We start from the raw sequence: 57,529 nt of genomic DNA, 5'->3' as shown, positions 1-57,529 counted from the left end.
CGTAGACCGGGACCGTCATCAGCCGCAGCCGGCGCAGCAGCGGCGGGAACGCGTTGGTGGCCAGCACGACGTGGGGCGCCCGGACAGAGCCGAGGCCGGTGCGCACCTCGACTCCCCCGGTCACCGACGAGAGTCCGGTGACGGGAGTCTGCTCGGCGATCCGCACTCCGAGCGAGAGGCAGGCGTCTCGCAACCCCCACACAAGTCGGGCCGGCTCGAGGATCGCCACGTCCGGATCATGTACGCCGGCCAGGAACGTCGGCGAGTCCACCCGCTCGCGCACCTGGTCGCGGTCGAGCCAGGTGCTGCCCATGCCGAGGGACCGCATCTGCTCCCACTCCTCGCGCAGCTCGGCCACCTGGTGCGCCTCGGTCGCCACCGCCAGGGTGCCGGTGCGGAGGAAGTCGCAGTCGATGTCGTGCTCCTCGACGGTGCGCTCGATGCCGTCGAGGTTCTCCCGGCCCATCGCGAGCAGCACCTCCATCTCCCCCGGCCACCGGGAGAGACCGTTGCCGAACCCGTGGGTCAGGCTGGACTCGCAGAAGCCGCCGTTGCGCCCGCTGGCGGCGTGGCCACACGTCGCCCCCTCGAGCAGGAGCACGTCGCGGTCGGGGTCGCGCTCCTTGGCGAGCAGGGCCGTCCACAGCCCGAGGTAGCCGCCGCCGACGACCACGAGGTCGGCCGAGTCGGCGCCGGAGAGCACGGCGGATCCGGGCAGGACCGGAGGCTTCTGCGGGTCGTCGAACCAGTAGGGCGTCGGGCTGGCCGACCGAAGGGTGGCACTCACGTGATCAGCAGGCATGCTCAGGCGAGCGCCTTCTCCTGCCGCCGGCGGTTCAGCTCGACCCCGACCACGATCGCGATCGAGATCACGAACATCACCGTGCCCACGACGTTGACCTGCATCGGCACGCCGCGCTGGGCCACACCCCACACGTACATCGGGAACGTCGTCGTGTTGCCGGCGTTGAGGTTCGTGATGATGAAGTCGTCGAAGGACAGCGAGAACGACAGCAGGGCGGCGCCGAGGATCCCGGGGAAGACCAGCGGCAGCGTGATCCGCCGGAACGTCTCCGCCTCGGTGGCGTAGAGGTCCATCGCCGCCTGCTCCAGGTTGTCGTCGAGCCCCGCCAACCGGGCACGCACTGTGACCACCACGAAGGACAGGCAGAACATGATGTGCGCGATCAGGATCGTCCAGAAGCCGAGCTGGCCGCCGAACCCGGCAGCGACGAACAGCGCGAGCAGCGAGGAGCCCATCACGATCTCCGGCGAGGCCATCGGCAGGAAGATCAGCAGGTTCGCCCCCGACCGGCCGGCGAACCGGTGCCGGACCAGGGCGAAGGCCATCAAGGTGCCGAGGATCGTCGCGACCACCGTGGCGAGCAGCCCGATCTGGATGCTGCGCCCCAGGGCGCTGCACATGCTGCCGTCCTGGCAGGGGTTGAGCCAGTTGTGCATCGTGAAGGAGTCGAAGCGGTAGATCAGCTTGCTCTTCGGCTTGTTGAAGCTCATCAGGACGACCACGAAGATCGGGATGAACATGTAGACGATGACCAGCAGGCCACCCATCAGCACCAGGTGCTGGCCGACCCAGCGGCCCATCCGTTGCAGCGAAGACATCAGAGCAGCTCCTCGGTCCCCGCGCGGCGGATGTAGAACAGCACCATCACCAGGATCAGCAGCATCAGCATCATCGAGAGCGCACCGGCGGCCGGGTAGTCGTTGGCGTCGGTGAACAGGTTCTGGATGACGTTGCCGATCATCCGCTGGCTCGGGCTGCCGAGCAGCTCGGCATTGATGTAGTCGCCCACCGCCGGGATGAAGGTCAGCAGGGTGCCGGAGACGACGCCGGGCAGCGACAGGGGCCAGGTGACCTTGAAGAACCCGACGATGGGCCGCGAGTACAGGTCGCCGGCCGCCTCGATCAGCCGGTGGTCGATCTTGTCGATGCTCGCGAACAGCGGCAGCACCATGAACGGCAGGAAGTTGTAGACCAGGCCTGCGATCACCGCGACCGGGGTGGCCAGCAGACGACCGTCGTCACCGAGGATCTGGAAGAACTGCAGGGTGTTCACGATGAAGCCGTCGTCGCGCAGGAGCAGCTTCCACGACAGGGTGCGCACCAGGAAGCTGGTGAAGAACGGTGCGATCACCAGCACCAGCATCAGGCTCTTCCAGCGGCCCGACTTGAACGCGATCGCGTAGGCGAGGACGTAGCCGAGCACCAGGCAGATCACGGTGGCGATGCCGGCGTACACCAGCGACCGCACCAGTGGCCGCCAGTAGTTCTCGATCGCCGCGAGGTAGTTGCCGAAGTCCCAGGTCATGTCGTAGCCCTGCAGCACCGACCCGTCCGGGTCGTAGAGGCTGGTGGCGACCAGGGAGTACAGCGGCACCACGAAGAAGACGATCAGCCAGAGCAGGCCCGGCAGCAGGAGCCAGTAGCCCACCCGCGACCGCTTGCGCGGGGGCGGGCTGTCCGGCTGCTCCGGTGGCGTGGCCGGTGCGACCGGAGCCGCCGCCGTCGAGGCGCTCACGACGCCGCGTCCACCCTGTCCACCCCGGCCGAGGCGTCCTGGTTGTGGTCGAGCAGGAAGGCGTACTCAGGCCGCCAGGAGATGTCGACCGGCTCCCCCTGCCGGAACAGCCGCCGCCTGCCGGTGTTCTGCTCGAAGACCTGTATCTCCTGCCCCCACGGCATCCGGACGAGGTACTGGGTGCTGACGCCGATGAAGCTGACGTCGCTGACCACGCCGCCCGGGATGCTGTTGCCGGGCGCGTCGATGGTCTCGCCCACCGCGGCGATCAGCACCTTCTCGGGGCGGATGCCGACCCAGGCCTTCTCACCGGCAGTTCCGCTGACGTGGGCCCGGGCGGTGGGGATCGAGGCGAGCGTGCCCTGCATGTCGACGGTGACGAAGTCGCCGTCGGGTCCGCGGACCTCGACCTCGATCAGGTTGGACTGGCCCAGGAAGTTGGCCACGAACGTGGTCTGCGGGTTGTCGTAGAGCTCGGCCGGAGCACCCATCTGCTCGATCACGCCCTTGTTCATCACCGCGATGGTGTCGGCCATCGTCATGGCCTCCTCCTGGTCGTGCGTCACGTGCACGAACGTCAGCCCGACCTCGCTCTGGATTCGCTTGATCTCCACCTGCATCGAGCGCCGCAGCTTGAGGTCGAGCGCACCCAGCGGCTCGTCGAGCAGCAACACCTCGGGGCTGTTGATCAGCGCCCGCGCGAGCGCGACCCGCTGCTGCTGCCCACCGGAGAGCTGGGGTGGGCGCTTGCGGGTCTGCGACTCGAGCTCGACGAGCTCGAGCATCTCGCGGACCTTCGTGTCGACCTCCTTGGCCTTGCGGCGGCGCAGGCCGAAGGCGACGTTCTCGTAGATGTCGAGGTGCGGGAACAGCGCGTAGTTCTGGAACACGGTGTTCACCGGGCGCCGGTAGGGCTTGTCCCAGGTGATGTCCTTGCCGCTGAGCTCGATCGAGCCGGAGGTCGGCGTCTCCAGGCCGGCCACCATCCGCAGGGTGGTGGTCTTGCCGCACCCGGACGGACCCAGCAGGGCGAAGAACGAGCCACTTGGTACGTCGAGGTCCAGCGACTTCACGGCCGTGAAGCTGGCGAACTCCTTGGTCAGGCTGCGCAGGCGCAGGCCCTCGAAACCGCTGTCTGGGCCGGCCTCTTGCCGGTACTCAGCCACCTGTGACATCCGACCAGTCTCCTTCGTACTGCTTGTTCTGCTCGTCGTCGAGCACCATGAAGTCGAACGTGTCCTTCAGATCCTCTTCGCTGGGGAAGATCAGCGGGTTGTCCACCAGCGAGTCGTCGATCTTGATCATCTCCTCGCGCGCGCCCTCGACCGGGCAGATGTAGTTCACCCAGGCGGCCAGCTTCGCCGCGACCGCCGGCTCGTAGTAGTAGTCGATCCACTTCTCGGCGTTGGCCTGGTGCAGGGCGTTGTTGGGCACCTGCATGTTGTCGCTCCACAGCGACAACCCCTCCTCGGGGATCACGAACTTGATGTCCGGGTTGTCGAACTGGGCCTGGATCACGTCACCGGACCAGGCCTCGCACGCGACGATGTTGCCGGCGGAGAGGTCCTGGATGTACTCGTTGCCGGTGAAGGCGCGCACCTGGCCGGACCGGACCACGCCCCGCATGTTGTCGATGGCGTTGTCCCACTCGTCCCTGGTGAAGTCGTCTGGGTCGCCGCCCTCGATCCTGACCATGAACGCCATCGTGTCCCGCATCTCAGAGAGCAGGGTGATCTTGCCCTTGAGGTCCGGGCGGGTGAGCAGCTCGGTGAAGCTGCCGACCGGCTTGGTCAGCTTGGCGTTGTAGGCGATGCCGGTCAGGCCGGTCTGCCACGGCGCGGAGTAGGTGCGGTCGGGGTCCCACTGACGGCCACGCAGCGCCTCGAGCAGGTTCTTGTGCAGGTTCGGCACCTTGTCGCGATCGAGCGGCTGGACCCAACCGAGGGTGATCATCCGGGCGGCCATCCAGTCGGTCAGCATCATCAGGTCGCGACCGATGGGCTGGCAGTCGCCGAGCTGGTTGCGGACCTTGGCGAAGAACTCCGCGTTGTCACTGACGTCGTCGGTGTAGTCGACCTTGATGCCGGTGCGGGCCTCGAAGTCCGCGAGGGTGTTCCGCTCGCCCTTCTCGGCCTCGTCGAGGTAGGCGGGCCAGTTCGAGACGACCAGCCGCTTCTGCGACGCCGAGAGGTCGGTGGCCTTGCAGTCCGCGGGGTCCTGGACCGCCGACGGCGTCCCGAACAGCGGGAGCACGGCGGCGCTGCCGATGCCGAAGGCGGCGAAGCCCGCCCCCTTGAGCAGGGTGCGGCGCGACGGTCCCGGCGACATGGCGGAGCTCAGCCCGCTCGCACGTCGACCGGCGCCCTGCGCTCTCCGACTGCCACTGCCTGAGCCGACCACCTGGACTCCCTCCGTGTCGCGCACACTTTTACACGGCGGGTGCAGCCTGACAAGGGATTCCGTCGCCGCGACACATGAATGCCACGGAACCGTTACGTCGCCGACCTCTCTGGAACGGTTTTCGTGACTTCTGGGACGTTCTCAGACTTGCCATGCACGGTGCGGGCGGTGACGATGAGCCGCATGATCGACAAGACCTCCCCTGCGAGCAAGGGCACCCCAGGCCTCGACGACGTCTCCAAGTCGATCATCGAGGAGCTCCAGCAGGACGGCCGCCGTTCCTATGCCGCGATCGGCAAGGCGGTGGGCCTCTCCGAGGCGGCGGTGCGCCAGCGGGTGCAGCGGCTCACCGAGGCCGGGATCATGCAGATCGTCGCCGTCACCGACCCCCTGCAGCTCGGCTTCGCGCGCCAGGCGATGGTCGGGATCCACGTGGACGGGCCGGTCGAGTCGGTCGCGGAGAAGCTCACCGCCATGGAGGAGGTCATCTACGTCGTGATGACCGCCGGCACCTACGACGTCCTCTGCGAGGTGGTCAGCACCGGTGACGAGGAGCTGCTCGACCTCGTCTCGGGCCGGATCCGGTCGGTGCCCGGCGTACGCAGCACGGAGACGTTCATGTACCTCAAGCTCGCCAAGCAGACCTACTCCTGGGGTGTGCGCTGAGCCTGGTCGCGGGAGGTGCCGACTACCGGTCCCTCTCGTTGTGGCACGAGACGGCCGAGGACGACTTCACCGCCCGGGCACCGCTGCCCGGCGCGGCGTCGTACGACGTCGTTGTCGTCGGTGCCGGCCTCACCGGGCTGTGGTCGGCGTACTACCTCGCGCGGGCCGATCCCTCGCTGCGGATCGCCGTGCTCGAGGCCGAGGTGGCCGGCTTCGGCGCCTCGGGACGCAACGGCGGCTGGTGCAGCGCGCTGTTCCCCACCTCGTGGGACCGCCTCGTCGAGGAGTCCTCGGCCGACGGCGCCCTGAGACTCCACCGGGCGATGCAGGAGACCGTGCGCGAGGTGGGCCGGGTCAGCGAGCTCGAGGGGATCGACGCGCACTACCGGCGCGGCGGGACGATCACGCTGGCGAGCAACCCGGTGCAGCTGGAACGACTGCGGGCCGACGTGCGTACGGCGCACGCGCGGGGGTTCTCCGAGGAAGACGAACGGATGCTCGAGCCCGACGAGGCACGGGAGGTGCTGGCCGCACGCGAGGTCCTGGGCGCGGCGTACACGCCCCACTGCGCGGTGGTCCATCCGGCCAGGCTGGTGCGCGGGCTCGCCCGCGTGGTCGAGGCCGCGGGAGTGACGATCTTCGAGCACACCCGGGTGCACGCCATCGAGCCGGGACAGGTCCTGACCGGCGCCGGCACGGTCCGGGCCGAGGTCGTGCTCCGGGCCACCGAGGGCTACACCCCCCAGCTCGCCGGGCTGAAGCGGGCCGTGGCCCCGGTCTACTCCCTGATGGTGGCCACCGAGCCGCTCGACGACGCGACCTGGGAGTCGATCGGTCTCGCCGACCGGCCGTCGTTCTCCGACGGACGCCACCTGATCATCTACGGGCAGCGCACGGCCGACGGCCGGCTGGCGTTCGGGGGCCGCGGGGCGCCGTACCACTTCGGGTCGCGCGTGCGTGCCTCCTACGACGTCGAGCCGCGCGTCTTCGAGGACCTGCGCAGGGTCCTGCGCAACCTGCTCCCCCAGCTCGGCACCGAGCAGGACGGGGTGCGGTTCACCCACCAGTGGGGCGGCTGCCTCGGGATCGCCCGGGACTGGGCCGCCTCGGTCGGGCTCGACCGCCGCACCGGGATCGGCTGGGCCGGCGGGTACGTCGGTGACGGGGTCGCGACCACGAACCTCGCCGGGCGCACGCTCGCCGACCTGGTCACCGGCGCCGACAGCGACCTGGTCGACCTCCCCTGGGTCGACCACCGCAGTCCACGCTGGGAGCCGGAGCCGTTGCGCTGGCTGGGGATCAACGCCGGCCTGCGGGTGATGTCGCTCGCGGACGCGGAGGAGGTCAGGACCGGGCGCGGGAGCCGACTCGCCCGCCTGATGGCGCCGCTGACCGGCGGACACTGAGCCCCACGGGGCCCGCGCTGAGACGAAGCAGCCTGATCGGCCACGCCGCAGCAGGGCGCGGGATATCGTGCGGCCACGTCCCGCGGAAGGTCCGACCACTGTGATCAAGGGCGAACTGGGCGACGACACCGAGCGATCGCGGCAGGTGCCCGCCAGAACCCCCCAGCTGAACATCGACGCTGTCTCCAAGCAGATCATCGAGCAGCTTCAGCAGGACGGACGCCGCCCCTACGCCGAGATCGCCGCCTCCGTGGGCCTCACCGAGGAGGCCGTCAGCCGGCGGGTGACCCAGCTCGTCGAGGCCGGAGTGATGCAGATCGTCGCCGTGACCAACCCGCTCCAGCTCGGGTTCGCCCGGCAGGCGCTGGTCGGGATCATCGTCGAGGGCGACCGCAAGGCAGTGGCCGTGGCGCTGGCCGCCATCGAGGAGGTCGACTACGTGGTGATCACCGCAGGCGGGTTCGACATCCTGGCCGAGGTCGTCGGCCGCAGCGATGCGCACCTGCTCGAGCTGGTCACCTCCCGGATCAGGCCGATCCCCGGGGTGGTCTCGATCCACACGTTCCTCTACCTCGAGCTGGAGAAGCAGACCTACACCTGGGGCGTGCACGACCCCCACTGAGCGGGCGTCTCCCGGGTCACACCGGGGGTCGTGGACGGGCCACGGCGAGGTCGGCGCCGAGGTCAGCGCACGGCCTCGTAGTGCGCCAGGGTCACCCCGCCCGGGAAGCCTCGCGTCTCCACCAGCCGCAGGTTCACCCTGGAGTCGAGGGTGCTGAAGAACGGGGTGCCGCCGCCGACCAGCACCGGGTGCGTGACCACGTGGTACTCGTCGATCAGGCCGGCGCGCATCGCCGTCCCGGCCAGGCCGGCGCCGCCGATCTCCATCGGGGCGCCGTCCTCTGCCTTGAGCCGGGTGATCTCCTCCACGGCGTCGCCGGAGACCAGGCGCGCGTTCCCGCTCACCTCGTCGAGGGTCGTCGAGAACACCACCTTCGGCGTCCGCTGCCACACCTGGGCGAACTCGACCGTCACGGGCGACGCATCCTGCTCCTGGTCCGCGGTCGGCCAGTACGCGCTCATCAGCTCCCACAGCTTGCGGCCGTACAGCGAGACGCCGATCTCGCCGGCCCAGTCGTTGAACCACTGGTGCAGCTCGTCGCTGGGGGTGCTCCAGCCGATGTCCTCGCCGGGCGCGGCGATGTAGCCGTCCAGGCTCGTGTTCATCGAGTAGATCAGCTTGCGCACGGGTCGACTCCCATCAGCTGTGTCGCTCTCGTGGTTCCGACCCGCAACGGGGTCCGGAACTCATCGGCTCACCGGCCCGGCGAGACCGGCTCACTGCGAGGTCTCGACGTCGATCTGGTCCTCGGCGTACCACTTGCGGATCACCTTCTTGTCGAACTTCCCCACGCTGGTGCGCGGGACCTCGTCGATGAAGGCCCAGGCGTCGGGCAGCTGCCACTTGGCGAAGTCCTTGCTGAGGAACTCGCGCAGGTCGGCGGGAGTCAGCTCCGCCCCCTTGCGTACGACGACCGAGGCCAGCGGCCGCTCGTCCCACTTCTCGTCCGGGATGCCGATCACGGCAGCCTCAACGACGTCGTCGTGGGCCATCAGCGCGTTCTCGAGGTCGACCGAGGAGATCCACTCGCCGCCGGACTTGATCACGTCCTTGGCGCGGTCGGAGAGGCGGATGTAGCCGAGCTCGTCGATCGAGCCCACGTCCCCGGTCCGCAGCCAGCCGTCGTCGAACTTCTGGTCGACCTCGGGATCGTCGGAGTTGTAGTAGGCGGCCGTGACCCAGGGACCGCGGACCTGCAGCTCACCGACGGCCTTGCCGTCCCACGGCTGCTCGCTGCCGTCGTCGGCCACGATGCGCCCCTCGACCCCGCACAGCACCCTGCCCTGGCTGCCCCGGTAGGTCCACTGGTCGTCGCCGTCGGCTCCCACAGGCGGCATCCCGGCACTTGCGACGGGCGAGGTCTCGGTCATCCCCCAGGCTTGCCGGACGAGCAGTCCGTGGCGGTCCTGGAGCGCCTTCTGCAACGAGACCGGCACCGCGGAGCCGCCGCACAGGATCAGCCGCAGCGACTCGGGCTTCTTCTCGGGGTTCTTGTCCAGATAGGCGAGCACGTCGTTCCACACCGTCGGGACGGCGCCGGACACGGTCGGCTCCGACTCGTTCATGAACCGGCACAGCGGCTCGGCCTGCAGCCACCGGTCGGGCATGCACAGCGAGGCGCCGCTCATCAGGGCCGCGTAGGCCAGGCCCCAGGAGTTGGCGTGGAACATCGGCACGATCGGGAGCACCCGGTCGTGGAAGCTCAGGGCGCCGACGTTGCCGGTGGAGACGGCCTGGGAGTGCAGCCAGGCGGAGCGGTGGCTGTAGACCACGCCCTTGGGGTTGCCGGTGGTGCCGCTCGTGTAGCACATCGCGGCGGCGTCACGCTCGTCCAGCTCGGGCCAGTCGAACTCCTCGGACTGGTCGGCGAGGAGCTCGTCGTAGATCAGCACCTCCTTGCCGCTGGCGCGCAGCGAGTCCAGGTCGGCCGAGGCGGCCTCGGGCCCGGCCACCAGCACGTGGTGCACGGTCTTCATCTCCGGCAGGTGCGGCGCCAGCAGCCCCACCAGTGAGTCGTCGACGATCACCACCTGGTCCTCGGCGTGGTTGGCGATGTAGACGAGCTGCTCGGGGAACAGCCGGATGTTCAAGGTGTGCAGCACCGCCCCCATGGACGGGATCGCGAGGTAGGCCTCGAGGTGCTCGGCGTTGTTCCACTGGAAGGTGCCGACGCGCTGATCCCCCTCGATCCCCAGCGAGCGCAGCCCGTTGGCCAGCTGAGCGGCCCGGCGGCCCAGCTCGGCGTACGTCTGGCTGCGGGTGCCGTCGGCGGTCGCGGTGACGACCTCCGAGTCTCCGTGGACGGTGGTTCCGTGCCTCATCAGCTCGGCGATGGTGAGCTGGCCGTCCTGCATCGTGCTGCGCATCGAAGGTCCTCCAGTGTCCAGTGTCTGCCGGGTGAGCCGGGTGAGCCGGGTGAGCCGGGTGAGCCGGGTGAGCCGGGCGATGGTCTGTCGCTGCCCGTGTGCCCCGAGCCTTGCGCACCGGGCAAGCGTTGGCCAGACCCCAGCACCTGCCGGGGCGCGCTTCGCCCCTACGGGGTACGCCGGGACGGTGCATCCCCCGCGGCTGGGTACTCCCCAAGCTGACGGAACCCACCACTCCGACCTCGGGAGGCAGCATGCGCATCGCCATCACCGGAGCCAGCGGCAACCTGGGATCTGCCGTCGTGCGCAGGCTCGCGCCCGACCACGACCTGGTCGGGATCTCGCGGCGCCCTCCGCACCCCGGGTTCGCCGACATCGAGTGGGTCACCGCAGACCTCACCCAGGACAGTGCGATGCCCACGCTGCGGGAGGCCTTCCGGGGAGCCGACGCGGTGGTCCACCTCGCCTGGGGTTTCCAGCCCTCCCACGAGCTCGCCTGGCTGCAGGAGCTCGGGGTGGGCGGCACCCGGCGCGTGCTCGAGGCGATCGACGCCGCGACCGTCCCCCACCTGGTGCACCTGTCCTCGGTCGGCGCCTACGCCCCGAAGCGGGACGACCGGCCGGTCGACGAGAGCTGGCCCACCACAGGGGTGCCGACCTCGCCGTACAGCCAGCACAAGGCGGCGGCCGAGCGGCTCCTCGACGCGCACGAGACCACCCGTCCCGACGTGCTGATCACCCGGATCCGACCGGGCATCATGGGCCAGCGCAGCGCCGGGAGCGCGCTGCTGCGCTACGGCGTGCCGGCGATCGTGCCCGGGAAGGTGCTGGACCTGCTCCCCGTGCTGCCGCTGGACCGCGGGCTGGCCATCGCGATGGTGCACGCGGACGACGTCGCCGAGGCGATCGAGCGAGTGCTCGTGCAGCGGGTCGGTGGGGCGTTCAACCTCGCCGCCGAGCCGCCGATGACGACCGACCGGATCGCCGAGGTGCTCGGGGCCCGCCCGGTACACGTGCCCGCGCGACTCGTCCGCGCCGCGATGGCCGGGGCGTGGCACGCCCGCCTGCAGCAGGTCGACCCGGGGTGGCTCGACCTCGGTTTCGCCTCGCCGCTGATGGACACCTCGCGCGCCCGGCGCGAGCTCGGCTGGAAGCCGACGACGGACGCCGTGAGCGTGTTCGGCGAGATCGTCGCCGGCATGCGGGCCGGCGACTCGGACGACACCCCGGTGCTGCGGCCACGCACGGTGGCCCGCCAGCTGCGCGACGCCGTACGCCGTGGCCCGGTCAGCCGGCGTCACCACCCCTGAGGACCCCGCTCCGTTCTCCCCCTGTGACCACAAGGTGGTCGAGCAGCGAACGCAGTGAGCGGACAGTCGAGACCACCCCGGCGACCCCACGCTGGTCGAGCAGCAAACGCAGTGGCCACCCCAAGGTGGTCGAGCAGCGAACGCAGTGAGCGGACAGTCGAGACCACTCCGGCGACCCCGGCCACAGACTTCACCCATCAGGCGGCTCTCGCCCACCCAGGCTCATCCGGCGTACGCCGGCCGGTGGCACGAACGCGAACTTGTTCGGTCCGGTGGCGATGATCTGCCAGGGCCCGGCGTGGACGAGCCGGTGGTGGTGCCCGCAGAGCAGGATCAGGTTGGCCAGAGAGGTCTCACCGCCGTCGGCCCAGTGGACGAGGTGGTGTGCGTGGCACATCACCGGTGGGCGGGTGCAGTTGGGGAATCGGCAGTGCTTGTCCCGGGCGACCAGGGCCTTTCAGATCGCGGCGGTGACCAGCCGCAGCTGCCGGCCGACGTCGAGGACCTCACCGGAAGTGCCAAGGACGATCGGGATCACGTAGGCGTCGCACGCCATCCGGCGTACGGCCGTGACGTAGAGGTCCTCGCCGGTCTCGGTGGTCCCGAACCCGGTCTGCCGTTGGAGGTCGGCCAAGGGAATGGTCACCGAGACCCGCGGGCTCGCTCCGTGGCACTCGGGGAGCAGGTCTGCGGTGGCGGCGCGGTCGCAGAGCTCGACCAGGGCGTCGAGCATCCGGGCGCCGTGGTCGCGGGGGTCGCGGCCGTCGTGACCGCACCCGGGGATCACGCAACTGGCTGGGTCGCAGACCGGGCCGGCGGCGGGCTGGGGCTTCGCCAGCGGGAGCAGGGTGGCGCGGAGCATAGCGCCGTCCTCGGCCGAGCAGCGGCCCTTGATCCAGCAGCCTCCGGCGGTGTCGAACCGCACGCAGAGGTCCCGGTCGAGGTGGGCGGCGCGGTCCTCACGGTCCAGCTCGCGTTCGGTGCGGCGCTCCTCGCCGTCGGGGTCCACGAGCGTGACGAGGATCCGGCCGACCTTGGCCAGCTCGGTGGCATCGAGCGCCTTGGCCTCGGCCAGCATCGCCTGGCACCCGCGGGTGCGGAGGCCGGGATTGGTGGGGAGGTCCTCGACGGCTCGTTCGATCACCTGGGCCTTGGTGACCGAGAGCCACCCGTCCGCGAGCGCCACACCGACCGGGGCCAGCACCGGGGTCTGCACCGCTGCCGCGAGCCGCACCGTGGCGGACCCGGCGCCCTTGCGACCGCCCGCAACGGCGGTGACGAAGTCCTGGGTCGAGGCCCACCCGACCGGCTTGACGGCGTGGGTGACCTCGAGCTCGTGCACGATGCCCAGTTCGAGGGCATCGATCGTGGACTTCAGCGACTCCGCCTCGGCGACCGCGTCCATCAGCTCCTCGCCGCGACCGGCCGCCCACAACGTCTCGGTCAGCCCCTGGACCTCGCGGCGGATCCGGGCCAGCTCGGCCGCGACCCGACCGGCGCACGAGGCGCCCGACGGGGTGTCCGGAGGGGTGTCCGGAGGGGTGTCCGGCTGGCTGGTCATGGATCAATCCAAGCAGCGACCACCGACAGGAACTGACGAGATTCCCATTGTTCTACAGGGGATTCTCGAACTTTCTGGGAAGTTTCCTGTGTGAAGATCAGCGACTGAATGCACGCGCCATCACAACTTCCCACTGCAGTGGTGGTTCACGGTGTCCGCTAGCGCTTCACCGTCTTCCTGACCGCTGGTGCCGGCTCCCCGAACATCTCGAGCGCCCGGATGTATCGACCACCGAACTCGATGCGAGTGATGTCCTTCAGCTTCCACGATTCGACGAAGTCCACCCAGACTCCATCCCTGCCGATGAACTGCAGGTCCAGACGCTTCTCTCCGATGCGTACGACCTTCCCGACGTTGAGCCAGTAGTCAGCACGAGTCTCGAGGTAGATGCAGATCAATTCGGCACGGGCATCCACCAGACGAAGCAGGTCGCCGGTCGAAGCCTCTCGGGGACACTCGAACTCGGCCAGCGGCACTCCGCGACCCGAGACTGCTCGGCTCACGAAGGCACGATTCTCGTGTGGCTGCACCTTCGTCACGTGGTCCAGCCGCAGGAGGACCACAGCATCGAGGCGGCCTCCCTCAACCAGGCCCTGGAGGATGAGCCAGTCGTCAGCGATCGCGAGCACGAAACCCGAGTCCATGTCGACGTCGAGGTGCTTGCGCCGGATGGTCACCGGATCCCGATCCCGCTTGGCAACTGCCAGTCGGTGCAACATCTTGCTTCGCGACTGACTCACCGAGGCAGTGTGGCAGGTCAGGCCGTGGCGATCCTCTCCTTTACCGATCCCGGCAGCGCGGAGCACGAGCACGCCTTTCCATGGTGTGGGGCGGCTGGTGCGATGTGGTCCTCGCCTCACCCGGTGTGGTCTCGACTTTCCGCTCCTCTCGACTGTCCGCTCGCTGGCGCTCGCTGCTCGACGCAAGGCTCCGCTCGCTGCTCGACCACCATGGGGTCGCGTTCTCCGGCGCAACTCGGGTCAGGGTGCCGCCCTTCAGCTGCGCGGCTGCGGCGGCACCATCACCGCGTTGAGCGCGAGCGCCTTCGCGCGATCACCCTTGACCTTCATTGCGCCGGTGAGCACGCCGCGGACCGGGTGCAGCTGGCCGGTGGCGAGTCGCAGGAAGTCGGCGCCGTCCAGCGAGATGGTGGCGTCGCGGCGCTGCCCCTCGGGCGGGCTGGTCTCGATGCGGCAGGTGCCGTCCTCCACGTGCACGGTGTAGCGGTCGACCTCCCCGTCCTTGCGGCCGCCGATGCGGAAGCCGACGCACAGCTGGAGATCCACGGCCTTCCCGGTGTCGATGAAGTCGGGGAACCGGCGGAACACCTCCTCGAGCACGATCGGGCGGAAGCCACCCTCCATCACCGCTCGCATGTGCTTGCCCGACGACGTGGAGACGGCGGTCGCGACGTCGACCGGGTCGAGTGCGGTGGGGTCGAGCACGGCCCGGTCGCTGCCGGGGACGGTGAACACGGTGCCCACGGCGAGCGCGAGCAGCTCGGCGCCCTCGATTCCGAGGTGTCCGCCGAGGTAGAGCAGTGCGGCGTTGGCCTGCCCCGTGGCCAGGCGCACGAAGTCGACGATGTCGGCCCGGATGCTGACGTCGGGGTCGGCGCCCTCGTCGAGACTTACGTCGCCCGCCGCGAAACGTGCGGTGTGCACCTCGGGCTTCTTCTTCGAACGGGTGAGCTCGAACCGCACCACCCCGTCGACCTCAGCGAGGCGCTCCGCGTCGGAGAACTCCTCGAACCGATCCAGGATCGCGGCCACGGCGGCGGCCCGGAACTCGTCGCGGACGAGGAGCTTCTTCAGCTCCTCGTCGGAGGCGTCGCGGATCATCGCGGTGACCTCGTCGATGGCGGTGGTGCAGAAGTAGTCGCTCACCTCGGCGGGTGACATGGCGACGAATCGGTCGAGCAGGGCGGACACGGGCGACTCCTGGTGTGGGGTACGTCGCACACGTTAGGGGCTCAGCGGCCCGGAAGGTGGGTTCTCGGCGCCATTCGTGGGCCGTGCCGCGGCCGTCGCAGGCCCGCGAGCTCGACCAGCCGCTGCACGCGGTGCCGGTGTCCGGCGTACGGCTCGAGCAGGACGGCGAGTCCCTCGTCGTCGACCGGCTCCCCGGTCAGCACGAAGCCGATGTTCGCCGCCACGTGGTAGTCGCCGAAGCTGACCGAGTCGGGGTCGCCGAGGGCTCTGGAGCGGGTCTCGGCGCTGGTCCACAGCCCGACGCCGGGGAGGGTCCGCACCCGACGGTCGAACTCCTCGGGCGTCTCGCGCCCGGCGCGCTCCAGGGAGGCAGCGACCCGCGCGGCGTGCTGGACGGGACGCGACCGGGCGCCGTCCACGGGCAGCCGCAGCCACTCCCACGACGGGATCGCCCGCAGCTGCTCGGGCGAGGGCTGGATCCACAGCCGGACCGGCGGGTCGGGCTCGCTGGGCGGGCCGGGTGCCCGCTCCCCGAAGCGGTGCACCAGGGTCCGGAAGGCGGCGAACGCCTCCAGGGCGGTGACCTTCTGCTCGATGATCGCCGGGACGAGTGACTCCATCACCAGGTCGGTGGCCCCGAGGCGCCAGTCGGAGTGCCGTCGCCAGGCGTCGGCGATCGGCTTGTGGTGGGGCACGAAGCCCGAGGGGTCGTCGTCGGCGCCCAGCATCCGGGGAAGCTGCTCGAGGATCCACTCCGCACCGCTCCCCCACGCCTCGCCGATCACGATGCCGGCCCCCGGGTCGGTGGTCAGCCGCAGCGACGTGGTGCCCTCCGGCGTGCGCACCCCGCGCCAGATCGAGCCGTCCGCCGCGGTCCGGAACGTCGGGTCGCCCATCCCGCGACGGTGGGTCAGCAGCACCTTCATCACCGGGCACGGCCAGTCCGGTTGCCAGACGCGCACGAGCGGCGCGAGCGTGCTGGTGGGCATGCTCCGAGACTATGTCGGCGCCTGCCGACACAATGGTCCGCATGCTGCTCGCCCGGCTCGTCGAGGTCTCTGCACAGGTGGCGGCCACCCGCTCGCGCCTCGCCAAGCGCGAGCTGATCGCCGGGCTGTTGCGCGAGGCAGCCGCCTCCCCTGACCCCGACGAGCTCGACATCGCCGCCTCCTACCTCTCCGGCACGCTCCGCCAGCGGCGCACCGGCGTCGGCTGGCGCGGGCTCTCCGACCTCCCGCCCCCGGCTCCGGAGCCGTCGGTCGGGCTCCCCGAGGTCGACCGCACGCTGGAGGAGCTCAGCGTGTTCGCCGGCTCCGGCTCGATGACCGCGCGGCGAGCAGCGGTGACCGAGCTGTTCGCGCGGCTCACGGCCGGTGAGCAGGACTTCCTGCGCAACCTGGTGACCGGCAACGTGCGCCAGGGCGCGCTCGACTCGGTGATGCTCGACGCGATCGCGGAGGCCGCCGGCCTGGACCTGAAGGTGGTGCGCCGCGCGGCGATGTTCAGCGCCCCGACCGGTCCGATCGCCCGGGCTGCGCTGACCGGTGGCGCGGAGGCGCTGCTCGACTTCAGCATGGTGGTCGGACGGCCGGTGCGCCCGATGCTGGCCGGCTCCGCTCCCGACGTCGCGGCCGGGGTGGAGAAAGTCGCCGGCGCGTTCGCGGTCGACACCAAGCTCGACGGCATCCGGATCCAGGTGCACAAGCACGGCGAGGAGGTGGCGGTGTTCACCCGCAGCCTCGACGAGATCGGCGCCCGGCTGCCCGAGGTGGTCGCGGCGACCCGGTCCCTGCCCGCGACCGACCTGATCCTCGACGGCGAGGCGCTCACCCTCGACGAGGCGGGCCGGCCCCGCCCGTTCCAGGAGACGGCGTCGACCACGGCCACGCACACCGGCGCGACCGGCATCCGTCCGTTCTTCTTCGACCTGCTCCTCCACGAGGACGAGTCGCTGATCGAGGCCCCCACCCGCACCCGCCTGGAGCGGCTGGACGCTGCGGTGCCGGAGTCGCTGCGCGTGCCGCGGCTGGTCACCGACTCCCCCGAGGAGGCGCAGGCGTTCTTCGACGCCGCGATCGCCGGCGGGCAGGAGGGCGTGATCATCAAGCGGCTCGATGCGGCGTACGACGCGGGGAGGCGTGGCTCGGCCTGGGTCAAGGTCAAGCCCCGGCACACCCTCGACCTGGTCGTCCTCGCTGTCGAGTGGGGCAGCGGCCGGCGGCAGGGCTGGCTCTCCAACATCCACCTCGGCGCCCGCGGCCCCGACGGCGAGCCGGTGATGCTCGGCAAGACCTTCAAGGGGATGACCGACGAGATGCTCGCCTGGCAGACCGATCGCTTCCTCGAGCTGGAGACGTCCCGGTCGGGTCACGTCGTACACGTCCGGCCGGAGCAGGTGGTCGAGATCGCCTTCGACGGCGTGCAGCGCTCCACCCGCTACCCCGGTGGCCTGGCGCTGCGGTTCGCACGCGTGCTGCGGTACCGCGACGACAAGCCGGTGAGCGAGATCGACACGTTGGACGCGGTGCGCGCGTTTCTGTGAAGTCGGTGCAGAGGCGATCTTTTCAACGACGGTGGATGGCGGGCCACACCGGGCACACCGGTGAGTGGCGTTCACCGGCTAGTGATCGTGCTGCGGTGCCCGTGCATCCGGCTCGCGCGGAGACAGCCGGTGACCGGTCACCCTGGCCCCGACACGGAAGGCGACGATGGCGATGGCGACGCCGGCCAGGTCGTCGGCGATGTGGTGCCACCCGAAGTACAGGGTCGCCACGATCGTGACGGCGAAGTTGACCCACAGCACAGTGCGGATCACCTGGTTGCGGATCGTGTGCCGGGCCATGAGCGCCCACAGCAGGGAGATGGCCGTGTGCAGGCTGGCAAAGCCCGCCACCCCCTGGTACTCACCACCGCTCCACAAGAACCCGTGGCGTGCGTGCACCAGGGAGTTCATCAGGTCGGAGGTGCCGTTCGACGTCAGCTCGCTCGTCAGCCAGGGGTAGACGATCCCCGGGCCCAGGGTGGGCAGCAGGTAGTAGGACGCCGCTCCGAGGGTCCAGGCGATGCCCTGGGCCGTGACGAACCACCAGCCGTAGCCGATGTTGTTCGACCAGACCAGCCAGCCGGTGACGAGGACCGCCACCAACGGGATGTAGGCGAGGTACACCGAGGAGAGCAGGTGTGCCGCCACGCCCGTGCCCAGGACGTCCTGCAGCAGGGTGGAGGGGTCGTGACCGAGCAGCAGGAACCGGTCGAGCGCCCGCAGCTCCTGGTCGTACTTGACGTCCCGGACGAGCGGCAGGACGGACTTCAGGTTCCGGTAGGACACGTAGATCACGTAGAACGCGGAGATGCCGACGACGACCAGCCGCAGCCGGGGGCGCGTCCAGTGCGTGCGCAGCCGGTGCCGGACGGCCTCGATCGTCCGAGCCGGGTGGAGCCGTCCCTGCCACAGCGCCCGGGGCAGGAGGTCGAGGACGATGGCACCCACGCACAGCACCGGAAGTCGGACCCACGACGGTCCGAGGAAGCTGCCCTCCGGGTCGGCGATCGGCTTGTCGAGCACCAGGCTCGCTGCCAGGGCCATGGCGCCGATCACGAACGCGTTGGCCACCAGGAAGCCATGGGTCCGCCGAGCCCCCGCGTGCCCGGCCGGGGCCGAAGGAGCCGACTGGGCGGTGGTCACTGCCATGGCTCTGATCTGACAGGCGACATGAGGTGGGGCATGGGTCTCCTCGACCGGTGGGCGTGTGGCAGCCGCGTGCCCGACGGGTGCGGACAGCGGCGTCTCCTCGCGTCCAGCACGCGCTGCTCGCACGACGTGCCGAAGATGCAGAGGGGCCGTCATTCTGCCTGATCCAACCAAAACGCTTGCGCAGCAACGCCGTCGTCGCGGGTGCGAGACGATCACGGGGTGAGTCCCTCGATCCGACCGCCCCACTCGATCGTGCTGCTCGTGGGGCGGGAGGAATACACCGCGCCGACGTCGTTCGGTGGCGCGACCTCCATGGCTACGACCGACTGCATCGCCGTGGCCACGCTCAGCCCGGTCGACGGGCCGACGGTCGTCTCGGTCGCGCCCTCCGCCGACCAGCCGGGCCTCGTGACGCTGGGTGAGTACACCATCGAGTCGGAGGGCCTGGTCTCGGTGCGTGACGTCTTCCACCGCGAGCACGACGCCATGGGGGTCGAGGCGGGGTACGTCGACGTGCGGGTCCTGGCCAACGACGCCGTCGAGCCGGACGAGGTGGTGTTCGTCGTACGGCCCGGTGGTTGGTGATCGCGCCGTGGTGACCTGACGCGTGCCGGGCCTTCGGCACGCCGGGTCCGTCCGGAGCGGACACACGGGTAGCGTCCGGGGGTGGCCAGTCCTCGCCGTTCCGGTGCTCGTCGGCGCAGACCCTCACCGCGCCGTGGCGGGACGCGACCGCCGCAGCTGCCGGTGCCGGCCGGGCCGGGCGAGCGGACCTGGGTGCTCGACGTCCCGTACGGGACGCAGGTCGACGGTGCCACCTGGCACCCGGCGGTCAGGGTCCATCTGTACGTCGGGCCCGCTCTGCCCCCGCACCTCGCTCCCTACGCTCCGGGGCCCTACACGCTCGGTCGGTTCATCGAGAACTCCCTGAACCCGGATGACCCGACGCCCAGCCCCGAGCCGACGGGCGCTCTCGAGCCCCGGCGGATCCAGTTCGAGGCGGCCGACGCGATCGCCGAGCGTGCCGCCGCGGGTGGTCGGCAGTTCCTCCTGGCAGACGAGCCGGGTGTGGGCAAGACCATCTCGGCCGTCCTCGGGGCGACGGCGGTGGGCGACCTCCGCGGCGCGCGGCGGGTGCTCGTCGTGGCGGACCGGCCTGCGGCGATCACCATCGGCCACTGGTGCCGCACGATCACGGCGCTGGGCGACGGCGGCCTGGAGTGGGTGGTGATCACGTGGGACAGGCTCGAGAAGGTCAAGGACCACGCGTGGGACGTGATCATCGCGGACGAGGCCCACGCGCTGCGGCGTACGACGACGAAGCGGTGGAAGCTCTGGGCGAAGGTCTCGGGGCACGGGCGGCCCCACGACAAGGCTCCGTTCGTCATTGCGACCACCGCGACGCCAGGACACACGCCCCTCGAGCTGCCCTACCTCGCTCCCGCCTATGCGCAGGTGCTGGACGAGCCGATGCGGGAGTGGACCTCGGCGACCCAGCCCGAGGCGGTGTTCGCCCGTGCGCTCGAGCGCCACGGCGTCGGGGTGGAGCAGGGCCGGTACGGCGCGACGTGGACCACCGATCCCGCGCGACGCGCGGCCGACCTCAAGCTGGTGCGCGGCTGGCTCGCCGACGAACGGCCTGCGGCGATGCTGCACCGCGCCGCGCCGTGGGGGCCGGTGCCGATCTCCGGCATGCCGGTCGCGCTCACGCCGGCGGAGCGGACGGCGTACGAGGCCGAGTGGGGCGAGTTCTGCCGGGAGATGGACCTCGCGCGTCGCGGCCGCAACGTCGCCAAGGGCCGGGCCGCGCTGCTGCGCTTCCGGCAGAAGGCCGGGCTGATCCGGGTGGACTCGACGGTCGCCTGGATCGCCCAACAGGTCCAGTCCGATCGTCAGGTGGCGTGCTCGGTCGAGTTCGTCACCACTGCCGCCGACCCCATCGTCGACCGCCTGCGTCACTCCGACATCGACGTGGCCACGATCTATGGCCGCGACCGGTTCGACGTCGAGGCCGAGCGGCTCCGGTTCCAGACCGGGCGGGCCAAGGTCTGCGTCTTCACCACGGTCGCCTCGATCAGCCTGCACGCCGGCGAGACCCTCGCCGACGGCAGCCAGGCGAGCACCGAGCCGCGGGTCGGCATCTTCCACCAGGCCCGCTTCTCGGGCATCGCCGCACGCCAGGTGACCGGTCGCACCCACCGTGATCACCAGGTCTCGCCGTGGCACATCGCGTACGCCGAGGGCACGGTCGAGGAGCAGGTCGGCAAGGTGATGGTGGAGCGGATCGCCGCAGCCTCCGACACGGTGGGCAGCGACACCACCGGCCTCACCGACCTCGCGCAGCTACTCGGGGCCGACTGGCTGCCGCCCGCGGACCTGACCGAGGGCGGCACCTGAGACCGCTACAGACGGGGCTTCGGACCTGAGCAGGAGCCGCCAGTCCGGAGTCGTCACCTCCCGCAGGTGGGTAGTCGGCGAGCGAGATCGACCTCCTGGCTGGGGTGCGGGAGTTCTTGTGAGGGGACGCAGCGTCCGGGGATTGACCTCGTGGTCGTCACGTGACTGCCACCCCGCGTCACTCGCGTCGGTGGAAGCTGACCTTGCCGTTCGGATGGTGTCGGGTCTCGAACCGCAGGTCGTGGACCTTGCGGTGGTGGTGCGGGCACAGCAGGCGGCCGGTGGCAACGTTGGTGTGGCCGCCGTCTGCCCTGGCACGCCCAGCTTCACGAATGCTCGGTGCTGTGCGGCCCGTGCCCCCCTCACTCACGGCCGCGAGCCCACCTCGCGAATCACAGGTTCCTGGGCCTGCGCGGGATCGACCGGCTAGATGACCTCGACGCGCACCGACGCGGCGACGCCCATCGCCCAGTCGAGACCCTCGCCGTAGCCGAGGGCGAGCGGCGCGGCACCTCCGGTGTCCGGGGACTCCGGCACGAGCGCGCCGGCATGGACCCGGTCGCCCCACAGGACGTAGGCACGCTCGTCGTCGTCCTGGTGCGACGTCCAGGAGAGCCCGGCCGCGGCGGTGTGCTCGTGCAGCCACGCCGCCCACCGGGTGGCCAACGGGTAGCCCGCGGGGTAGGTATGGGTGAGGTCGGCGGCGTGGAGCCCGAGCGACCTCAGCCCTTGGCCGTGCAGCGACACGACCTCGATGCGTCGCTCGATCCGCAGGGCGCTGAGCAGGTGCTCGCTCCACGTGGCCGAATCGACGACCGAGCCGGGCATCTGGTCGTGCAGGAACGTCTCGAAGAGTGCTCCGCGGCGAGAGGCGCCGACATACATCGTCGGGACCTGTGAGCCCCGCGTGTCGCGCAGCGGAGCGAACCGGGTGGGCTCGCCGACGCCCGGGTTGAACAGAGTCCCGTCGTCCTCGATGCGCCCGCTCGGTGAGTGGTGCGCGGCCGGGTGGATGCGCCACAGGCGGGTGCCGACGACCAGCGGTTCGGTCACCGGACGCGCGAGCGAGGTCGGCGGACCGCTGGGCGGCTCGCGTCTGCTCACGCGGACTACAGGCCCGGCGCAGGCGGCGGGAGGGCCCGGTCGACCGCGTGACGCAACGCGTCACTCACGATCTCGGGATGCTCGTGCACCTCGTCGGCCGGCGACCGGCCGTCCAGGTAGGCGTTCGGCGCGGAGGCCCAGGCCAGCACGTCAGCGTCGCTCCAGCCCGCCGGCTCCAGCAGTGCCCTCAGTGCCGTCCATGCGGACGCCACGGCGATGAGATCGTCCTCCACCCTCACGAACTGGAAGCCCGGGTAGAGCAGGCCGCCGTGACGCTTGACCCCGGCAAGGCCCTTGCGGCGGCGCAGGTTCGCGGTGTGGGAGCGTGCCGACTCGGGACGTGCGCCGGTCAGCAGCGCGACCTCGTCGGCCGCGAGCATCCCCCACTCGCGCTCCACGTCGCGCCAGCGTTCCTCGCGCAGCGCGGCCTGAGCCAGGTGGCCGGGACCGATGTGGGCTGAGGAGTCGGCCAGAATCTTCTCGACGAGACCGATGGTGGCCACCTCGTTCATCGCGCGCAGCGCGGCGCGGCGAGCCGTGTCCTCGTCGACGCCAACCGGCACCGGGACGCTGACGGTCGTCATGGCACTCACCTCTCTCTGACAACGATGATAGCGATGCCGCCTAACGTTGTCATCGCAGTCATGGTAGACGGCCAACGACCGCGTGAAGTGGCCGGCTACTCGCCAGACCTTGGCGGGGTGATCGATCAGCGCCTCTGCCATGGTCGCCTGCGCCGTCTTCGGCTGGGGCTTCGTGGCCGCGACCTGCCTTCCTGGTCGCCGCGGTCACAGCCGTCCTGGCAGCCTCGTGCGGTCAGCACCGCCGCGGACGCGAGCCCGACCGCCCCACGTTTCCCCACCCTCACCGAGCCCTCGGGAGAGCGGCGGTAGCCCGTACGGCGATCGCCCCTACAGGACGCTCAGCACCTCAGGGTTCTCGCAGGCCCGCGCGAACGCGGCGATCCGGGCCCGGATCTCGCGGCCCAGCAACCAGCGGCCGATCGGGTCGGCGACCGGGGCGAGCCAGGCCGGCCGGGCCGACCAGGTGTACTTCCACACGGCCCGGGTCCCGGGCACCCCATCGCTGTCCTCGGCGGTGAAGCGCCAGCCGCCACCGAAGCTCGCGAAGAACCACGGCCCCTTCTCCATCGTCATGCCGACCGAGGTCGGCGGCCGGTAGGAGACGTAGCGGCTGATCATCGTCGGCCCGACCCGCGCCCTGGTCAGCGTGCGGACGCCCTTCCCCGGACGGTCGGCGTCGATCAGGTGCTGGTGCCGGATGAACGGGTCCCAGGCCAGCCGGACCTCGCCTGTCGTCTGCGAGACGGCGAACGCCGTGTCAGGCAGGACCGGGATCCACGCCTCTGCTGTGACCTGGGGCATGCGCGGAGCATGTCACGCCTCGGTCGTCACGGGTCCCGTCGTTCGTCGCACGACCTTCCTGCTCCTGTCCCGCCTCGCGACGGGCGCGGCATGAGCAAGGGCGAGATCTCCGAGCAGCTCGCCATCACACCCTCCACCGCGACCCGTCGCGTCGCCCCCTGGCAGACGCCGGACTCGTGCGGCGGGACCGGTGCCCTGACGGCCACCGCACCGTGGTCGTCACCATCACCGATGCCGGCTCCACCCGTGTCGCAGCCGTGCGCCAGGCCCGCATCGAGACTCTGCGCGACACCTTCCGGGCCTGGCCTCCGAGGAGCTGAGCACCCTGGCCGCCATCATGGACCGCCTCACCGAACCCTCGCGGCCGAGCTCCCCCACGACGACGGCTTCACCGACCGCCACCTCCGCGACCACCCGAAGCCTTGACCGAACAGAGATCAGGTCCTACGGCGCGGGGCCGGCCTGACGTGCACCCGATCCGGCCCTGACCAAGGCCCTCTAGGTCTCCGGGAGGTTGGCCTGCTCCATCACGTCGAAGCGCAACGTCCGCGCGGGCGGGGACAGGAGCGGCCCACGCTGGCGCTGCAGCCACAGCACCGGGTTGCCCTGCATGTCCCGCGCGAGCGACCAGCGACGGGTGAGCTCGATGCCGTTGCTGGGCACCGCGACCGGAGCGATCACGTGGTCTGGGGTGCCGGCCTCGGGCTGCAGCACCTGCGCCACCGGGTCGGGCATCGGCCTGGGTCGTTGCCGCGAGAGGTCGGCGAGGTTGCGCTGGATCAGGCGGCGCGGGGACCCCTCGTCGCTCAAGGTGTACGGCGTCCACCACGGCCCGATCCCTCGGGCCGGGACGTAGGCGTACTCGCGTTGCTCGCGGGCGTCACCGGGGGCCGCGCCCTCGTTGAAGCGGGGTCCGTCGGGGAGGGTGAGCTCACGCTGGTCGACGTCGCGACCGTCGATGGTCCGCTCCACCGCCCAGAGCAGGTTGGACTGCTCGTCGAGCCCGAGCTGCACCCGCTCCACGGGCGCGCTCTCGAGCGGCAGCTCGGCGACGTGCCACAGCACCAGCTCCTCGTCCGCCAGACCCGGGTCCCCCGGGGTCAGCGCGTCCACCCCGAACAGCCGCCAGGCCTCGGGTGGGCGCAGGCCGGCCCAGGTCGTGTCGTCGTACTCCCGCCCGAACGAGTCGCGCACCACCACGGACTCCACCGCGACCACGTGCCCCGCGTCGGCCAGCACCGGGAACAGGAACCAGTCGTCGCTGTGGGAGAAGATCAGGTCGGTCAGCAGGGCCGTCGCCGCGTGCGCGCTGTCCGGCGGGTAGCCGCCGAGGTCCACGTCGGCGTTCTCGATCTGCCACCACCGGGTGCTCGGCGACCCCGGGTAGCCGAGCGGCGTCGGGATCGCCTCCCGCGGCTGCCCTGCCGCTGCAGGCTCGCCCGGGGCCCCGGCGTCCACCGAGTGCCAGTCGAGGCGGCCGCCGCGGTGCCGTCGTACGGCGAGCTGCTGACCGGCCGCGGTGAACGACGTCACCGCGGTCTGCTCGTAGAGCAGCTGCTCGCTGTCCCACGCCGGCGTGCTGTCGGCCGGGATGTCCGCTGGGAACGCCTCGCGCGCGAGCCCGAGGGCGTCGCGGTTGCGCCACACGAGGAGGCCGTCGGGCACCTGCTCGAACTCCTCGTACGGCGGCGCCGGCTTGTGGAACAGCAGCGAGGGATCGGCCGTCACCGACGGGTTGTCGGCGAACTCTAGCCCCACCCGGACGCGGCGCTCCATCGTCCACCAGTCGTCGATCTCCGACTCCACGATGGCCTCGGCCGGAACCACCTTCGGGTCGAAGCGGGGGTCCGCGGCGGCGATCGCGCGCTGGCGCAGCCGGTAGTCGATCCACACCGGCGACGAAGCGTTCTCTCCCTGGTGCTCCCCCATCTGCCACTGCCGGGCCAGGAACCAGACCGGGTCGTGCACCGCGGCGCCGAAGCCCTCGGCGAGGTTGCGCTGGTGCGCGCGCGGCTCCAGGCGCAGGTGGGCGGTGACGGTCATGGGCGTTCCTCAGGTCGTGAACAGCGGGTAGGGCTCGAGCCGGACCCGGGACGGGCCCGAGGACTGCAGCCAGATCGTGGGAGCCAGTGACTGCAGCTCGCCGAGGTCCTCCAGGTGGGCGGTGCGGGCGTGCGCCAGCTCGCGGGTCTCGGCCAGGATCTGCAGGACCAGCTCTTCGTCGATCCGCTGCCGCGGCCGCGGCGGGACCGCCAGCAGGATCGCCTGCGGGGCACGTGCCGCCGGGGCGTTGAAGCCGAACGCCGCCGAGGTGCTGCGCTGGGGCATCGGGACCGCCTCGGAGAAGCTGTCGACCAGCCCGACGGCGACCCGCTCCCCCGTCCAGGCGCCCGGCGTGCCGTACGCCGCGACGAACCGCCGGTCCACGTCCAGCCCGGTCACCGACCCGTCGGCGCGGACCCTGAGGTTTTCCACGACCGTGGCGGTCAGGAACGGGTCGCCGGGCGAGCTGGACCAGGCGTCCAGCGGGGTGCCCAGGCCGAGCTGGAGCGCCTCGAGCCGGGCGAGCGCCGGCCGGACGGGCGCCACCACGGTCAGCCAGGACTCGTCCAGCGACGGCTCGGTCGCGCCGACCTCCAGACCGGTGTCGGCCACCAGCGCCTCGCGCCGCCAGCTCGCCGTGACCGCGAGCCGACCCTCGGGCAGCGCCAGGTCGGCGATCGCCGCCGCGAGCGTGGGCACACCGTCCGGGCGCTGCTCCTGCTTGCGCGTCTCGTGGTCGGGGAGCGGTGCGGCGAGCTCGCCCACCGAGACGAGGTCGGCCGGCTGCGGCGCCGCGTCCAGCCGCTGCTCGAGCGCCGTCGCGACAGCCGCTGCGAGGTCGGCGGCGGGAGTCGCGTCCTCCGGCGGCGTCCGGCCGAGCAGCGCGGCGTACAGCGCGTCCCGGTCGGCGCGCTCGCTGACCGGGGTCACCCCCCAGGCCAGCGCCCGTCGGAGCAGTCCCGGACGCGTGTCGTCGTCGGCCGCGCGCAGGTCATTGACCAGGCTCCGGCCGGTGACGTGCAGCGCGGTGTAGCGGGCGGCCAGCGCCTGGTAGATCTCGGCGTCGATCCCCTGCTGTGTGGCGACGTCCTGGACCAGGTCGCGGCCGGCTGCGGGCCGATTGCCGAACCCGCTGGCGAGGTGGCGGGTCCGGAGGAGCTCGGCCGGCGAGGCCACCACGGGATCCACCAGGCCGATCAGCCGACGCAGCCGCCGGTGGACCTCGGGCGGGTCCATCGCGTCGGCCTGCTCCGCGGTGAGGCCGAGCGTCGCGAGGTCGGCCCAGGTCTGCGGGTTGCCCCGCGCGTCGGTCAGCACCCACAGCCGCAGGTCGGCCGGCGTCGCCTCCTCGACGACGCTGTCCGGTGGCGCCCCGAGATGCGCGCGGACCAGGTCGGGCACGGTCCCGGTAGGCATCCCGGCCAGGGTCGACGGCATGAACGGCAGGTCCACCGAGTGCACCCGGCCGAGCTCGGCGCCGCCGCCGTCGCGCACCACCCACTCCCGGTTGTGGTCCTCGGTGACGACGGTCTCCGGCAGGTCCAGCCGGCGCCGGACCAGCTCGGCCAGGAACTCCTCGGACAGCGCGAGCGTGTCCGTCGGGGTGAGGCCGAGGTCGGCCAGCGTCACCAGGGCGAACTCGGTGCCGTCCTCCCGGTCGGTGACCCTCCAGGTCCACGCCCCACCGACCGTCTGCTCCAAGAACGCCGCCAGCGACGGGTCCGCGAGCCGGACCGGGCCGGCGTCGAGCGGGACGTCGTCGAGATCGACGTGGGGCACGGTGGCCAGCACCATGCTCTGCACCTGGTAGCCGGACGGCGGCGTACGCAGGAACTCGAAGGTCGGCGGCCGCGAGAACCCCGCAGCGGCCTCCATGGTCTCGGCGGCGCGATCGACCTGCCGGCCGACCAGCTGCATCACGCCGTCGGCCATCAGCAGGTCACCATAGGTGTCGAGCGCGTCGTGCAGCGTCTGCAGCGCCGTGGCCTGGTCGGGGTCCAGCGGGAACTGCGGGTCGCCGGACAGCAGCCCGGCGAGGGCGTCGATGCCGTTGCAGACCTCGTGGGGATCCCGCCGGTCCGGGCGCATGGCGTACGCCGGGCTGGTGCGCAGCTCCTTGACCCGCTGGTGGTCTCCGACGACGTTCTCGACGTGCCGGCCGACGATCTCGTAGACGTGGAAGCCGAGCCGCACCTCCTCGGCGATCTCCTCGGCCAGCCGCGCGGTGCGCGAGCCGATGTCCATCTCCCACGGGTTGCGGCCACCGTCGTTGGCGGCGCCCTCCCTCTCGGAGGAGAGGAACTTGTCGCGCAGGACCACCGCCGCCAGCGTCTGGGAGTACGACGGGGTGTGCAGCCGCCCCGCGGCAGTGGGACCCGGTTCGCCGAGGAACGGGCCGTCGACCCAGCCGTAGGCCCCGAGCCGGTGCTGGTGGCGGCTGCTGGCGCTGTGCGCCTGGAGGCGCTGCCAGGCGAACCCCGTCACCCAGGGGTCGATCCGGTGCGCGGCACTGTCGATGGTGGCTCGCAGCGCCCGCTCGAGCTGCGTGCGGCGGGCGTCGGGGATCGTGATCGTGAAGCGCCGCTCACCGGTGTCGGGGTCTCTGTCGTCGATGCTCCAGTCGGGCTGGTCGAGCTCGTGGGTCAGCGCGCGCGTGGCCTCGACCTGGCCGCGCAGCGCGCGCAGGGCCAGCTCGCCGCCGACCTGGCCCCGCAACCAGTCGGCGTCGATCTGGCAGGCGTGGGTCAGCAACCGGATCAGCAGGCTGTCGGGCAGGGAGCGGAGCTGCCACTCCCCGTCGCGGTCGAGCACCCACCAGGTCGCGAACACCTCGGTCAGGTCCATCGGCCCCTCCGCGTCGAGCAGCAGCGACAGGAACCGGGTCAGCGCCACCCGCCCCGGTTCCTCGCGGTTGCGCTGGCGGCGCAGGGTCCGTGACGGCTGCACCAGCGGGAGCCGGCTCGTGCGGGCGTGGCCGTTGCTGAGGTACGTCGTCGACGGCGACGTCGCGAGCAGGCCCTCGACCCGGCCGTAGAGCCGTCGGGAGAGGTCCTCGAACTCCTGGAGGGCATCGGGACCGAGCTGGTAGGGCAGCACCCAGGCGGAGACGGGCAGGAAGGAACGGTGCGCGAAGCGCCGGCTCGACGCCTCCCGGCTGAGCAGGTCCATGAACCGCTCGCTGCTCGCGCCGACGACGTTGCCGCTGCGTCGCGCGGCGGCGGCCCACTCACCACGCAGCCCGGCCAGCGCCAGCGCGGCACCCTCCTCGACCCGGGCCTGCTCGGGGTCCGTGGTCGCGGGGTCGGTGCGCCACTCCCCCAGCGCGGTCACCGGGAGCAGGCCGTAGGGCTGGTCGCCGACCCGGACCGGCATCAGCGGCCCCTCGGGACAGAAGCGCGAGTCACCCAGCAGGACGGTCGGGTCCTCGGGGTCACGGTGAAGCACGTCACGGATCTCCTCGACCGAGGGCACCACGTCGTCGACCGGGGGAAAGGCCCACTGGTTGATCCGGAAGGCGTCGTCGGTCACCTCCCAGACGTCGGCCAGCCAGTGCCCGAGGAGCGGCGGCCACAGCGCCTGCGCCATCCGCCTGCTGTCCTGGGTGTCGTCGGGGGAACCGGCCCCGGGGAAGGACGGCAGCACCCCGCTGGACCCGGTGAGGTGCTGCTCGATGGTGCGTCCCACCGTGTCGTCGCGGCTGTGGGACAGCCGTGCCCGCGCCACCGAGCGCCAGCCCTCCGCGTCGAGCGCGAGGTCTGCCGCGGGGGCGCCGTGCACGGTGTTGGTCGGGGCGCCCAGCCGGAGCACCCCGAGCTCACCGGCGTCGACCAGGCCACGGAGGTGCTCGTCGGGTGCCTCCTCGCCCAGCCCCACGACGTACACCGCCTCCAGGGACTCCGGGGTCAGGCCAGCGTCCAGCAGCCACTCGCCGCCCAGGCCCACCTCGACCGCCGTGCTCCACGACGCCCACCAGGTCTCGCGCGCACGGTCGGCCTCGTCGGGGAGCGGGATGGTCAGTGCGTCCGGGAGGATGGTGGCGTCGGGATCCATCGGCAGCCGGCCGACCCGGTGGCGCGACGAGTCCGTGGTCACCGCCCAGATCGACAGCTCCTCCGGCAACCCGCCGACCCGGTTGGGCTGCGGCTGGTCCGGCATGGACGCCGGCGGTTCCACCACCAGGTTCTCCCCCTCGATCACCGGCTCGAGCACGCTCACCAGCCAGGCCGCACGCTCGGGGGCGACCTGCCGGCACAGCTGCTGCCAGGCGATGCCGGCGGCCTCCGAGTCGAGCCAGGACGGGTCATAGGCCCCCGGGACACGGGCGGCCTGCCAGAAGGCGCGCACCACGGAGAGCTCCCCGGCGCTGACATGGGCGTCGTCACGGCGTATGGAGGCCTCATCGGGCACCACGCGCAGCGAGAGCTTCCACCGGTCCGGGTCGTCGTTGAACGCCGACCCGGGCGCGTCGAACAGGGTCTCCAGTCGCACCGGCAGCAGCACGCCGACGTCGTCGAAGGGGTGCGGGTCGCCCTCGGCGTCCAGCCACGCCGAGGTCGCCGCGTGCACCAGCTCGGCCAGGATCGCCTCGTCGCCGTCGACAGCCCGGCGGACCTGGTCGAGATAGTCGGCGGGAGGCCGCGCCGCACCGGTCCACAGTCCCTCGACGGCAGCCGCCTGCGCATCGGTCAGCGACGCGCGGACCTGCAGGGCCACCAGGACCGGGTCGGCGTCGACGGCCTCCTTGAGCCCCTCGGTCCGGGCCCACAGCCAGTCCTCCGCCACCGCCTCCAGGGTGTGGTCCGCGACGGTCCAGTCCTCGGCGGTGAGCGCGCCCTGCTCGCGTTCGAGGCGGGCGCGCACCTCGTCGGGAGGCTGGGCGGCGAGCGCCTCGAGGACGCGGGCAACACGCAGGTCGCGGTAGGTCTCGGTGGTCATCCCAGGCCCGCCTGCTTCAGCGCACGGCCGCTGATCGCGACCCTGGTGGGCTGGTCGAGCGCGGTCTGCGCGAGCGTCGCGGCGTTGGTGGGGTCCAGGGGCCCCAGGGCCTCGTCGTTGCGGAAGCGGAGCTCGGCCGGTGGCTCGTCGAGCACCAGCCAGTACTCCTCGAGCGTGCTGGGCCTGACGTCGAAGGTGAAGAAGACCAGCTCGGGGGTCAGGGTCCCCGCGAACACCGGCCCGAAGTGCTTGCGCCCGGCGCGCCAGGCTTCCTCGTCCGGCGTACCTTCGGGCATCTCCAGCTGGGGCGGGTCGGACAGCAGCGCGTCGACGTCGTCGCCCGGGTCGGGCGGGTCGACGTCGTCGCCCGGGTCGGGCCTGACCAGGTAGACCAGCGTGGCCGGGTAGCGGCGGAACAGGTCGCTGCGGAAGGTGAGCACCAGCCGGCTGCCCGATGGGTTGGCCGGATTCGGCTTGATCGTCTGGTGGCTCAGCGCCCCCACCGGGTCATCGGGGGCCTTGGCCCACTCGGCCAGCGGCTCGATGTCGGCCCTGCGCACGTGCTTGGCGTAGTCGACCTGGCCCCAGAACATCCGCAGCGGCGTGCAGGTGCGGGCGACCGCGAGGTCGCGCCACCGCATCTCGCTCATGAACTGGGTGTTGATGCCGACCATGAACGCGTCGACGAACGCGGGGTTGGTCTGCAGCGCGGTGACGGAGTCCTCGTCCAGGGAGTCCGCTCCCGGGAGCAGCCACTCCCGGTCGTACTGCTTGAGCAGGCCCCAGGTCGGGAAGTCCAGCCCGATCGGGTACTCGGTCGGCGCCAGCGTCGTGCAGTCGACGCCGACCAGCCTGCTGCACAGCCGCACCTTGGCCGGCGGTCGTGGCCCGCGCGGGTCGACGGCACCCGAGACCACGCCGGAGATCCCGACGAGGTCGATGGGACGCTGCGTCTCGATCTCCGGGCCGGGCGTGTGGTCCACCAGGTCGTTGCAGGAGAAGCCACGTCGCGGTCGCCTGCCGACCAGCTCCCAGCAGGCACGGGTGGCCATGCAGTGCCGGATCGCGATCCGCAGCAGGTCGTGGAGCTCGAGCCGGGGGCCGTCCTCGGCCAGCACGTGCTCGAGGAAGGCGAACAGCGATCCGCCGACCTCGGCGCCGATCTGCTCCAGGATCTGGCCGCCCTCGCAGGGCAGGCCCCGCTCCTCGAGGCGTGACTGCAACAGCTGCCGCAGCTCGGAGAACAGGGGTTCGGCGAGCTCGCTGCGCAGTCGCTGGGGGTCCTCTCCGTTGCGTACGCCGTCGCGGTACTTCTCGCGGTAGGCGTCGAGGAGCTCGTCGACCTGCGTCATCACCTCGTCCAGCCAGGCGTCATCGAGCTCGAAGAGCTCCTCCACCGGCCGCAGGCCCAGCTGGGCGGCAACCGCGTCGACGTGCGGCACCCCCTCGGGGGCCCGGTCGATCGGCGGTTCCGGCTGGTTGGCCCACGACAGCGCCGCCTTCCGGTCGACGCCCCCGCCTCCCCCATCAGCAAGGTGGCGGGTGGTCGCCGTACGGTCGCGGAGGAGGCGTTGGGCCGCGCTCGAGAACAGGCCCGGCACGAGCGGGCTGGTGCCGGAGGTGACCCGCGAGAGCACCGTGCCGCCACCGGCCGCGGGCAGCCTCGCCGTCATCGGTCCCAGCACCGCCAGCCGGAGGTGCGGGTCCTTCGGCAGCCGGCGGTCCCAGAGCCGGCCGCCCGCGGTGAGCCCGAGCGCGAGCTGACCGATCCGCTGCCCGGCCTCGCGCAGCGCCCCCGCCTGCGCGACCGCGGCGTCCATCAACGCCTCCTGTGCCTCGACCCCCATCCAGACCCCGAGCCCGGCGCTCGCGCGGAACCGCGGGTCGTCGTTGAGGTCGTGCGGCCAGCCCACCTCGGCGGCGTCCGGGTCCGGCAGCCAGGGCCGGCCGTAGTGCGGCAGGCCGATGGTGCCGGCGACCTCGTCGTTGAGAAGGTCGAGGTCGGCCATCACGGCCTCGATCACCTCGGGCTGCACGGTCTCGGGCTGCTGCAGCGAGGTGATCGCTCCCCGGACCTCGAGGGTCGCGTCGACGTCGACGCCGTCCTCGGTCACGCGGCGCCGGTAGTGCAGCCTCGCCTTGCCGACGTCGCGGGCCGGCGGCACCCGCAGCGCGGCGGCGAGCGTCTCGAAGTCGCCTGCCTCCGCGGTCCAGAACCGCCACCAGTGCAGGGCCGGGAGGCTTTCCCGCGCCCCGAACTGACGTTCCCCGGTCGAGGTCCACATGTGCTCGCCGGCGTCGTTGAACGTGGGCACCAGCACCGCGACGTACTCGCGTTGCGGCAGCAGTCCGTCGGCGCCCGGCTCGGTCCCGCGTGGGGAGAGGATCCGCGCGATCGGGCCGGTACCGGCGTCCTGGGTGTGCGCCCAGCGGTGGGAGTCCTCGAGCGGGTGCGCGAGCAGGACGCTGTCCTCGACATGGGTCACCGTGCCCGCCTCGACCCGGATCTCCTCGGCGGTGCCGACCAGCAGTGCCAGCCAGGGAAGCAGCCAGTCCCCGCTGGTGGGGCGCGGGGTGTAGCGCCAGGGCAGGTCGGCGTCCCACAGGTCGAGGTGGACCAGCTTGGTGGTCTCGGCGTCCCGGGCGAAGGCCGCGGGCGCCAGGTGCTTGACCGCACCCGGCTTGAGCCCCCCGATGTCGGCGGCGCCCATCAGGGTGAAGGGTGCGTCGCCCGTGGCCGCCTGTCCGGTCGCCTGGTCGGTGAGCGTCAGGCTCAGCCTGCCGGACAGCCTCGGGCTCGTGCCCTCCCGGACGGCACGGTCGAAGATCTCGTTGCGTTGCCAGCTGGCGAACTGGAGCTCGTCCGCGGCCATCACGCCACGCCCGCGAGGTCGACCGCCGGGACGGCGGTGGCAACGGTGGTGCCGCCGGTCCGTTTCGCGAGCCCGAAGGCCTGTGCCTCGTTGAGCGACTCGGCGTACAGCCCTCCGTCCTGTGCGGAGTGCACGTCGAAGCTCTCCTGCTGCACCGCGACCTTCGGCTCCCCCGGGGCGAGGACCGCACCCTGTCCGCGCTCTCCGAGCAGGCCGGCCAGCGCGGCTCCGACGTAGAGGTTGCCCAGGATGGGCAGCTTCAGCAGCGAGGGCAGCTTCACGAGGTGGAGCTTGATCGGCGCGGAACGCTCGGCGCCGCGGCGTACGGCGAGAGAGCCGACCCGGAGACCGGACTGTTGCTGCACGAAGCGGCTGGTGTTCAGCGCCTCGGAGTCGCCCATCTTCAGGTAGGTGCCGACCCCGAACCAGTCCTGCTCGGGGTGCTCCAGGGAGCCGAGCCCGCTGCTGACCAGCAGGGTGTGCCAGCCCTGGAGGTTCACGCCCTCCACCTTCTCGATCGCCAGGTTGAGTGGAGCCCGCTTCTGCTCCCAGACCAGCTGGCCGACCGGGGAGACCAGCTTGTCGGCGCCGGAGTGCGGCGCGAACACCACCGCGGGGTCCTCGCCCTCCATCCGCAGGTTGTCGGGGCTGATCAGCTCGCCGTGCAGGTGGGCGGGGAGATCGGGGATCGTCACGACCTGCTCGGGCGGGTTGCTGCTCAGCTCGATCGTGACGTTGCCGGAGACCTTGACGAACAGCAGCCGCACGCTGGCCCGCGCCTTGAGCACCAGCGGCCCCGGACCGCTCAGCTCGCCACCGACGTGCACGCTGCACAGCGAGACGCCCGCGACCTCGACGTCGAAGCCGGCGTCGACCTGGGCGACGAAGTAGAACGGCTTGAACTGGATCAGCGCGTCGAAGCCGAACCAGCCGTGCGCGGAGATCGGCCCGATCTCGATGCCTGCCTCGGTGCGGGAGCCGAGCTGGAAGGTGTTGGAGGTGATCGCGAGGTACATCTCCTGCTTGAGCCAGACCGGTCCCAGCGAGACCGAGACCCCGACCCGCGCCACCTTCGGCAGCTCCATCGCTCCGGGGTTGAAGGACGGGTGGAACCCCCCGACGGTGAACAGGAAGTAGCCGTTGTCGCCGTACGCGATGCGCAGGGCCACGCCCCCGGTGATCCGGAAGATCCCCAGGACGTGGGAGTTGATGAGCGCCGCGTCGAAGAAGACCAACGACTTCGTCAGGTCGACCCCACCGACGAAGTCCATCCGCAGGTAGACCAGCGCGAACTCCTCCGAGCCCAGCACGAGCCGGGCCGACCCTGCCAGGAAGATCTTCCGCGGCCCGGGCAGCTCGATGAACACACCGAGGTCCAGCTTGAGGATCGAGGCCCAGTTGAGCTGCAGGGTGGGGCCGACCAGGAAGACGCCGGCCTCGTCGGGGAAGAACCGCGCCATGTCGCCCAGCAGCCTGGGCGCGTTCTTCATCGGGTCGTCGTTGAACAGCACCTCGCCGGCAGCTCCGCTGGCGAGCCGTTCCCGCAGTACGTCGGTGTCGGCCCGGCGGTTGATCCCGACCAGGCCGCCGAACCCGGAGACGGCAAAGCCGAAGCCGAGCTGGACCCCGGGCAGCGGCAGCCGGATCCCGATCAGCACCACGACCGACGGGTCGCCGCCGGGCAGCGCCTTGTAGAGGCCGTAGGCGAACGCGCCGATCCCCAGGATCTTCAGCTGCAGCCCCCCGGCGAACTCGTCGGCGCTGATGATCTTCAGGAAACCGGCGCCCTCGACCGGCCCGGCGTCCAGGCTCAGCCCGATCCCCTGCGGCGGCAGCAGTCCACCGGTGCCGTCGGTCCAGCGCCCGATCCAGGCCCCGGCGCCGTCCATCACCGCGGACAGCGGGCCGAACTCGGCGTTCGCGCTGTAGCGGAACAGCAGCCGGAACAGCAGCCGGCCGTCGTCGACGGTGAGGTCGAGGTGGGTCACCACCTGGTCGAGCTCGACTCCGGCGCCGGCACCACCGACGCGCAGGTCGATCGGCGTCGCGAACTCCATGCTCAGCCCGACCGCACCCGCCTCGGACTGGCCGGTCAGCCCCTGGCCCTGCGCGTAGCTCACCCGTACGTCGGAACGGAACCTCAGCAGGCTGGGGACGTCGAGACCGAAGCTGACGAAGTCCAGGAAGTCGGGCTTGAGGACGAACTCGATCCCCTCGAGCGCCAGCACGACGTCGAACAGCGGACCGCTGGGTCGCAGCCGCAGCCCCACGCGGACCGCCTTCACGGCCAGGTGCGTTCCGGCAAGGTCCCCGACGAGGAGCGCGTTGGCATCGCCCGGCTGCTTGCCGATGAACAGCGCGAGGTCGCCGCGGGGCACGGACATGTCGAGGTGGTCGGCGTCGAACCGGATCCGGTAGTGGTGGTCGCCGGAGTCGCCCGGGGCGAACGTCAGCACCCAGTCACCGCCGAGGTCGACCTGCCTGGTCGCGAACAGCTCGACGTCGGTGAGCAGGAGGTCCACGGCGAAGTCGCGGAGCCGGTCGAAGGCGTCCGGGCCCTCGACGGTGATCGCCCCGTCGGCGCCGTCCGGGACGGGCGGCGCGGGGAGCTCGTCGATCCTGAACGGGTCGGGCACCGGCAGCGGCAGCTTGACCGGCGAGTTGACCAGGCGGCGCACCAGCGCGAGCAGCTCGTCGGAGCTCACCCCGGGCACACCGTCGAGGGGCAGGCCGGCGAAGCCCTGCTGGCGGTACTCCAGCGCCAGCAGCGTCTTCGGGGACGTGATCAGCAGCAGCACCAGCACCTGGAGCGCCTTCACGTCGTCGAGCTTCTGCACCTTGCCCAGCAGCAGCGTCAGCGCAGCGTCGCCTGGCTGGGAGAGCAGGTCGTCGAGCCTGTCCCTGCGGATCCGGAACGCGGCCGGCGTCGCGCCTTCCCACTCGATCTCGACGACACCGACCAGCGTGAGGGCCTCGGCCAACCGAGGGAAGCTCATCTGCACGGCGCGGACGACCAGGGTCTCGCGGAGGCGCTCGTCGGAGATCAGCGCACGAAGCTGGTTGACCCACCGGTCGATGCCCGCGCCGCTCGGGTCGACGCTGACCGCCATCAGCTCTTCGATCCGGGGGCCGAGTGTGGCGATCAGGGGCGGTGGCGGTGGGTCACCCTCGAGGCTGCTCCTGAGCAGGCCCGTGACCGACTGGAGGATATTGGCCAATTGCCTCCACCCTTGCCCTCGGATCGAGCATTCCCCGTCGGCTCACCGCGCGGTGCAGCACCGCCGGATGTCGTGTCCCTCATGAGGACTATCGACCTGCGGCGTGCACCGCGCAAGCCCCGGTAGCCAGGAAGGGCCCGGGCAGCGGTTCCGCTCAGGTGGCCGCGGCCACCAGGCTCGCCACCAGCACCAGGGGCAGCGAGACGATCGCACCGAGCGACGTCGCCAGGGTCAGGGTCTTCAGACTGCCCTTGGTGGAGAGGTCGAGCAGGGTGGTGAACATCCAGAAGAAGTTGCTGTTCACGTGCAGCGCGAACATGGCCCCGGAGGCGATCGCGAGGGCGATGACGACGGGGTCCACCCCGAGCGAGCCGACGACCGGGGAGATGATGCCCGCCGCGGTGATGGCGCCGACCGAGACCGATCCGATCGCGAAGTGAAGCACCGCCGCGATGGCCCAGGCCAGCAGGATGCTGATGATCACCGGCGCGTTCTCGTCCGCGGCGAACAGGTCCTCGAGCCGGGCGCCCATGCCGCTCCCGGCGATGACCGCGCCGAGCGATCCGCCCACTCCGGTGACGAGGAGGATCTCGCCGGTGGTGTGGAAGCCGGCCGTGAGGACCTTGCCGACACCGTCCGCGCCCACGGACGGGCGCACCATGAAGAACGCGATCAGCAGCCCGAGGAACAAGGCGATGTTGGCATCACCCAGGAACGTGATCACCGGGTTGGATCCCCCCGCCAGGTTCACGATCGCCCCGGTCGCGATCAGCACCAACGGCACCAGGATCGGCAGCAGACGCACGCCCAGCGGCAACCGGGCGGCCCTCTCGGCCAGCGGGACCCGGTCCGTCTCGTCGACGGGACGCCCGTCCTCGACGACCACGTCCGGGTCGAAGTCGGTCTTGTCGTTCCACAGCCCGCGGCCCAGCAGCACCCGGAACAGGAGCGTCGTGATCAACGCTGTGAGCAGCCCGATCGGCAGCCCGTAGAGCAGGTAGGTGCCGAGCGGGACGTCCATCAGGCCGGCGATCGCGACCGCCGCGAGGCCGGGCACCACGAAGACGTAGCCGGAGAAGATGCCGACGCCCATGGCACCGGCCAGCCACGGCAGGCCGTGCCTGCGGTCCACGGCCGGCGCGGACTCCTTGGCCATCGGCGCAGCGAGGACGACCTGCACGTCGACGTAGATCGAGGGGAAGATCACCGCCAGCGTGCCGGCCATGGCGTACGGCAGGCGGCGGCCCACCCGACGGGCGAGGATGTCCACCAGGTCGCGGAAGGTGCCCATGGCGTGCAGGAGCGCCCCAATGAGCACGCCGAAACCGATCAGCAGGCCGACCTCGGCCATGATCTCACCGAACCCGCCGGTGATCGCGGTGACCGTGCCCTCGGCGCCCTGGGTGGTGGCCAGCCCCAGGTAGACGCACGCCAGCAGCAGCGAGATCACCGGGTCGACCTTGAACCTGATGATCAGCACGATGGCGGCGAGGATCGCGATCGCGGAGTGCAAGATCTCCATGGACGGCTCCGTCTGTGGCAGGTGTGACGGACCCCACGCTAGGGGACGCGCTGCCTGTTCGGCAGGACTCCGCGCCTAGCGTCGCCCCACGCGCAGCGACACCGACAGCACCCATGGGGATGTCAGGCCCGGTCAGGCCGGTCGGGTAGGTCAGACCCGGTCAGGCGTGGTCGTCCGAGGGCACCTCGGCGGGCTGCACCGACCAGCTCGGCGGCTTGTCCCGGCCGGCCTCCTCCTCGCGCTCTGCGTCCGCCGAGGTTTGCTGGACCTTGTCCGCCGCGTGGTGGACCGGCGCGTAGACGGTGTAGAGCCGCATCGGCACGTCACCGATGTTGGTCACGTTGTGCCAGGTGCCGGCGGGGACCATGATCGCCCAGCCGTCCTCGACCTCGCGCTCGAAGTCCAGCTGGTCCTTGGCCGGCCCCATCTGCACGCGACCGCGGCCGGCGTCGAGCCGCAGGAACTGGTCGGTCGCCGGGTGGGTCTCAAGGCCGATGTCCTCGCCGACAGGGATCGACATCAGGGTCACCTGGAGGTACTTCCCCGACCAGGCGACGTCTCGGTAGTTCTCGTTCTGCCGCGTGGCGGTCTCGAGGTCGAAGCTCTGCGGGTCGGGTCCGATGTCCTTCATGGTCACGTCGCTCTCCTGGTCGCTGTCCTGCCCTGCCTGATGTCCTGCGCTGCTGGTCTCTCCACACTCCCAGACGCGCACGGCGCAGCCAATGGCATGACTGCGGCTCCCCACCCGGCCCAGCTCAGTTGATCGTGATCGTCGGGACCTGCTGGAACCCGCTGAGCAGGCGGTACTGGCGTCCGACGGTGTCGAGGTACCGCTGGGTCGGGTCGAGTCCCCGGTCCCAGGCGCGCTTCCAGCTCGCGGCGCAGCCGGCGGCGCCGCCCGTCGTACGCGACAGCTCGGCGGCGAGGTCCTCCTGGAACGCGTCGGCATCCCGCGCGTAGGTGTCCGCGAACCGGTAGGCGCTGGAGGTGCACGACGCCAGCGCCACCCGGGCCGGGGTCTCCTTGCGGCGCAGCGCGGCGGCCCACACCTCCTGGCTGTAGGAGCGGACCCGGTCCACGCCCTCGGCCTGTGTCTCCCAGGCGACCGTGTAGGCCTTGTTCAGCGACCACGAGACCTTGTCCGACGCGCTGGAGAGCAGCACCACGTCCTCGGGCAGCAGCAGCAGCGGACCGTCGAAGGTCTCCCGGAACACCACGGACTCCAGCGACCAGTCCAGCCACCGGGCCCTGCCTCCCCCGTCCTGCAGCGTCCAAACGTCGCCCCCGACGTTGTGCAGCCACACCGACCCCGGTTGCTGCTCACTGGTGCAGGCGACGACGCCGACCAGGTAGTCCCGCTGGTCCCCGGCCGTCGTGGTGACCGCCTGCGGCTTCGGGTACGCCGGGTTGATGCAGTCCGCACGCGCCGGCGACCAGGTCGTCGCTCCCGCCGCGTCGGTCTCGCGCGTGGAGCCCCCGGCGGCCTCCTTGCCGCTGTCGTCGCTGCCGCAGGCCGCGAGCAGTCCGAGGCAGCACACCAGGGCGACCGCGAAGGTCCAGAGCCGGGCGGGCACGGCCTGCATGGCATTCCTCCGTCGCGATGGTTCGGGCGTTGATCGACTCCTCTGCAACGTCCCACGCTGCCTCGACGCCCTCAAATCCGGGGTGGCGCGGTCTAGGGGACCCAGCGGTCGCGGGCACCCCCCGGGACCCGCCCCGGGCACTCCGCACACGTGTGTAACCCACTGTTGCACTAGAATCGCAGCATGACTGACACGCGCAGCTCGACCCGGCAGCCGGCAGCTGTCCGTCGTCGCGCCCGCGAGCGGGAGATCCTCGCCGCCACCCGGCAGCTCTTCGACGAGACCGGCGTCCGTGACGCCCAGATCGAGGACATCGCCCGCGCGGTCGGGGTGAACCGGGCGATCATCTACCGCCACTTCAGCGGCAAGGAGGAGCTCTTCGCGCTCACCCTGGTCAGCTACCTCGAGGACCTCGAGACCAGGCTGAAGGCCGCGGCCGCGCGCGAGGACACTCCGATGGCGCGACTGGTCGCGGTCACGGAGGAGTTCGTCGACTTCGGCCTGGAGTTCCCCGCGTTCGTGGACTGCGCACAGACGCTGATGCGTCGCCCCGGTCCCGAGCTGCTCGAGGAGATCAGCGAGAGCTCGCTGTTCCGGCTCGGCCGCGGCATCTCCACCTGCCTGACCCAGCTCAGCGACGTACTCGACGCAGGAACCGCCTCGGGCGAGTTCTCCGTCGGTGACTCCACGCTGCTGGCGAACCACATGTACGCCAGCGCCCTCGGCGCCCTCCAGCTCGCCCGCGTCGGCATGCTCGTCAAGGAGTCCGCCCCCGGCATCCCCGCGATCTCCCCCGTCTCAGCAGCAGAGGTACGCCGCCTCGTGGTCGCCACCGCCCGAGCCCTGGCAACAAACCCGAACTGACAGCTCGACGGGCCCCACCCAGAACCGCCGAGCCGTCGCATCTGAAAGAGCCGTGCTCTTTCAGATGCGACGTCTCGGCGGGTTTCTGGGTTTCAGATGCGACGTCTCGGCGGAAGCGGGCCCGGGATCAGCTGGGTCTACTTCTCCAGGATCGCGGTGACGCCCTGGCCGCCGGCGGCGCAGATGGAGATCAGGCCGCGGCCCGAGCCCTTCTCGTCGAGCAGCTTGGCCAGGTTGGCGACGATGCGGCCGCCGGTCGCGGCGAACGGGTGGCCCGCGGCGAGCGAGGAGCCGTTCACGTTGAGCTTCGAGCGGTCGATCGAGCCCAGGGTGTCGTCGAGGCCGAGGCGCTCCTTGCAGAACACCGGGTCCTCCCACGCCTTGAGGGTGGAGAGCACCTGGGAGGCGAATGCCTCGTGGATCTCGTAGAAGTCGAAGTCCTGAAGGGAGAGGCCGTTGCGCTCGAGCAGCCGCGGCACGGCGTACGCCGGGGCCATCAGCAGACCCTCGCCGCCATGGACGAAGTCCACCGCTGCGGTCTCGGCGTCGACGAAGTACGCCAGCACCTTCAGTCCGTGCTCCTCGGCCCACTCGTCGGTGGCGAGCAGGACCGCGGACGCACCGTCGGTCAGCGGGGTGGAGTTCGCGGCGGTCATCGTCGCGGCCTCGCCCTTGCCGAAGACCGGCTTGAGCTTGGCGAGCTTCTCGACGGTGGAGTCGGGGCGCAGGTTCTGGTCGCGCTCGAGCCCGTTGAACGGCGTGATCAGGTCGTCCTGGAAACCGCGCTCGTAGGACGCGGCGAGGTTCTGGTGGGAGGCCACGGTCAGCTCGTCCTGGGCCTCACGGGTGATCTGCCACTCCAGGGCGGTGAGCGCGGCGTGCTCGCCCATCGAGAGCTTGGTGCGGGGCTCACCGTTCTGCGGGATCGACGGCACGATGTCGGCGGGCCGGATCTTGGCCAGCGCCGCCAGCCGCTGCCCGGCGGTCTTGGAGCGGTTCACCTCGAGCAGGATCTTGCGCAGCCGCTCACCGACGGCGATGGGGGCGTCGGAGGTGGTGTCCGAGCCGCCGGCGATGCCCGCGTCGATCTGGCCGAGGGCGATCTTGTTGGCCACGTAGACGGCGGCCTGGAGGCCGGTGCCACAGGCCTGCTGGAGGTCGGTGGCCGGGGTTTCGGCGGCGAGCTTGGAGCCGAGGACGGACTCACGGGTGAGGTTGAAGTCGCGGCTGTGCTTGAGCACGGCGCCGGCCACGACCTCACCGAGGCGCTGGCCCTCGAGGCCGAATCGGGCGACGAGCCCGTCGATCGCGGCGGTCAGCATCTCCTGGTTGGAGGCGGTGGCGTAGGCGGTGTTCGACCGGGCGAACGGGATCCGGTTGCCGCCCAGGACGGCGACGCGGCGGGTGTTGGGCTGCATGGGCTGAAGGCTCCTTGGTCGGGTGGCGCGGCCCCCATCCTCCCGCGAGAGCGTGGGAAAATAAACGGGGTGAGTGCCAAGTCACCTTATCTGGACACTCAGTTACACCGCTCGTTACATTCGTGCTGTACCCGCGAGTAGCGTCCGCGTGTCCAGACCGTGAAATCAGCAGACCAGAGGATCAGAGATGACCGACCGTTACCAGTCCTTCACTGCCAGCCCGGTGGGCAAGCTGTTCGTCAAGAACCTCGGCCTGCCGAACCCGACGCCGCTGGAGCGCTGGTCGCAGGGCGCCCCGGTCGTGAACGGCACCGTGGTCACCGGCGGCGACGGCCGCCTGGGCAAGTCCCTGGTCCAGGCCCTCGACAACCTCGGCGTCACCAGCGTGAGCGTCGGCGCGGATGGCGAGAACTACAAGGGCCTCGTCTTCGACGCCACCGGCATCACCAGCTCGGGCGAACTGATCGCCCTCGAGCAGTTCTTCACCCCGCTGATGCGCAGCCTGACCTCCAACGCGCGGGTCCTCGTCCTGGGCACCGTCCCCGAGCTCGTCGAGGACAAGGCGGAGCGGGTGGCACAGCGCGCCCTGGAGGGCTTCACCCGCTCCCTCGGCAAGGAGATCGGCAAGGGCAGCACCGTCAACCTGGTGTACGTCGCTCCCGGGGCCGAGGACACCATCGAGTCCACCCTGTCTTTCTTCCTCTCCCCCAAGAGCGCCTACGTCTCGGGCCAGGTCGCCCGCCTCGGCGCCACCGGCACCTCCGAGGCCGCCCCCGTCGCGGACCCCGAGAAGCCGCTGGCCGGCAAGGTGGCCATCGTCACCGGCGCCTCGCGTGGCATCGGCGAGCAGATCGCCCGGGTGCTGCACCGCGACGGCGCCACGGTCCTCGGGATCGACGTACCCCAGGCCGCCAGCGAGCTCCAGGCGCTGATGCGCGAGCTCAACGGTGACCACCTGGTCCTCGACATCACCGGCAAGGACGCCCCGCAGCGGATCGCCCAGCACGTGAAGAACAAGTTCGGGCAGGTGCACGGCGTGGTGCACAACGCCGGCATCACCCGCGACAAGAAGCTCGCCAACATGGCCGAGGACCGCTGGAGCTCGGTGATCGCGGTGAACCTCACCGCCCCCGAGCGGATCACCCGCGAGCTGCTCGACCAGGGCCTGATCGCTGACAACGGCCGGATCGTCGGCGTCTCCTCCATCGCCGGCATCGCGGGCAACGTGGGACAGACCAACTACGCGGCCTCCAAGGCCGGGGTGATCGGCCTGGTCGACGCGCTGTCGGAGGACCTCGACAACGGCATCACGATCAACGCCGTGGCACCGGGGTTCATCATCACGCAGATGACCGCCGCGGTCCCGTTCGCTACCCGCGAGGTCGGCCAGCGGATGAACGCGATGAGCCAGGGCGGCCTGCCGGTCGACGTGGCCGAGGCGATCGCGTGGTACCTCTCCCCCGGCTCCACCGCCGTCAACGGCAACGTCGTCCGCGTCTGCGGCCAGATGATGCTGGGCGCGTGAGTCGATGACCGAGCGCACCGTCGAGGGGCAGCCGAGCTCGCTGCCCACCATGCTCAAGGCGGCCCTGCCCGTCGTACCCGGCGTCAACCTGCTCCCCGGCGTGCGCAAGTCCGGCAGCTCGCTTCCCGACCTGACGCTGCACCGCAAGGACGTGTCGATCGACCCGGCGCACGTCGCGGCGTACGCCGACGTGTGCGGCTTCGAGCCGAGCCAGAGCCTGCCGTTCACCTACCCGCACATGCTGGCGTTCCCGCTGCACATGGGGATCATGACCGACGCCTCGTTCCCGTTCCCCGCGATCGGCACGGTGCACGTCGCCAACTCGATCACCCGTCACCGTGAGATCGCCCCGTCCGAGAAGCTGGACGTCTCCGCCACGGCGGTCAACCTGAGGCCGCACGCGAAGGGCCGGGTCTTCGACCTGGTCACCACGGTGCGCTCCGGCGGCGAGACCGTGTGGGAGTCGACGTCGACGTACCTCCGGGTCGGCGGCGGCGACAAGGACGTGCGTCCCGAGAGCGAGCCGTTCGACGTCGTGCCCGGCACCGGCTTGGTGTGGCGGCTGCCCGGCGACCTGGGCCGGCGTTACGCCTCGGTCTCCGGCGACCACAACCCGATCCACCTCTACCCCCTCACCGCGAAGGCGTTCGGGTTCAAGCGGCAGATCGCGCACGGCATGTGGACCAAGGCGCGCTCGGTGGCCGCGATGGCCAACCGCCTCCCCGCGGCGGGATGCGTCGAGGTGGAGTTCAAGAAGCCGGTCTTCCTGCCCGGGAAGGTCGCCTTCGGCTCCCGCACTGTCGAGGACGGGCTGGACTTCTCGCTCACCCGCCCCGGCGACGGCAAGCCCCACCTGGTCGGTCGCGCCCGCAAGCTGTGACCGCGGCGGGCGGCCCCCACGCAATTGCTGGGAAATGACATCCGATCTCGCGAGAACACTGCCCTTTGCCAGCAATTGCGGGGACTCAGTACGGCGGTGCACCGCTTCCGGCGTACGGGTAGCCGCCCGGGAACTGAGACAGGACCGGCTGCTTGGGAGACGGGCCGTACTTGTTGGGGCCCGGGTTGGAGTCGATGCAGAGCATCACGATCTGTACGACGACCGCGACGAGGGTCAGCAGGAACCCGCCCACCGCGAGCGCGATCAGGGCGAAGTCGAGGCCATCGAGCCCGGAGCTGAACGGCACGACGAAGACCACGACCACCACTGCCGCGGCCGTGAAGAGCATCGGGACCACGGGCAGCAGGATCCACCAGCCGCTGCGACCGGTGTCGTGCAGGCGCCGAGCCCCGGCCGAGAACGTGGGCACCAGCAACGCGAGGGTGGCGAGCGTGTTCACGATGCCGACCTCGTTGTCGATGGCCAGCTCCAGGACCGCGTCGACGATGGTCGTCGCGATGCTCACCAGGACCGTGAACAGGTAGAACCACCAGTACTCCGACCTCCGGGCGCGCCCGGAGAAGGTGGCGTACTTGCCCAGGACCGAGCGGACGGACTCTGAGAAGTTCATCGGCGTGCTTCCTGGGGGGCGGACGGCGGCGAGGCTCGCCCATTGTGGGTGCGATCCCCTCCCCGGGGGCCCGATTGCGCATACGCGCGGACACAAGTTCGCGATGGCGGAGGTGTTCACGCTCAGTCAGCCCCTGCGGCGCCGACTTGTGTCCGCGCGTCTGCGAGCTCCGGCCCGGACTCTAGGCCTGGGGGTGGTGCCGGATCAGGCCCTCCTGGGCCACGCTGGCGACGAGCTGGCCGTCCTGGGAGAAGACCCGGGCGAGGATGAGGCCGCGGCCGCCGGAGGCTGACGGGGAGGCCTGGTCGTAGAGCCACCACTCGTCGGCGCGGAAGGGGCGGTGGAACCAGATCGAGTGGTCCAGCGACGCGGCCTGCATCCCGGGCGACTCGATGTAGAGGTCGTGCGGCACCAGCGCCGCGGGCAGCAGGGTCATGTCGCTGGCGTAGGTGAACGCGCCGAGCTGGGTGACCGGGTCGTCGGGGAGGGCGCCGCTGACCCGGATCCACCACTGCGAGCGGCCGGGCCGCTCGGTCGGGTCCAGGCTGCCGCCGGGGCGCGAGTCCGCGACCGGTCGTACGTCGAGCGCCTGCCACTCGCGCAGCCACTCCTCGGTGTAGCGGCTGCCCTGCGCGATACGCGGAGAGCACTCCTCCGGCGAGGGCACCTCCGGCATCGTGTCCTGGTGCTCGAGGCCGGTCTCGGGCACCTGGAAGTTCGCGGTCAGGAAGAAGATCGCCCGGCCGTGCTGGCGCGCGGCGACCCGCCTGGTGCAGAACGAGCGCCCGTCGCGGATCTCCTCGACGTCGTAGATGATCGGCACCTTGGTGTCACCGGGCCGCAAGAAATAGGAGTGCATCGAGTGGCACGCGAAGGTCGCGGGCACCGTGCGCACCGCAGCCACCAGGGACTGGGCGAGCACCTGGCCGCCGAAGACCCGCTGCATCATCGTGTCCGGCTGCCGCCCGCGGAACAGATTGTCCTCGATGGCCTCGAGGTCGAGCAGCTCCACCAGCTCCTGGACGGAGGAGGGCACGCCTCAGTCCTCCGGCTCTTCGAGCTTGGCCAGGAACTGCTCGAACTGCGCGCCGATCTCCTCGCCGCTGGGCAGCGTCTCGTCCTCGGCGAGCAGGTTGGCGGCCTGCTGGTGGAACGCGTCGTACTGCTGCTCGAGGCCGCTGACCACCTCGCGCACGTCGTCGGAGTCGGCGATCTGGGTGGCGATCTCCACCTGGCGGGCGTCGCCCGCCTCCTTGAGCGTGTCGTGGTCCCACTGCAGCCCGGTGACGTCCTCGAGGGCCTCGAGGAGCGCGACGGCGGCGTGCGGGTACTCGAACTGCGCGACGTAGTGCGGGATGTGCGCCACGAAGCCCATCGCGTCGTGCCCCCACTCCCCCAGCCGCACCTCGAGCAGGGACTGCGCGCTGGCGGGGACGCGGACGTCGCCCTTCCAGACGTTCTCCTGCACGAGCAGCCGCTTCGAGGTCGCGTGGTTGGTCAGCTGCACCGGCCGGGTGTGCGGCACCGCCATCGGCACCGACCCCAGCGAGACCACGAGCCGCACCTCGAAGTGCTCCACCACAGCTCGTACGGCGCGGGTGAAGGCCTCCCAGCGGATGTCGGGCTCCGGGCCGCTCAGCAGCAGGTACGGCGTGCCGAGCCTGTCCTCCGAGAGCCGGACGACCAGGCGGGGCGCCTCGTAGTCGGTGTAGTGGTCCTCGAGGAAGGTCAGCGGCGGACGTCGCGCACGGTAGTCGTAGAACTCGTCGACCTCGAAGCTCGCCACCACCCGACCGGGCTCCTCCCCGCTCAGGTGGGCCTGCGCGAGCGCGGAGGCGTTGCCGGCGTCCAGGAACCCCTCGAGCGAGACGACCAGGACAGGACCGTGGGCGCGTCCCTCGAGCTCGGGGACCTCGTCGACGATGTGCACGAACCGGGCCTCGGGCACGTGACTCCTCTGGTGGTTGCGGATGAAGCGTGGAAAACCGGCCCTCGAGACGTGCGACCGGTGGTCGGTTGACCACCCTAGACCGCCCCGGGCTCAGTCCCCGGGGCTGCCCTGCCGCGAGTAGTCCACCGCCTCGTCGCCCGACGCCCTCCCGACCATGCTGTGCCGGTAGCCGTAGAGGAAGTAGATCAGGAAGCCGACCAGCATCCAGACGGCGAACCGCAGCCACGTCTCGATGCTGAGGTTGAGCATCAGGTAGAGGCAGACCACCGCCGCCAGGATCGGCAGGAACGGGCTCCACGGCACCTTGAAGGCCCGCTCGAGGTCGGGGCGGCTCTTGCGCAGGATCGGCACGGCCAGCGAGACCAGCGCGAACGCGCTCAGCGTGCCGATGTTCACCATCTCCTCCAGCTTGCCGATGGGGGTCATCGAGGCGACGATCGCCACGATCACGCCGATGACGATCGTGATGTTGATCGGGGTGCCGGTCTTCTTGTTCACGTGCGCGAATTGCCTCGGCAGCAGCCCGTCGCGGCTCATCGCGAACAGGACGCGCACCGCGCCGATCATCAACGTCATCACCACGGTGGTCAGGCCCGCGACGGCCCCGGCGGCGATCAGGGTGGCGAACCCGTCCTTGCCCTGGTCCCGGAACGCACTCGCGAGCGCGGCCTCGGTGTCGATCTTGTCGTAGCGGATCATCCCGGTGATCACCAGCGCGACCGCGATGTAGAGAATCGTGCAGATCGCCAGCGAGCCGATGATGCCGCGCGGCAGGTCCTTCTGCGGGTTGCGCGCCTCCTCAGCCGTGGTGGCCACCACGTCGAAGCCGATGTAGGCGAAGAACACGATCGAGGCCCCCGAGACGATGCCGAGCACGCCATAGGTCTGCGCCTCGAACCCGAAGATCCACTGGAACAGCGGCTGGGTGAGGCCGGTCGACCCTTCCACGGGTCCGGCGGACGGGGGGACGAACGGCGTGTAGTTGGCGCCCTTGACGTAGAACAGGCCCGCCACGATCACGAACAGCACGATGAACAGCTTCACCGCCACCAGCACCAGGTTGACCCGCAGCGACTCCTTGATCCCCACGGCGATCAGCGCGGTCAGGATCGCCACCATCAGGAACGCGGCCAGGTTGAAGTGCCCGAACGACGCGGTGGTGGACGGGCCCAGGCTGTCGGGCCAGCCCACGCCGATCTCTTCCATGAACGTCACGAAGTAGGTGCTCCACCCCTGCGCCACCACCGACGCGCCGAGCATCAGCTCGAGGATCAGGTCCCAGCCGATGATCCAGGCGACCAGCTCCCCCAGCGTGGCGTAGGAGAAGGTGTACGCCGACCCGCTGACCGGCACCGTGGAGGCGAACTCCGCGTAGCACAGCGCCGCGAAGCCGCAGCAGATCGCGGCGATGGCGAAGGAGAACACCACGGCCGGTCCCGCGAACTCGGCCGCGGCCTTCCCGGTCAGGGTGAAGATGCCCGCGCCGATGATCACGCCGATGCCGAAGACCATCAGGTCGAGGGACGTCAGGTTCTTCTTCAGCTTGAAGTCCGGGTCCTCGGTGTCGCCCAGGGACTGTTCCACCGACTTGGTGCGCAAGACATCCATGCCGGAAACGCTACTGCCGCGCATGCTCGCTGGCGACGAACCCGACGAAACGACCTACCGGCAGGATGGGCCCGTGACCAGCGCCGACTCCGAGCTCGTGCAGACGGTGCGTACCCTGCTGGCCGCCTCGGGCGACCCCGAGCGGGCAGTGGCGATGCGTGCCTACATGAAGTCCGCGATGCCCTACCGCGGCATCTCCGCGCCGCGGCTGCGGGCGCTGCTCCGCCCGGTGCTCGACGCCCACCCGCTCCCGGACGAGGAGACCTGGCGCGGGACCGTCCTCGAGCTGTGGAACGGGGCTGCGTTCCGCGAGGAGCGCTACGCCGCGATCGCCCTGGCCCGGCACCGGCTCCACCGTGACCACCGACAGCCGCGCACGCTGGAGCTCTACGAGCACCTGGTCCGTACCGGAGCGTGGTGGGACTTCGTCGACGAGATCGCCGGGCACCTCGTCCGGGACCTGCTGCTGGCCGATCGCGAGGAGGTCGAGCCGGTGGTCCGCGGCTGGGCGCGCTCCGACGACCTCTGGGTACGCCGCACGGCGATCCTCTCCCAGCTCGGCACCGGGGAGCGCTGCGACCACGACCTGCTCGGCTTCACGATCACCGAGAACCTCGACGGCTCGACGCGGACCACGCCGCCGCTGTCGCCGTACGGCCGGGAGTTCTTCATCCGCAAGGCCATCGGCTGGGCGCTGCGCGACCAGGCCCGGACCGACCCCGAGTGGGTGCTGCGGTTCGTCTCCGAGCACGAGGCCGGGCTCTCCGGCCTGTCCCGGCGCGAGGCGCTCAAGCACCTCGGGGCTCCCCATGACGGCCCGTTGAAGCCTCAGCCGTAGAGCTCGCGGATCCGCGCCGCGGCGCGACGCGCCAGCTCCCGTGAGTCGATGCCCAGGACCTGGGCCAGCACCCGGTCCTGCGCGAGGTCGGGGGTGCCCTCTCCCCCGTTGTGCATCGCGTCGACCAGCTCCCACAGCCTGGCCTCCCCGAAGGTCTCGGCCACGTAGTCGCACGCCATCCAGCTCAGCGCGTAGTGCCACTCCTGGTCGGTGTCGTTGAACGTCTTCGAGAGCGGCAGCGCGTGGTCCGCGGCCTGGGCGCGGGACAGCGCCGAGGTCGGGATCACCCGGTCGCGCTGCCGGATCTCGCGCGCACCGAGGTACTCCGCGACCCCCTCGGAGACCCACGCGGGCGCCCCGTCATCGCGGACGCCGATCGCCACGTGGCTCAGCTCGTGCCTGGTGATCCGCCCCAGGAACAGCTCCCCGGCACTCACCGAGCTGGGCATCACCAGCATCCGGGTGGAGGCCACCTGCGAGCCGTCCCGGCCGGCGTACGTCGGGAAGGTGAGCGCCCCGAGGTGGTCCAGGGACCCGCCCGGGACGTCGGTGAACGTGGCCAGCACCTGCGGGACCTGGACGCTGTAGACGACCACGCTGCCCGGCCACGAGAACGGCAGCGCGCCGCGCACCTGCTCGATCCCGGCGCGTACGGCGGCCATCACCGGGCCCGCCGAGCCTCGGGTCCCCTCGTCGAAGATGCCGAGCACCCCCGGCTCCCGGCGCACGCTGATCGCGGTCAGGTCCCAGGGAGCGGGGGTCCCCACGTGGAGGTGCTTTCCGTCCGCGCCCTGCTCCGAGACGATCACCGGCCGACCGTTGCGGAAGGAGAAGGCGAAGCCGACCGTGCGCTGCACCGGCACGGCGTCGAAGCCCTCGAGCTGGGTGGTCAGCTGCACCTGCGGGACGCGCACGTCGGCACCCCACCCCGGGGCGAGCGCGACGTCCTCCCACTGGCGGTCCAGGACCCGGTAGGCGAAGGCCTTCAGCGGCAGCTGCACCAGGTTGCGGAAGTACTGGCGCTGGCGGGCGACCAGCTCCTTGTCGCTGCGGTCCACCCGCCGCAGGAACAGGTCGAGATCTCGCTCGCGGACCGCCCGGGCCCGCTGGTTCAGGACCCGCTGCTCGCGGATCCTGGCCTGTTCCGCGGTGAGGCCCCCGACGCCCTGCTCGCTCGCCGGCGGCAGCTCCTCGGTGTCCGCGCCACCGCAGCCGGCCAGGCCGAGCAGCAGCACGACCGTGAACGAGGCGGCGAGGCTCCTGGGTCGCCCGGTCCCCCGGGCTGCGTCCCGGCTGCTACTCGGCGGAGTCCCCCGGGCGGACACGGTCGAGATCGGCGCCGCCCCCGGTGTCGTCCTGGGCGGTGACCTCCTCCACGATGCCGCGCGCGATCGCCTGGGCGGTGAGCCCGATGCGCTCGAGGATCGCGTCGCGCTTGGCATGGTCGAGGAACTCCTGTGGGATGCCGTACTGACGGTAGGGAGTATCCACCTGCTCGTCGTTGAGCAGCTGCAGCAACGTCGAGCCGCATCCGCCGACCCTGCCGTTGTCCTCAACGCAGACCACCAGTCGATGGTCACGCGCGAGGTCCACGATCGCGGGATCCCAGGGCTTGACCCAGCGCGGATCGACCACGGTCACGCCGATCCCCTGGTCGGCCAGCCGGGCCGCGACGTCGACCGACACGGCCGCCATCGAGCCGATGCCGACGATGAGCACGTCGCGTGCGCCGTCGCGCACCAGCACGTCCATGCCGCCGACCCGGTCCACCGCCTCGATGTCCGCCGGCGGCGGGCCCTTCGGGAGCCGCAGCACCGTGGGGGCGTCGTCGACCGCAACGCACTCGCGCAGCAGCTCGCCGGCCCTGGCCCCGTCACGCGGGGCACACATCCGCAGCCGCGGCACCACCTGGAGGATGGACATGTCCCACATGCCGTTGTGGCTGGCGCCGTCGTCCCCGGTGACCCCGGCGCGGTCCAGCACGAAGGTGACGCCGCACTCGTGCAGGGCCACGTCCATCAGCACCTGGTCGAAGGCGCGGTTCAGGAAGGTGGCGTAGATCGCCACCACCGGGTGCAGCCCGCCCATGGCCAGCCCCGCCGCGCTGGTCACGGCGTGCTGCTCGGCGATGCCGACGTCGAAGGTGCGCTCGGGGTACGCCGCAGCGAACCGGTCGAGCCCCACCGGGTAGAGCATCGCCGCGGTGATCGCCACGAGGTCCTGGCGCTCGGCGCCGAGGGCGACCATCTCCTCGGAGAAGAAGTCGGTCCAGATCCGTCCCTTGGGACTGCCGACCCCGGTGAGCACGTCGAACGGGCCGATCTGGTGGAACTGGTCGGCCTCGTGACGCTCGGCCGGGTCGTAGCCGAAGCCCTTGCGGGTCATCACGTGCACGATCACCGGGCCGCCGTACTTCTTGGCCTGGGTGAGGGCGTGCTCGAGCGCGTCGAGGTCATGGCCGTCGATGGGGCCGACGTACTTCAGGCCGAGGTCCTCGAAGAGGCCCTGCGGCGCAAGCGCGTCCTTCATCCCCTTCTTCATCGCGTGCAGGGCGTCGTAGACGGCCGGACCGACGCCGCGCACCCCGTTGAGCCGGCGCTTGACCACGTCGAGCAGCTGCTCGTAGCGCGGGTTGGTGCGCAGCGTCGTCAGGTGGTTGGCGAGGCCGCCGACGGTCGGCATGTAGGAGCGGCCGTTGTCGTTGACGATCATCACCAGGCGGCGGTCGCCGTGGCGGTTCAGCGGGCCCTCGGCGATGTTGTTCAGCGCCTCCCAGGCCATCCCGCCGGTGAGCGCGCCGTCGCCGATCACGGCCACGACGTGGCGGTCCTCACCCCGGATGGCGTAGGCCTTGGCCAGCCCGTCGGCGTAGGACAGCGAGGTCGAGGCGTGCGAGTTCTCCACGACGTCGTGGTCGGACTCGGCGCGGCTGGGGTAGCCGGAGAGGCCGCCCTCGGTGCGCAGGCTGTCGAAGCGGTCGGCGCGGCCCGTGAGCATCTTGTGCACGTAGGCCTGGTGGCCGGTGTCGAAGACGACGCGGTCGCGAGGTGAGTCGAAGACGCGGTGGATGGCCATCGTCAGCTCGACGACCCCCAGGTTGGGGCCGAGGTGGCCGCCCCGCGGCGAACAGGTCCGGATCAGCTCGTCCCGGATCTCCGAGGCCAGCTCGGCGAGCTGGTGGTCGGCGAGCCCGCGCAGGTCCTGCGGACCTGTGATGTGCTCGAGGTGACCCATGGTGCTCCTTCGCAGGCGATGACAGCTGACCGATTGAGTCTAGACGCCGGACCCCGGCACGGTGATCTGCGCCAGCGCGGACTCGTGCAGGCTGGCGAGCCAGATCACTCCGTGGTGCTCCCGGACCCCGGTGACCATGTGGAATTCGCCGGCGTCCGCGTCGAGGTCGTGGACCAGGCTCCCGGTGTCGTCGTAGGCCTGGACCCGCACCGTTCGCTTCGGTCCGGGCTGCAGGAAGCCCGGCAGCCTGGTCACCAGCTTGCGCACCGGCAGCGGGAAGCGGGACCGGATCAGCTCGACCACCGGGTCCACCGGTGAGGCGATGGTCACCCACACCAATCCGTCGCTGCCGCGGGCGACGTTGTCGGGGTAGCCGGGCAGGTCGCCCGCGAGCAGGTCGGTGGTGCCGGCACGCTCGCCGCTCAGCCACAGGCGTACGACGGTCCGCGCACCCGTCTCGGCCACGCACACGAACGACTCGTCCGCCGCCAGCGCGACCCCGTTGGCGAACTCCAGCCCCTCGAGGTGCACCTCCACGGACCCGTCGGCGCGCCGGCACAACAGCCGCCCGGTGCGGGTCTGCTCCACGAAGTCGGACTTCCACCGGTGCAGCGGGTAGACCGCGCTCGAGTCGGAGAACCAGATGTCGCCGCCCCGCGAGACGGCAGCGTTGTTGCACACCAGCAGGGGGCGTCCGCCGGCCTCGGTGACCAGCTGCTCCACGACGCCGGTGGTCATGCTCATCGCGAGCAGGCCCCTGGTCCCGTCGGCCACCAGCAGCCGGCCGTCGCCGAGCAGCTCCAGGCCCAGCGGCCGGCCACCGGTGTGCCCGACCTGCCGCGCCTCCCCCTCCGGGGAGACCCGGAAGACGCTGCCGTCCTCGGTCCCGGTCCAGGCGTTGCCCTCGTCGTCGACCACGACGTCCTCGGCGCCCATCCGCGGCACCTCGATCCGCCGCAGTGGCCTCCTGAGCGGGCCAGCGGGCGGCAGGGTCGCTGCCGGTGTGGCAGCCGGTGCCGCGACCGGCTCGCGCAGCCGGCGGTAGACCTCGGAGTCGAGGAACAGCGGCAGGAAGTGGGCCAGCGACTCGGCCAGGTCGAGGGTCAGCGCCCGCACCGGGTCGACGAACACGATCGCCCGCCCCTCGCCCAGGACGATGTCGTCGTCGGTCAGGTCCACCCGGCCGGCGTACACCCGGTAGTCGCTGCGGTGACCGTCGCTGTAGCTGAACTCGGCCTGCTGCCACAGCTCCAGGTCGCCGGGGACGGTGGAGATCCCGGTCTCCTCGAGGATCTCGCGGTGCACCGCGGTGTCGAAGTCCTCGCCGTCCTCGACGTGGCCGCCGACCAGTCCCCACTGGTTGGCGGCGCGCGGGGCGTGCTCGTCGCGGTGCTGGAGCAGGACGTGGCCGCGAGGATCCACCAGGAGGACGACTGCGATGCGTGGCATGGCGGCCAACCTAGCCAGCGATTGCTACAGGCGCTCGACGAATCTCCGTCCGCGAAGCGCCTCCTCGACCAGGCCGACCGCACGCCGTACGCCGAGCAGCCGGGCCGACTCGCGCTGCCAGGTCTCCACCGCCGCGTCCACGACCGACCCCTCGGCGACCTCGCGCAACCCGCCCCGCGCCTCGCTCAGGCCCCGGTTGACCGCTGCCTGGCAGGCCTCGACGTGCAGCACCGCGAACCTGGCCAGCACCACGGCGTGGCGCCGCAGCGCCGGGTAGCCGCGGTACTCCGGCGGGCACAGGTCGAGCAGCCACGCGGTGGCGGTGACCTCCCAGTCCGGCGCCCCCGGGGGCCGGACCTCCCCGGGCCACCCGGGAGGACTGACCGCGCGACCCGAGGAGGAGACCGGGTTCGCCCGGCCTGGGACGTGCCTGCGTGGGGGTGGTCCGAACATCCCTCAACTGTAGCCCGTGATCGAACACCTGTTCGACCAACGCTGTCCTCCCCTGACTCCCCCGCCCCCGTCCGCGGATCGGTCAGGACAGCAGGCTGCGGACGAGCAGGACGATCGCGGAGGCCGCGCACACCGCCAGCACGGCGTACCTGACCTGGCGGTCCGGCAGCACGCCCTGCAGCCGGTTGCCCGCCCACGCACCGACGACCAGGCAGGGGGTCAGGAGCAGGGCCAGCGGCAGCACGTGGGTGTCGAGGTGTCCCCCGACCCCGAGTCCCACCAGGCTCATCCCGGAGCCGACGGTGAACAGCACCGCGAGGGTCGCCCGGATCTGCTCCGGGGGCCGGTGCTGGTAGAGGATCGCGACCGGTGGACCGCCGACGGAGGTGGCCGTCCCGGCCACTCCCGAGAGCAGGCCGGCGACCCCCAGGGTGAGCGGGCGCACGGGCACCTTCACCGAGCGCAGCGTCAGCATCACCGCGACCAGCACCATCACCGCCACGGAGATGGCGACCGCGCGGTCGGAGAACGCGGCCAGGAAGAACACCCCGAGCGCCACGCCCGGCACCCGCGCCGAGAGCACCCACCCCAGGCCGTGCCAGTCGATCTGGTCGCGCTCGCGGGCCAGGGTGAGGAACGGGAGCAGCACCGCGAGCACCAGGAGCAGCTCGGGCATCAGCGACGGGGCCACCATCGTGACGACCGGGGCCGAGACGAGGTTCAGGCCCAGGCCCACCAGTCCCTGCATCGAGGCGCCGAGGAGCACGACCACGGCCACCAGCGCGACCACGCCGCCACTGACCCCCAGCGTCACCTCAACCGGCCAGGAAGGAGAGCCGCACCTGCCGGTCGGGGTTGTCCACGTTGAGGTCGACCAGGCAGATGCTCTGCCAGGTCCCCAGCGCGAGGCTCCCACCGAGCACCGGGACGGTGGCGTACGGCGGCACGATCGCCGGCATCACGTGCGAGCGGCCGTGCCCCGGCGATCCGTGCCGGTGCTTCCACCGGTCGTCGGCCGGGAGCAGGTCGCCCAGCGCGGTGAGGAGGTCGTCGTCGGAGCCCGCCCCGGTCTCGATCACCGCGATCCCCGCCGTGGCGTGCGGCACGAACAGCTGGAGCAGCCCGTCGCCCTGCCCGGACACGAAGTCCGCACAGTCCTCGGTGATGTCCCGGACGACCTCGCGGTCACCGGTCCGGTAGCGGCGGATCTCCGACCTCATGCTGCCTCCTGCTCCGAGTGCTGGTTCGGGTGGTTCAGTGCTCGCGCAGGTGGTCCTCGACGCGCTGCACCTTGGCGCTCAGCTGTCCGTCGTACCCCGGCCTGATGTCGGCCTTGAGCACCAGTCCCACGCGGGGGTAGCGGGCGGCGACCACGTCGACCGCCTGCTTAACCGCGGCCATCACCTCGTCCCACTCCCCCTCGAGGTTGGTGAACATCGCGTTGGTCTCGCAGGGCAGGCCCGAGGCCCGCAGGACACGGACCGCCTCGGCCACGGCCGCACTGACACCGCCGTCGTCCTCGGACGGGTCGCCGGGCGAGTGGTCGAGCGGGCTTCCCCCGGGACTGATGCTGAGCGCGACGATCATGGGACCAGACTTCCAGCGACGGCGGGGATCGCCAACACCGGGCGGCGGCGCGGTGGGACCGGCCGGCTCCTCAGCGGCCGAGGACCGCCTCGACGAGCTCGAGCAGGTGCTCGCGGGTGTCCTCGACGCCCAGGCCTTCCCGACGACGCAGCTGGTGCCAGGTCGTGACGTCCAGCACCGTCACCAGCAACCGCGCGCACCGCTCGCGCGCCGGGCCCGCTCGGTCCTCGAGCTGGGGGGCGAACACGTGCTCGACCCACTCGCGGTGCGACCGGCGACCGAGCTCGACCACCTCGAGGAGCTCGTCGGTGCGGCCGGCGAGGCCGAGGACCCGCATCGTGGTGTCGCCGGTCGCCTCGTAGTCGCAGACCGCCGTGTCCACGACCGAGGCCACGTCACCGGGCACAGCGGTCGCCCGCACCGCCAGGATCGCCGGCCCGAACCGCTCCCGGAGGCCGCACAGGTAGAGGTTCAGCTTGGTGCCGAAGTGGTTCACCACCGTCTGCTGCGACACGCCCGCACGCTTCGCGACGTCGCCGAGGGTGACCTCGTCGAACCACGCCGGCTCGAAGAGCTCCACGGCGGCGTCGAGGATCGCCTCGCGGGTGCGTTCCATCGCCGCCACCCGTCCGGACATCGCGTACTGCCGCGCCACTGGGCCTCCCACCGCCGATTTGGTCTTGACACAAATGAATATAGCGACGTACTAATGGATTGTCGAGCATCCAGGCTCGCGTCGACACCGGAGCAGCACCATGACCCGATTCCTCGCCTACGCATCACCGGCAGTCGGGCACGCGCTGCCTCTTGTCCCGGGCCTGCTCGAGCTGCAGCGCCAGGGCCACCAGGTGCACCTGAGGACCAACCCGGACCTGCTCGGGACACTCCGCGAGGCCGGGGTCGACGCCTCGGCGATCGACTCCTCGGTCACCGACATCCCCGTCACCGACTACCGGGCCACCCGGGACACCGACCGGCTGCGGGCCGGTCACGCCGACCTGATGACCCGGGGCCGGTACGACGGGCCCGACCTGGAGCGCGCGATCGAGGCCCACCACCCCGACGTGCTGCTGGTGGACGTCAACGCCAACGGCGCGCGGGCCCGGGCCGAGGCCTCCGGGCTGCCCTGGGCCACGCTGCTGCCCTCGGTGCTCCCGGTGGAGGCGCCGGGGATCCCGCCGTACGGCCCCGGGCTGCGACCGATGCGCGGTCCCGTGGGACGGGTCCGGGACCGGCTCGGCTGGAAGCTGATGGCCCGGGTCTTCGGCAAGGCGATGCTGCCCGGCCTCAACGAGCTGCGGGCGGAGGCGGGGTTGGCGCCGTACCGGTCACCGATGCAGCAGTTCGAGCCGCCGAGAGCGGTGATCGCCCTGACCAGCGAGCCGCTGGAGTACCCACGGGCGCCGCTGCCCGCGAACATCCACCTGGTCGGCACCCGGCCCTGGGACCCGCACAGCACCCGGCCGGCGTACCTCGACGAGCCGGGCGACCCGTGGGTCCTGGTCACCTGCTCCACGGAGTACCAGGGCGACGAG

At 71.2% G+C, this 57,529-nt stretch carries 48 protein-coding genes (2 of these 48 cut by a window edge); 12 read left to right on the top strand and 36 right to left on the bottom strand.

Annotated elements, in window-relative coordinates; all coding sequences use genetic code 11:
• The 5 genes in view from AC4BGB_RS19870 to AC4BGB_RS19850 are tightly spaced (at most 17 nt apart) and all read right to left on the bottom strand, a layout consistent with a single transcriptional unit that may run on beyond the window.
• On the bottom strand, nucleotides 1–787 hold the 5' portion of the coding sequence (locus AC4BGB_RS19870) for an NAD(P)/FAD-dependent oxidoreductase (RefSeq protein WP_490548723.1). 608 nt of this gene lie to the left of the window's left edge; only the first 787 of its 1,395 coding nucleotides appear in the window; its start codon is at nucleotides 785–787; the stop codon falls past the left edge of the window.
• A gap of 17 nt (nucleotides 788–804) precedes the next feature.
• The gene (locus AC4BGB_RS19865) at nucleotides 805–1,623 is read right to left on the bottom strand and encodes an ABC transporter permease (RefSeq protein WP_490548722.1); all 819 of its coding nucleotides are present in this window, start codon (nucleotides 1,621–1,623) and stop codon (nucleotides 805–807) included.
• Entirely contained in the window at nucleotides 1,623–2,540 is a 918-nt protein-coding gene (locus tag AC4BGB_RS19860) for an ABC transporter permease (protein WP_490548721.1), read from the bottom strand. The genes AC4BGB_RS19865 and AC4BGB_RS19860 overlap by 1 nt, the downstream gene beginning before the upstream one ends.
• Nucleotides 2,537–3,715 carry an ABC transporter ATP-binding protein gene (locus tag AC4BGB_RS19855; RefSeq protein WP_490548720.1) on the bottom strand — a complete coding sequence of 393 codons (1,179 nt, stop codon included), beginning with the start codon at nucleotides 3,713–3,715 and terminating at the stop codon, nucleotides 2,537–2,539. The genes AC4BGB_RS19860 and AC4BGB_RS19855 overlap by 4 nt, the downstream gene beginning before the upstream one ends.
• Nucleotides 3,699–4,868 carry an ABC transporter substrate-binding protein gene (locus AC4BGB_RS19850; protein WP_490548719.1) on the bottom strand — a complete coding sequence of 390 codons (1,170 nt, stop codon included), beginning with the start codon at nucleotides 4,866–4,868 and terminating at the stop codon, nucleotides 3,699–3,701. The genes AC4BGB_RS19855 and AC4BGB_RS19850 overlap by 17 nt, the downstream gene beginning before the upstream one ends.
• 246 nt (nucleotides 4,869–5,114) lie before the next feature.
• Between AC4BGB_RS19850 and AC4BGB_RS19845 the strand changes: the two genes are divergently transcribed.
• The 3 genes from AC4BGB_RS19845 to AC4BGB_RS19835 all read left to right on the top strand — a co-directional run bounded on the left by AC4BGB_RS19845 (nucleotide 5,115) and on the right by AC4BGB_RS19835 (nucleotide 7,634).
• Entirely contained in the window at nucleotides 5,115–5,606 is a 492-nt protein-coding gene (locus tag AC4BGB_RS19845; RefSeq protein ID WP_490548718.1) for an Lrp/AsnC family transcriptional regulator, read from the top strand.
• Between the two features lie 38 nt (nucleotides 5,607–5,644).
• Nucleotides 5,645–7,012 (top strand): NAD(P)/FAD-dependent oxidoreductase, encoded by a 1,368-nt coding sequence (locus tag AC4BGB_RS19840; protein ID WP_490548717.1) that lies wholly within the window; start codon nucleotides 5,645–5,647, stop codon nucleotides 7,010–7,012.
• A 100-nt stretch (nucleotides 7,013–7,112) separates the two neighbouring features.
• On the top strand, nucleotides 7,113–7,634 hold the full coding sequence (locus tag AC4BGB_RS19835; protein WP_490548716.1) for an Lrp/AsnC family transcriptional regulator: 522 nt from the start codon (nucleotides 7,113–7,115) through the stop codon (nucleotides 7,632–7,634).
• A gap of 62 nt (nucleotides 7,635–7,696) precedes the next feature.
• Here AC4BGB_RS19835 and AC4BGB_RS19830 read toward each other — a convergent pair whose 3' ends face one another.
• Both AC4BGB_RS19830 and AC4BGB_RS19825 read right to left on the bottom strand, forming a co-directional pair.
• A complete protein-coding gene (locus tag AC4BGB_RS19830; RefSeq protein WP_490548715.1) occupies nucleotides 7,697–8,260 on the bottom strand; it encodes a dihydrofolate reductase family protein in 564 nt (187 codons plus the stop codon).
• Between the two features lie 90 nt (nucleotides 8,261–8,350).
• A complete protein-coding gene (locus AC4BGB_RS19825; protein WP_490548714.1) occupies nucleotides 8,351–10,000 on the bottom strand; it encodes a long-chain fatty acid--CoA ligase in 1,650 nt (549 codons plus the stop codon).
• Between the two features lie 254 nt (nucleotides 10,001–10,254).
• On the opposite strand from AC4BGB_RS19825, the gene AC4BGB_RS19820 reads away from it, so the two are divergent.
• Nucleotides 10,255–11,310, top strand: coding sequence for an NAD-dependent epimerase/dehydratase family protein (locus tag AC4BGB_RS19820; protein ID WP_490548713.1), 1,056 nt, complete (start codon nucleotides 10,255–10,257; stop codon nucleotides 11,308–11,310).
• Between the two features lie 190 nt (nucleotides 11,311–11,500).
• Here the strand turns inward: AC4BGB_RS19820 and AC4BGB_RS19815 are convergent, their stop codons facing one another.
• From AC4BGB_RS19815 to AC4BGB_RS19795, 5 genes are all read right to left on the bottom strand, one after another.
• On the bottom strand, nucleotides 11,501–11,761 hold the full coding sequence (locus tag AC4BGB_RS19815) for an HNH endonuclease signature motif containing protein (protein ID WP_490548899.1): 261 nt from the start codon (nucleotides 11,759–11,761) through the stop codon (nucleotides 11,501–11,503).
• Nucleotides 11,762–11,767: 6 nt separating this feature from the next.
• Nucleotides 11,768–12,871 (bottom strand): DUF222 domain-containing protein, encoded by a 1,104-nt coding sequence (locus AC4BGB_RS19810; RefSeq protein ID WP_490548712.1) that lies wholly within the window; start codon nucleotides 12,869–12,871, stop codon nucleotides 11,768–11,770.
• 158 nt (nucleotides 12,872–13,029) lie between these two features.
• Complete coding sequence (locus AC4BGB_RS19805) at nucleotides 13,030–13,683, bottom strand: hypothetical protein (protein ID WP_490548711.1); 654 nt, start codon at nucleotides 13,681–13,683, stop codon at nucleotides 13,030–13,032.
• Nucleotides 13,684–13,866: 183 nt separating this feature from the next.
• Complete coding sequence (locus AC4BGB_RS19800; protein WP_490548710.1) at nucleotides 13,867–14,802, bottom strand: SCP2 sterol-binding domain-containing protein; 936 nt, start codon at nucleotides 14,800–14,802, stop codon at nucleotides 13,867–13,869.
• Between the two features lie 41 nt (nucleotides 14,803–14,843).
• Nucleotides 14,844–15,791, bottom strand: a complete 948-nt coding sequence (locus AC4BGB_RS19795) for a DNA-3-methyladenine glycosylase family protein (protein WP_490548709.1) — start codon at nucleotides 15,789–15,791, stop codon at nucleotides 14,844–14,846.
• Nucleotides 15,792–15,832: 41 nt separating this feature from the next.
• Between AC4BGB_RS19795 and AC4BGB_RS19790 the strand changes: the two genes are divergently transcribed.
• Nucleotides 15,833–17,344: an ATP-dependent DNA ligase gene (locus tag AC4BGB_RS19790; protein ID WP_490548708.1), complete on the top strand. Its 1,512-nt coding sequence runs from the start codon at nucleotides 15,833–15,835 to the stop codon at nucleotides 17,342–17,344.
• Between the two features lie 78 nt (nucleotides 17,345–17,422).
• On the opposite strand, the gene AC4BGB_RS19785 is transcribed toward AC4BGB_RS19790, so the two are convergent.
• The gene (locus tag AC4BGB_RS19785) at nucleotides 17,423–18,493 is read right to left on the bottom strand and encodes a phosphatase PAP2 family protein (RefSeq protein ID WP_490548707.1); all 1,071 of its coding nucleotides are present in this window, start codon (nucleotides 18,491–18,493) and stop codon (nucleotides 17,423–17,425) included.
• A 222-nt stretch (nucleotides 18,494–18,715) separates the two neighbouring features.
• On the opposite strand from AC4BGB_RS19785, the gene AC4BGB_RS19780 reads away from it, so the two are divergent.
• Entirely contained in the window at nucleotides 18,716–19,081 is a 366-nt protein-coding gene (locus tag AC4BGB_RS19780; protein WP_490548706.1) for a hypothetical protein, read from the top strand.
• Nucleotides 19,082–19,162: 81 nt separating this feature from the next.
• Complete coding sequence (locus AC4BGB_RS19775; RefSeq protein WP_490548705.1) at nucleotides 19,163–20,893, top strand: DEAD/DEAH box helicase; 1,731 nt, start codon at nucleotides 19,163–19,165, stop codon at nucleotides 20,891–20,893.
• A 426-nt stretch (nucleotides 20,894–21,319) separates the two neighbouring features.
• Here AC4BGB_RS19775 and AC4BGB_RS19770 read toward each other — a convergent pair whose 3' ends face one another.
• The 10 genes from AC4BGB_RS19770 to AC4BGB_RS19725 form a co-directional block, all read right to left on the bottom strand.
• A complete protein-coding gene (locus AC4BGB_RS19770; RefSeq protein ID WP_490548704.1) occupies nucleotides 21,320–21,997 on the bottom strand; it encodes an RES family NAD+ phosphorylase in 678 nt (225 codons plus the stop codon).
• Between the two features lie 5 nt (nucleotides 21,998–22,002).
• Complete coding sequence (locus AC4BGB_RS19765) at nucleotides 22,003–22,581, bottom strand: hypothetical protein (RefSeq protein ID WP_490548703.1); 579 nt, start codon at nucleotides 22,579–22,581, stop codon at nucleotides 22,003–22,005.
• Between the two features lie 327 nt (nucleotides 22,582–22,908).
• Nucleotides 22,909–23,382 (bottom strand): SRPBCC family protein, encoded by a 474-nt coding sequence (locus AC4BGB_RS19760; protein ID WP_490548702.1) that lies wholly within the window; start codon nucleotides 23,380–23,382, stop codon nucleotides 22,909–22,911.
• A gap of 498 nt (nucleotides 23,383–23,880) precedes the next feature.
• A complete protein-coding gene (locus AC4BGB_RS19755) occupies nucleotides 23,881–25,425 on the bottom strand; it encodes a hypothetical protein (RefSeq protein ID WP_490548701.1) in 1,545 nt (514 codons plus the stop codon).
• A gap of 9 nt (nucleotides 25,426–25,434) precedes the next feature.
• Nucleotides 25,435–30,360 carry a hypothetical protein gene (locus AC4BGB_RS19750; RefSeq protein ID WP_490548700.1) on the bottom strand — a complete coding sequence of 1,642 codons (4,926 nt, stop codon included), beginning with the start codon at nucleotides 30,358–30,360 and terminating at the stop codon, nucleotides 25,435–25,437.
• Nucleotides 30,357–33,233 carry a hypothetical protein gene (locus tag AC4BGB_RS19745; RefSeq protein WP_490548699.1) on the bottom strand — a complete coding sequence of 959 codons (2,877 nt, stop codon included), beginning with the start codon at nucleotides 33,231–33,233 and terminating at the stop codon, nucleotides 30,357–30,359. Before AC4BGB_RS19745 ends, AC4BGB_RS19750 begins: the two co-directional genes overlap by 4 nt.
• Nucleotides 33,233–36,451 carry a DUF6603 domain-containing protein gene (locus AC4BGB_RS19740; protein WP_490548698.1) on the bottom strand — a complete coding sequence of 1,073 codons (3,219 nt, stop codon included), beginning with the start codon at nucleotides 36,449–36,451 and terminating at the stop codon, nucleotides 33,233–33,235. Before AC4BGB_RS19740 ends, AC4BGB_RS19745 begins: the two co-directional genes overlap by 1 nt.
• Nucleotides 36,452–36,605: 154 nt before the next feature.
• The gene (locus tag AC4BGB_RS19735; protein ID WP_490548697.1) at nucleotides 36,606–37,973 is read right to left on the bottom strand and encodes a GntP family permease; all 1,368 of its coding nucleotides are present in this window, start codon (nucleotides 37,971–37,973) and stop codon (nucleotides 36,606–36,608) included.
• A 160-nt stretch (nucleotides 37,974–38,133) separates the two neighbouring features.
• Nucleotides 38,134–38,610: a cupin domain-containing protein gene (locus tag AC4BGB_RS19730; protein WP_490548696.1), complete on the bottom strand. Its 477-nt coding sequence runs from the start codon at nucleotides 38,608–38,610 to the stop codon at nucleotides 38,134–38,136.
• 118 nt (nucleotides 38,611–38,728) lie between these two features.
• Nucleotides 38,729–39,556 (bottom strand): hypothetical protein, encoded by an 828-nt coding sequence (locus tag AC4BGB_RS19725; RefSeq protein ID WP_490548695.1) that lies wholly within the window; start codon nucleotides 39,554–39,556, stop codon nucleotides 38,729–38,731.
• Between the two features lie 183 nt (nucleotides 39,557–39,739).
• Between AC4BGB_RS19725 and AC4BGB_RS19720 the strand changes: the two genes are divergently transcribed.
• On the top strand, nucleotides 39,740–40,420 hold the full coding sequence (locus AC4BGB_RS19720; protein ID WP_490548694.1) for a TetR/AcrR family transcriptional regulator: 681 nt from the start codon (nucleotides 39,740–39,742) through the stop codon (nucleotides 40,418–40,420).
• A gap of 137 nt (nucleotides 40,421–40,557) precedes the next feature.
• Here the strand turns inward: AC4BGB_RS19720 and AC4BGB_RS19715 are convergent, their stop codons facing one another.
• Entirely contained in the window at nucleotides 40,558–41,838 is a 1,281-nt protein-coding gene (locus tag AC4BGB_RS19715) for an acetyl-CoA C-acetyltransferase (RefSeq protein WP_490548693.1), read from the bottom strand.
• Between the two features lie 187 nt (nucleotides 41,839–42,025).
• On the opposite strand from AC4BGB_RS19715, the gene AC4BGB_RS19710 reads away from it, so the two are divergent.
• A complete protein-coding gene (locus AC4BGB_RS19710) occupies nucleotides 42,026–43,363 on the top strand; it encodes a 3-oxoacyl-ACP reductase (protein ID WP_490548692.1) in 1,338 nt (445 codons plus the stop codon).
• Nucleotides 43,364–43,367: 4 nt separating this feature from the next.
• On the top strand, nucleotides 43,368–44,243 hold the full coding sequence (locus AC4BGB_RS19705) for a MaoC family dehydratase (protein WP_490548691.1): 876 nt from the start codon (nucleotides 43,368–43,370) through the stop codon (nucleotides 44,241–44,243).
• Nucleotides 44,244–44,328: 85 nt separating this feature from the next.
• On the opposite strand, the gene AC4BGB_RS19700 is transcribed toward AC4BGB_RS19705, so the two are convergent.
• The 4 genes from AC4BGB_RS19700 to AC4BGB_RS19685 form a co-directional block, all read right to left on the bottom strand.
• Nucleotides 44,329–44,874: a DUF805 domain-containing protein gene (locus AC4BGB_RS19700; RefSeq protein WP_490548690.1), complete on the bottom strand. Its 546-nt coding sequence runs from the start codon at nucleotides 44,872–44,874 to the stop codon at nucleotides 44,329–44,331.
• Nucleotides 44,875–45,055: 181 nt separating this feature from the next.
• Nucleotides 45,056–45,910 carry an acyl-CoA thioesterase gene (locus AC4BGB_RS19695; protein WP_490548689.1) on the bottom strand — a complete coding sequence of 285 codons (855 nt, stop codon included), beginning with the start codon at nucleotides 45,908–45,910 and terminating at the stop codon, nucleotides 45,056–45,058.
• 3 nt (nucleotides 45,911–45,913) lie between these two features.
• Nucleotides 45,914–46,822, bottom strand: a complete 909-nt coding sequence (locus AC4BGB_RS19690; protein WP_490548688.1) for a proteasome assembly chaperone family protein — start codon at nucleotides 46,820–46,822, stop codon at nucleotides 45,914–45,916.
• 93 nt (nucleotides 46,823–46,915) lie between these two features.
• Nucleotides 46,916–48,433 (bottom strand): amino acid permease, encoded by a 1,518-nt coding sequence (locus tag AC4BGB_RS19685; RefSeq protein ID WP_490548687.1) that lies wholly within the window; start codon nucleotides 48,431–48,433, stop codon nucleotides 46,916–46,918.
• Nucleotides 48,434–48,506: 73 nt separating this feature from the next.
• Here AC4BGB_RS19685 and AC4BGB_RS19680 point away from each other — a divergent pair, with 73 nt between their 5' ends.
• Nucleotides 48,507–49,271, top strand: coding sequence for a DNA alkylation repair protein (locus tag AC4BGB_RS19680; RefSeq protein WP_490548686.1), 765 nt, complete (start codon nucleotides 48,507–48,509; stop codon nucleotides 49,269–49,271).
• On the opposite strand, the gene AC4BGB_RS19675 is transcribed toward AC4BGB_RS19680, so the two are convergent.
• The 8 genes from AC4BGB_RS19675 to AC4BGB_RS19640 all read right to left on the bottom strand — a co-directional run bounded on the left by AC4BGB_RS19675 (nucleotide 49,262) and on the right by AC4BGB_RS19640 (nucleotide 56,649).
• Entirely contained in the window at nucleotides 49,262–50,506 is a 1,245-nt protein-coding gene (locus AC4BGB_RS19675; RefSeq protein WP_490548685.1) for a hypothetical protein, read from the bottom strand. The genes AC4BGB_RS19680 and AC4BGB_RS19675 overlap by 10 nt on opposite strands.
• A gap of 61 nt (nucleotides 50,507–50,567) precedes the next feature.
• On the bottom strand, nucleotides 50,568–52,505 hold the full coding sequence (gene dxs, locus AC4BGB_RS19670; protein WP_490548684.1) for a 1-deoxy-D-xylulose-5-phosphate synthase: 1,938 nt from the start codon (nucleotides 52,503–52,505) through the stop codon (nucleotides 50,568–50,570).
• A gap of 39 nt (nucleotides 52,506–52,544) precedes the next feature.
• Entirely contained in the window at nucleotides 52,545–53,954 is a 1,410-nt protein-coding gene (locus AC4BGB_RS19665; RefSeq protein WP_490548683.1) for an NUDIX domain-containing protein, read from the bottom strand.
• Between the two features lie 24 nt (nucleotides 53,955–53,978).
• Nucleotides 53,979–54,407 (bottom strand): hypothetical protein, encoded by a 429-nt coding sequence (locus tag AC4BGB_RS19660; RefSeq protein WP_490548682.1) that lies wholly within the window; start codon nucleotides 54,405–54,407, stop codon nucleotides 53,979–53,981.
• A gap of 82 nt (nucleotides 54,408–54,489) precedes the next feature.
• Nucleotides 54,490–55,221: a sulfite exporter TauE/SafE family protein gene (locus AC4BGB_RS19655; RefSeq protein WP_490548681.1), complete on the bottom strand. Its 732-nt coding sequence runs from the start codon at nucleotides 55,219–55,221 to the stop codon at nucleotides 54,490–54,492.
• A 1-nt stretch (nucleotide 55,222) separates the two neighbouring features.
• Entirely contained in the window at nucleotides 55,223–55,627 is a 405-nt protein-coding gene (locus AC4BGB_RS19650; protein WP_490548680.1) for a YjbQ family protein, read from the bottom strand.
• 34 nt (nucleotides 55,628–55,661) lie between these two features.
• Entirely contained in the window at nucleotides 55,662–55,994 is a 333-nt protein-coding gene (locus AC4BGB_RS19645) for a thiamine-binding protein (RefSeq protein WP_490548679.1), read from the bottom strand.
• 70 nt (nucleotides 55,995–56,064) lie between these two features.
• Nucleotides 56,065–56,649, bottom strand: a complete 585-nt coding sequence (locus AC4BGB_RS19640; protein ID WP_490548678.1) for a TetR/AcrR family transcriptional regulator — start codon at nucleotides 56,647–56,649, stop codon at nucleotides 56,065–56,067.
• Between the two features lie 100 nt (nucleotides 56,650–56,749).
• Here AC4BGB_RS19640 and AC4BGB_RS19635 point away from each other — a divergent pair, with 100 nt between their 5' ends.
• Nucleotides 56,750–57,529 carry the 5' portion of a glycosyltransferase gene (locus AC4BGB_RS19635; protein ID WP_490548677.1) on the top strand. The gene runs 501 nt beyond the window's last position, so only the first 780 of its 1,281 coding nucleotides appear in the window; it begins with the start codon at nucleotides 56,750–56,752; its stop codon lies beyond the right edge, outside the window.

This window comes from Nocardioides sp. Z30_9 (assembly GCF_058215735.1).
This window is presented reverse-complemented; position numbering and strand designations above follow the sequence as displayed.

Bases quoted from the DNA above. Each gene is read 5' to 3' on its own strand.
- AC4BGB_RS19855 (WP_490548720.1), bottom strand. From the start codon at position 3,715: ATGTCACAGGTGGCTGAGTACCGGCAAGAGGCCGGCCCAGACAGCGGT.
- AC4BGB_RS19710 (WP_490548692.1), top strand. From the start codon at position 42,026: ATGACCGACCGTTACCAGTCCTTCACTGCCAGCCCGGTGGGCAAGCTG.
- AC4BGB_RS19820 (WP_490548713.1), top strand. From the start codon at position 10,255: ATGCGCATCGCCATCACCGGAGCCAGCGGCAACCTGGGATCTGCCGTC.
- AC4BGB_RS19725 (WP_490548695.1), bottom strand. From the start codon at position 39,556: ATGCAGGCCGTGCCCGCCCGGCTCTGGACCTTCGCGGTCGCCCTGGTG.
- AC4BGB_RS19705 (WP_490548691.1), top strand. From the start codon at position 43,368: ATGACCGAGCGCACCGTCGAGGGGCAGCCGAGCTCGCTGCCCACCATG.
- AC4BGB_RS19660 (WP_490548682.1), bottom strand. From the start codon at position 54,407: ATGTTCGGACCACCCCCACGCAGGCACGTCCCAGGCCGGGCGAACCCG.
- AC4BGB_RS19785 (WP_490548707.1), bottom strand. From the start codon at position 18,493: ATGGCAGTGACCACCGCCCAGTCGGCTCCTTCGGCCCCGGCCGGGCAC.
- AC4BGB_RS19865 (WP_490548722.1), bottom strand. From the start codon at position 1,623: ATGTCTTCGCTGCAACGGATGGGCCGCTGGGTCGGCCAGCACCTGGTG.
- AC4BGB_RS19845 (WP_490548718.1), top strand. From the start codon at position 5,115: ATGAGCCGCATGATCGACAAGACCTCCCCTGCGAGCAAGGGCACCCCA.
- AC4BGB_RS19745 (WP_490548699.1), bottom strand. From the start codon at position 33,233: ATGGCCGCGGACGAGCTCCAGTTCGCCAGCTGGCAACGCAACGAGATC.
- AC4BGB_RS19765 (WP_490548703.1), bottom strand. From the start codon at position 22,581: ATGACGACCGTCAGCGTCCCGGTGCCGGTTGGCGTCGACGAGGACACG.
- AC4BGB_RS19790 (WP_490548708.1), top strand. From the start codon at position 15,833: ATGCTGCTCGCCCGGCTCGTCGAGGTCTCTGCACAGGTGGCGGCCACC.
- AC4BGB_RS19685 (WP_490548687.1), bottom strand. From the start codon at position 48,433: ATGGATGTCTTGCGCACCAAGTCGGTGGAACAGTCCCTGGGCGACACC.
- AC4BGB_RS19755 (WP_490548701.1), bottom strand. From the start codon at position 25,425: ATGACCGTCACCGCCCACCTGCGCCTGGAGCCGCGCGCGCACCAGCGC.
- AC4BGB_RS19850 (WP_490548719.1), bottom strand. From the start codon at position 4,868: ATGTCGCCGGGACCGTCGCGCCGCACCCTGCTCAAGGGGGCGGGCTTC.
- AC4BGB_RS19715 (WP_490548693.1), bottom strand. From the start codon at position 41,838: ATGCAGCCCAACACCCGCCGCGTCGCCGTCCTGGGCGGCAACCGGATC.
- AC4BGB_RS19795 (WP_490548709.1), bottom strand. From the start codon at position 15,791: ATGCCCACCAGCACGCTCGCGCCGCTCGTGCGCGTCTGGCAACCGGAC.
- AC4BGB_RS19810 (WP_490548712.1), bottom strand. From the start codon at position 12,871: ATGACCAGCCAGCCGGACACCCCTCCGGACACCCCTCCGGACACCCCG.
- AC4BGB_RS19720 (WP_490548694.1), top strand. From the start codon at position 39,740: ATGACTGACACGCGCAGCTCGACCCGGCAGCCGGCAGCTGTCCGTCGT.
- AC4BGB_RS19735 (WP_490548697.1), bottom strand. From the start codon at position 37,973: ATGGAGATCTTGCACTCCGCGATCGCGATCCTCGCCGCCATCGTGCTG.
- dxs (WP_490548684.1), bottom strand. From the start codon at position 52,505: ATGGGTCACCTCGAGCACATCACAGGTCCGCAGGACCTGCGCGGGCTC.
- AC4BGB_RS19825 (WP_490548714.1), bottom strand. From the start codon at position 10,000: ATGCGCAGCACGATGCAGGACGGCCAGCTCACCATCGCCGAGCTGATG.
- AC4BGB_RS19750 (WP_490548700.1), bottom strand. From the start codon at position 30,360: ATGACCACCGAGACCTACCGCGACCTGCGTGTTGCCCGCGTCCTCGAG.
- AC4BGB_RS19650 (WP_490548680.1), bottom strand. From the start codon at position 55,627: ATGAGGTCGGAGATCCGCCGCTACCGGACCGGTGACCGCGAGGTCGTC.
- AC4BGB_RS19760 (WP_490548702.1), bottom strand. From the start codon at position 23,382: ATGCCCCAGGTCACAGCAGAGGCGTGGATCCCGGTCCTGCCTGACACG.
- AC4BGB_RS19645 (WP_490548679.1), bottom strand. From the start codon at position 55,994: ATGATCGTCGCGCTCAGCATCAGTCCCGGGGGAAGCCCGCTCGACCAC.
- AC4BGB_RS19665 (WP_490548683.1), bottom strand. From the start codon at position 53,954: ATGCCACGCATCGCAGTCGTCCTCCTGGTGGATCCTCGCGGCCACGTC.
- AC4BGB_RS19700 (WP_490548690.1), bottom strand. From the start codon at position 44,874: ATGAACTTCTCAGAGTCCGTCCGCTCGGTCCTGGGCAAGTACGCCACC.